Below are 57,671 nucleotides of genomic sequence, written 5' to 3' on the forward strand. Positions count from 1 at the left end.
TACCCCCTAATTACCTCTGATTCATTAAGAATTTATAATGATAGATGCATGGAGATTACACAGCGCTTACTCATAAGAAATGTTCTCTGCTTTATTTTCTTATACAAGGCAACTCAACACATTATTCGGAAATTAGGATCTACAACCTTTTTATTTCTCTTAGTGGGACAAACTCTTCTCACAGGAATTACCACTTGGATACTTTTAAAACTTTTCCATAGTTCACATGCCCTATTCGGACCTGAATGTCTAATCAGTTTCCTATTGCTAATCTGGGTATTTCTCGATCCAGAAAAACGATTAGCACTTCCTACTTTGCCGGTTACCTTATCAAGAAAATGGGCATTCGTTGTTTTAAGTATCTTCTACTTCTTCATCCTGATTCTATCAGGAGCTTTCCCTCTACTTTTTGGATCGATTTTCTCAATGTTTCTAGGAATTTTATTCTGTTTTAAAGAAAAAATTCCTAATCCTTATCGAATTCGCACCTTCTAGTCTCCTCAGAAAACAGAGCAAAAATTGCTGCTCTGGCTTCGCCCACTCCTGAGAGAACCCCCTCTTCAAAACGAAAAATAGGATTTTCTTCCAACATAGAAAAATCCATGGGTTGTAAAAGATCATCAGAAGTTACATTAGGAAGGATAGATTCTCCTACACGTTGCAAACGACATTTCTGATCTTCGTAGAGTTGATCCAATAATTCAAAAATCTTTTTTTTCATTTTTCGCATCACGTTTATTTTTGAAAAATTGTTTCATTAATTGTTCCGATTCTTCATAACAAACTCCAGAATTGCAGATTACCTCATGAAATGGGTGACGTTGATTAAAAACATTTATCCAACTCCCCCCAGCACCTAAACGTATGTCAGGAGCCCCCCAAACAATTCTAGAAATTCTTGACAACTGGATAGCCCCAGCACACATCAAACATGGTTCAAGAGTACAATAAAGCACAGTATCCAATAATCGCCAATTCCCCAGATATTGTGCAGCAGCACCTATACATAAAATCTCTGCATGTGCTGTAGGGTCTTGAAGACTTTCAACAGTATTATGCCCTCGTGCAATAATCTTATTTTTATGAACAATAACACATCCTACAGGAACTTCATCCCGTTCATACGCCTTCTGAGCTTCCTTTAAGGCTTGATTCATAAAATATATATCTTTTTCTAGATCCACTTGCTATACAACAATAATTTTCAATATAATTTAAATTAGATTTAAAACATCACTGATGTCTAAAAAACATCCTGATACTACTTTTTAAACATGTTTATGATCAAAATAAAAACACAGAATCTCTTCCCTCCTAATTTAAAAAAAATCGGTTGACTATACCAATAAGGTGTACATTAACAATCTCCTCAAGTATAATTAGCTTTTGCGGCAATTATTTTAAGGAGACATCCCATGTCTTTGGATAAGGGAATTAAAGAAGAGATTACAAAAAAATTTCAACTTCACGAAAAAGATACCGGTTCAGCAGATGTACAAATTGCTATACTAACTGAACACATTGCAGAACTCAAAGAGCATTTGAAAAGATCTCCTAAAGACCAAAATTCTCGACTAGCGCTACTTAAACTTGTGGGGCAAAGGAGAAAGCTCTTAGAATATCTTAATTCTACAGATACAGAAAGATATAAAAATCTAATTACTAGATTAAATCTAAGAAAGTAGTTTTGTTTATTCTCCTGATAAATGACCTAAGTAAAGGGAACCTTCATGACATTTGAAACAATTTCTATTAATCTTGAGGAAGGTAAAACATTAGTATTTGAAACAGGGAAAGTTGCTAGACAAGCTAATGGGGCTGTTCTTGCCCGCACACAAGAAACTTGGGTTTTTTCATCTGTTTGCGCTGCTGCTTTAGAAGAAGTCGTGGATTTTTTACCTTTTCGCGTAGACTATCAAGAACGCTTTTCTGCTGTAGGAAAGACTTTGGGAGGATTTATCAAGCGTGAAGGACGACCAACGGAAAAAGAAATTCTAGTTTCTCGACTGATAGATCGTTCTATGCGCCCCTCTTTGCCCAATAGGTTAATGCAAGATGTGCAAATTTTATCCTATGTATGGTCTTATGATGGGGTCAATCCACCAGATCCCCTAGCAATTTGTGGGGTTTCTGCAGCTTTAGCTATTTCTGACATTCCTCAAACAAGCATTGTAGCTGGCGTCCGCATTGGTCGAGTAAATAATACTTGGATTGTTAATCCAACAAAAGCCGAAATGGACATATCTACTATAGACCTTGTTCTATCTGGGACAGAAAATGCTATTTTAATGATTGAAGGTCACTGTGATTTTCTTTCCGAAGAAGAAATTCTTGAAGCTATAGAATATGGCCATAAACACATTGTGACGATCTGTCGTGCATTACAGCAATGGCAAAAACAGATAGGAAAAGAGAAAAACACTCGTCATATCATTCCCTTACCAGAAGAAGTATTGTCTTCCGTAAACACTCTCCTAACAGAAGAACAATTTGCTGAACTCTTAACAATAAAAGAAAAAAAGGCATTTGAGGCAGCATCTCAAAAGTTAGAGGAAATACTTATAGAAAAACTTCAAAAAGATGATGCTATTTATACACCCTTTAATATTAAGGCAGCATATAAAAAAGCAAAATCTAACTACATACGTTCTAGAATATTTAAACAAGGGATTCGTGCTGACGGACGCGGTTTAAAAGAAATTCGTCCTATTACTATAGAAACTGCTTTCCTACCTAGAACACACGGAAGTTGTCTATTTACTCGAGGCGAAACACAAACTGTTGCTGTGTGTACCTTAGGTAGCGAAGCCATGGCACAACGTTATGAAGATTTAAATGGTGAAGGGCAATCTAAATTTTATTTACAATACTTTTTCCCGCCTTTTTCTGTTGGAGAAGTAGGAAGAATAGGTGCTCCAGGAAGAAGAGAAATTGGTCATGGTAAGCTAGCTGAAAAAGCTCTGAGTCATGCTCTTCCTGATTCTATGGAATTCCCCTACACAATTCGTATAGAATCCAATATAACTGAATCCAACGGCTCTTCCTCAATGGCTTCAGTGTGTGGTGGGTGTTTAGCTTTAATGGATGCTGGAGTCCCTATTAAAACACCTATAGCTGGTATAGCTATGGGATTAATCCTAGATCAAGATCGTGCAGTCATTCTCTCTGATATTTCAGGAATAGAAGATCATCTTGGAGATATGGACTTTAAGGTAGCAGGAAACTCCGAAGGAATTACTGCATTTCAAATGGATATTAAAGTAGAGGGAGTTACCTTTGCTATTTTGGCATCAGCTTTAGCTCAAGCTAAAGAAGGGCGTCAAAACATTCTGAACACCATGAAAGAAGCTCTAGCAGCTCCTAAAACAGATTTATCTCAGTACGCCCCCCGAATTGAAACTATGCAAATCAAACTGAGTAAAATTGCTACTGTTATTGGACCAGGGGGAAAACAAATTCGCCAAATTATTGACGAAACTGGAGTACAAATTGACATCAATGATTCGGGAGTTGTCAGCATTTCGGCACCATCCCCATCAGCTATAGAAAAAGCAAAATCAATTATTGAAGGCCTAGTCGGTGAAGTAGAAGTAGGGAAAGTCTATGAAGGCCGTGTGACTTCCGTAGTTCCTTTCGGCGCTTTTGTTGAAATCCTCCCAGGAAAAGAAGGACTATGCCATATTTCTGAGTTTTCTAAGCAACGTATAGAAAATATAAGTGATTTTGTTAAACAAGGAGATATGCTGACTGTAAAACTCCTAAGCATCAATGACAAGGGTCAATACAAACTTAGTCATAAAGCAACTCTCAGCGATTAATTTCAAACCAAATACATCTATAAATAAAGCCATCTCTATCATAGAGATGGCTTTATTATTTAAGCACTTGGCCCAAAATTTGTACTATTCCTATAAACAATAGAAAAAGAAAGATAGGGTTCAGCTTGTAGGGTTATTATTTAGCTTTAAAGTACCATCTTTCATTACTTCTTGAGGAGGCGGAGGAGGTAAATCATCCGATGTTTTTTTGAACATCATACCCTCTTCTTTTAAACGAGCTCGTTTCTTTTCAGGATCCCAAGTATGATCCATAATTTCTTTAACATCTTTAGCATCTAAAGTTTCGAACTCAATAAGCATTTGAGTCATAAGCTCTACTTCATCTCGATGTTCTTTAATTATAGTTAAAGCACGCTGATAAGCAGCATCTAATAAAGCTCTTAATTCTCCGTCTATTGATTTTGCTGTTTCTTCTGAATAATTTTTCTCATGATAAGTCCCATAACCAGTAGACATATCAGAACGTTCATCATAAGCCACAGTACCCAGATGATCACTCATTCCCCACTCACAAATCATACTACGCACAAGCTTCGTTGCTTGAGAAATATCTTGCTGTGCACCGCTAGAAACATCTCCTAAAAAGATTTCTTCAGCAGCACGTCCTCCCATAAGAACAGCTAGTTGATCAAAGAGTTCCTTTTTCCAATAACTCAATTTATTTTTCTCTGGAAGAAAATGAGTAGCTCCTAAGGAAAGTCCTCTAGGAATGATTGTTACTTTATCTACAGGATCCGAATGCTGGACACATAGACTGACAACAGCATGCCCTGATTCGTGATAAGCTGTTGTTCGTCTTTCGTCAGTATTCATCTCTAAACTGCGACGTTCCTTACCATAAAGAACCTTATCACGAGCTTCAGCAACATCTACGGCAGTTACAGCAGTGCGGTCTTTACGTGCAGCAAGAAGAGCTGCTTCATTTAACAAATTCTCTAAATCTGCACCCGAAGCTCCCGGAGTACTGCGAGCTACAGCCATAAGATCTACCGTCGGATCCAGCTTAATTCTCTTCGCATGAACAGATAAAATCTCAAACCTTCCCCTAATATCCGGAAGATTCATGACAACACGACGATCAAAACGTCCGGGGCGAAGTAATGCTTTATCCAAGACGTCAGGACGGTTAGTTGCAGCCATGAGGATCACTCCCTCATTCGTTCCAAATCCATCCATCTCAACAAGTAATTGGTTCAAAGTCTGTTCACGCTCATCATGCCCACCACCAATACCTGCTCCTCGATGCCGACCTACAGCATCAATTTCATCGATAAATATAATACAAGGAGCATTCCTCTTGGCCTGTTCAAACATATCGCGAATACGACTAGCTCCAACACCGACAAACATTTCTACAAAATCAGAACCTGCTATGGAGAAGAAAGGACGATCAGCTTCTCCAGAAACGGCTTTAGCAATTAAAGTTTTTCCTGTACCTGGAGGGCCTATTAATAGTACACCCTTAGGAATTCTTCCCCCTAAACTAGTGAACTTTGTTGGATTTTTAAGAAAGTCTACAATTTCTATTAACTCTTCTTTGGCTTCTTCAATACCAGCAACATCGGCAAAAGTAACTTTATTTTGTCCCTTCATTAATAAGCGTGCTGGTGATTTTCCAAATGACATCGCCGAGCCATTCATGCCGCGCACCTGGCGAGAAAAAACAAAATAAACAAAAGCAAGAACTAATAAAATAGGTAAGAAAGTAAATACATAACCTACATAATGAGGAGAGGGTTCTTCGCTTTTAAAAGTTTTCTCTAACACTAAATTTCTAGGCTGATCAGGAGCCTTAAATGTTAAAGAGCGATTATTAACAAATCCCTCCCATTCTTGCTTAGCTCCAGCAAACCAATGGGCAAAAACATCAGGATCCTGCTTCTCTAAGGCACGAGACGATACTTCCTGATTATTAAAGTACCATACAACCTGATTCAACTCTCCACGAAGCTTATCTAACTGTGCCTGATTGACATGACTATCTTCTATAAGCTTTTCATATTTATTCCGTTCTTCACGGTACATCCGAACCGAACGCAACTGTTCAAACCGCTCTCCTTTATCCGATAAAGCCAATGAAGAAGAAATTCTAAGTAAAGAACTTATTACCCTTTGATATAGGGCACGCAATTGCTCAGCATCCATGGTCTGAGTTAAAGAAGACTCTACTTGCTGATATAGATCCTTTAGTTCACGCTTTAAAGCATCTGAGCCAATGCCTAATGCAGGTGACAAGTATTTTCCTATAAGTTCATATAAATCTGAACCAAAGGTGCGTAAGTTTTCATAAGATGAAGGTAACGTAGAAAAACGTTTTTCTAAAGAACGCAAATTGATAATTTGAAAATTATTCTCCCCATGCACTATAAACGCGGGTGATGAAAACTGCCCTGATTCTATACTGGGAGAAATCAAATACCCCGTTTCAGGAATTGGTGATCCCGAAATAGCAGAAAACCAAGTAATAGAGTTCTCTACTTCTTTTTCAAGATACGTTAAGTTCTTAGTTACTTCATGAAGATCAAAATCTAGTTGATGTCTCTGATTTATAAGTTCTAAATAATGATAACGTATTTGACTATCTTCCGGTGCTGATTCATAAAAGCGCCCACTAAATGAAACTAAGTTATCATTTAAAGCAACCTTACGACTATCTTCAGGATGAATTAACTTTAAATTTACTAAATGCTCTAACTGATGGCTAAAATTTACCCGAGCTTTCTTGGCAACCAAAAAGTTTTGAATAGCAACCACACCAAAAATCACACCAAATAAAAGGAAAAAAAGACCGTAGGAAAATTTTTCTTCGACTCAGGCTTCATTTTTTTATCTTTAGACATAAACTACACAACTAAGCTAATCAATCTGACAAGTAATTATTAAATATATCAAATTTTTATTATTTTGTTTATAAAACCCAGTTATAAATATAAAATATGAAAACTCTGCACATACTGATGTTATCGACACTCACTCACTAAAAGATGCGCAGTCGGTTATTATATACTTTCTACTCTATCATTACTACCCCTGCTTTTACGATTACTCTTTTCTTTTGTAATCGCAATTGCACCGGAAATCCACGAACCAAATGTTCATAAACCGTTTGTAAGGCATGTCTTGAAACAATAATATTCGCTTTCGAAAAGAATTCTTTAAATACCCATTTAGCAAGAAAAACTTGTTCTAACAATTCCTTAGGTACTTCAAGAAACCAACTTGCGTTTTTTTTGCTTATATTTGCAAGAAAAGGTTGTGCTTGATTACGAATATATTGGAAAAGTTCCTCAGAATCCTGGGATAATGCAAGTAATGGCTGCGTGATGTTCTTCCCAAAAACATCTTCTAACCACGGGAATATCTTCTTACGCATACGTGCACGAAGATAACGCTCGTCTGTATTTGTGCTATCCCGAATATAGGAGATGTTTGCATCATCTAAAGTTTTGGATAATACAGACTTAGGAATATGTAGTAGTGGTCGTAAAAGAGGAATACCTCGATAAAATGCCTGTGGAGCCATTCCCTTTAAATTGCTGAGATGCGCGCCCTCAAATAATCGCTTCATCACTGTTTCCGCCTGATCTGTAGCATGATGAGCTAAAAATATCCCTGACAATTTTTTTCTACGCATAGCCTGTAGAAAACAGCATAACGATACTGACGTGCAGAATTTTCCATGTTTCTGGGGCTGCCCTCTACTAGAGGGGCACGATCCATAATAAAAGGAACATTCTCCTGGAAGCATTTCTCCTCCAGTTCTTTGGCTTCAATAAAAGAGGTATCCCTCCAGCCATAGTCAATATGCACAGCAACAAATGTTACTCCCCAAGATTTAAGGAGATAAAGCAGAAATAGCGAATCACTTCCTCCTGATAAAGCTAATAAGTAATTTTTTTTCATATCTAAAGAAGAAAAAAAAACTTCTAATTGCTTATCATTTCTGAGTAGACGATGTAACATAATTCAATAGTCCGTTACAAATTTTTCTTTGAACAACAAATTCAGGTTACCGGCATACCTAGGATATCGCCAATGCTCTTCCTACTTCTGTAACTTTGGAAAACTCTTAATTAGGTATATCATGCCCATTTTATGGAAAGTGTTAATTTTCCGTTATTTAAAAACAGTGGTCTTTTGTACATTAAGCTTAATCTGTATTTCTATTATTAGCTCTCTTCAAGAAATTGTTAGTTACATAGCAAAAGATGTTTCTTATTCTACAGTCTTAAGGTTAACTGCCTACCAAATCCCCTACTTATTGCCTTTTATTCTTCCCGTCTCCTGCTTTATTTCTTCCTTTTCCTTGTTTCGTCGACTATCTGATAACAATCAAATCACTTTTCTCAAAGCTTCAGGTGCCTCTCAGGGAATCATCTCTTTCCCCATCTTGATGATTTCCTGCGCTATTTGCTGTATCAATTTCTATACGTGTTCTGAACTTGCCTCCATCTGTCGATTTCAATCATGCAAAGAAATTGCACATATGGCAATGACTTCTCCAACTCTTTTGTTACAAACTCTACAGAAGAAAGAAAATAATCGTATTTTCATTGCCGTAGATCATTGTGCAAAAAGTAAATTTGATAATGTCATTATCGCTTTAAAGAGAGATGAAGAAATTGCTAACATAGGAATCATTAAAACAATTATTCCCAATGTAGCTAATGACAGTGTAGAAGCTAAAGAAATCGTCATGATTTCTAAACTTCCTGCGAACTTAGTAACCCAAAACTCTACAGATACTAATGAATATTATATTGAAACTCTTGACGAAATGCTTATTCCCAAGATTACCTCTACATTATTCGCTGGGAAATCTTATATGAAAACACGGACGGATTACTTGCCATGGAAACAACTAGTAAAACAATCCTTTAATCGTGCTCATTTACCAGAGACTCTAAGAAGAATTGGCATAGGACTATTATGTATTACCCTAACATATTCTGGTATGGTTTTAGGTACTTATAAACCTCGATTTCGGAAATCTATAACCTTATACTGTATATTTCCTATATTAGATCTGGTCTTATTAATTGTAGGGAAAAACACAAATGCTCTCCTTGCTGCATTTATGCTATTTATTATGCCTCAACTAGTTTCATGGATTGTTTTCGCTGTTCGTGCATATCGAGAAAACCGAGGTTACGCATAAACTTATGTATATCTGGAAACGCTATTTATTAACAAAATTCTGGTTTTCTTTAGGATCACTCATTGTATTATCGTTTATTTTTTATGCCTCTATTCACCATGCCTTACACACTATAAAAGGCAATGCCTCCACTCTTACCTCAGGAGCTTCATTAAAACTTTCTATTTTGTACTATCTCGCTCAAATTTCTCTAAAAGCGGAATTTTTAATTCCGCAACTTGTTGCTGTTGCAACAACAATGACCTTATTTTCCATGCAAAACAAACGAGAAGTACTTTTACTGCAAGCATCTGGATTATCATTAAAATCTCTAACGGCACCTTTAATCCGCTCCAGCTTGTTTATCACTTTGATTCTCTATGGAAATTTTCAGTGGCTTCATCCTATATGTGAAAAAATATCAACAACCAAAGAACATATAGATCGAGGAACTCTAGATAAGGCTCAGGATAAAATTCCTGCTCTTTACCTTAAAGATCAAACAATCCTCTTATACTCTTCTATTGACCATAAAACTCTTACACTTAATAAGGTCTTTTGGATTAAAAATCCTCAGACCATCTACACCATGGAAAAGCTTGCTTTTACAACTCCCTCTTTACCTATTGGTCTAGACGTAATTCGCTTTTCAGGGACAGAATCTGGGGGTATGGAACTTAGTGAATTTTCAGATATGAAAGAATTCCCGGAAATTGAATTCGGATTTTACGATAATCCTTTTTCTAAGATCTTCACGGCTGGGAGAAAAAATCGTCTTTCGGAATCTTTTCGGGCTATTCCTTGGAACGCTACCGGACTCGGTTTATCTACAAATATTCCTCAGCGTATTTTATCTTTATTATCTATATTTTATTATATGTTGATCTCCCCTTTAGCATGCATTTCAGCGATGATTCTTTCTGCGTATCTTTGTTTAAGGTTTAGTCGTATACCTAAAGTAACTCTTGCATACATTGTTCCATTAGGTGCCATCAATACTTTCTTTGTATTTTTGAAAGCAGGTATTGTTCTTTCTAATAGTAGTGTGTTACCTACGTTACCAATTATGTTATTTCCTCTGATCATTCTTACTATGTTCACTAGTCTTGCTTATGCGAAACTTCAGTGATTTCACTTAAGTAATCCGAAAAATCCCATTTTTCTAGATCATAATCAAAGAATTTTTTAATTCTGCCTAAGTTTTGTCTATTCTTTCTCAGGCAATTCACAAATTTACTCAATAGTTCAATGTGGTGTACAAAAACTAGTCGATCTCTAGCTACTAAAGTTGGGGTAAGAATTTTAACTAGAAGTAATTTTAATTTATGTTCATCCCAGAAATTCTCATTAGAGAAGAAAGAAAATCCTGCAATAAATACAGAAGCATAATCCAATCCATCCTTAGACATAACTATAAGATTATTAGGACTAAAAAATTCTATAAGTTTAAAAACTATAAGATAGGATACCACGTGAAGTAATAGAAGCTTATCTTTTCTGAATAGGATTTTTTTCTTAGAAAATAAAGTGTCTCTTAATACATCTAAACTATCATCAAGAAACTGACGTATATTCTCCTGAACTGTTTTAGAAATGGAGAATAGAGATAAAGAATCTGAACTATTGAATTCTTCTTTCAATGTGGAGAAGAAATCAACAAAGGTTTCTTGTTCCCCATGAGTATCTTCTAAACTTTTTAATAGTTCTTCTGGTTCAGGAAATGAAAATATATAGGCTCTAGAAATCCTCTCTACACTTTCTTCTATAACACGACTTCGTGCACGGTCTTTTCTAGACATGCGATTCTGGATATTTAATACTAACGTAGTCTCTTGAAGAGACTCTTTAGCAGCAAGAAAGCTTAAAAACTCTTCATTACAAGTTGCATAGAGTATAGATCCCTGTGTTATTGGACTAGGAGAACGAATAACACGTATAGATTTATCTCCTAATTTTAATGTTCCTTCCCATCCAGGCAGCATACCTAAAATAATAGGATCAAAAACTGTAGAACGTGGTTCCAATAACCTATCGATAGCTTTAAATAAAGGGCCGTTAGGATACTTAGATAAAAAACGATACAGATCGTCATACATTTCTTTAATATACTGACCTGATAATAACGATTTTTTATTTTCTTCTTGAGGTTGTACTTGTATATGGAAATAAAGATAACGAGCAGCCTCTGTAAACATCAGCCTACTTTCAAACAGCCCGCTACTTAATGCGGAAACTAATTGATGTGACTGTTTTTCTATCAATTCTTCTTGAGTTGTATTGCTTAAAGCCTTCCATGCTTGTCTGAGAAAATATAAAAAATCATGAAAATAGCTGATATTATCCTTAGAAGGGTTATTTATTATTATATTCTCTTTATATCTGGAGAAAAATAAAGCCATAACTGCATTATGAGTTTTTTCTATTACTTCTATTTCTAAATTACTCAATGCAGTTTTATAAAAAATTCTAATGGGCATGTCATTGGTAAATACCAATGAAGAAACTATATGATGTATTTCCTCACTATGCCAGAGGGCTGTTTTTGTTAACGGATCGCCCTCATGCGCTGTTTCATGTAACTTCCCTTGCTTACAAATAATTTGGGTTAGTGTGTCTGTATAAAAACGTTTATTTTCCTCATCAGATATGTAAAATAATTCATAAGAACGATCTCTCTTTACCTCTACTAGATTATTTAGAAACCTTTCTTCATTTGTATCTACTTCTGACTCTGCAATCTCTCCATGATTATCTTCATCAACAAGTTTATGACTAAGATTAACCTGAATCTTATTGTATACCTTATTCAATTCAGAATAATCGTGAACCAAACTCTGATAAAGATTACGTTCTCTACTTTCTAGAAATGAAAATACATTCTGAACATTGGAAATAAGAAAATTAGATTCCTGTAAGGCTTTATTAGCCTCACTTTTAGGTAGAGTACCTGCTCTCTTGAGATAACTCTCTATATTTTTAAGGGCTTGTTTCATTTCATAAACATGACTGTTTTCTCTTGAAATATCATTGTTCTGAGGACTAGAAACATAGGTAGGTAAGGAACCGTAAGAAATCTTTTTTAACTTTTCTAAATGCTGTAATGCTGTTTCAAAATTATAATTAGATTTTCTCATGATTACCCGAAAAGAAGCAAAAAACTAAATTAATTATTATTCGATCGTTTTTATAATTTATTATAAAAACAAATTTACTATCAATTAATTTTTAAAACAAAAAATGATTATAAGTTTAAATTAAACAATTTAGAAAAGATAAAAATAATAAATATTTAGAAAGGAGAAAAACTCCTCAAAGGAAAATCTAAAATACTGATTTACAAAGGAACGGAAGAAGAGGGATTCGAACCCCCGGACCCTTTCAGGTCTCCTGTTTTCAAGACAGGTGCATTAAACCGCTCTGCCATTCTTCCCTAAGAAAATTGTTGTAAAAATCTGAGATCGTTTTCACAAAAAAGACGAATATCAGAAATGCCATGTTTTAACATAGCTAATCTTTCAATTCCCATTCCAACAGCGTAGCCAGAATATTTTTCTGGATCTATTCCACTATTGCGTAGGACTTGAGGATGTATCATACCAGCTCCGGCTACTTCTAACCAACCACTATGTTTACATAGGGAGCATCCCCTTCCGTGACACTCACAAGAAATATCTACTTCTATGCCTGGCTCAACGAAAGGAAAATAACTATGTCGTAAACGCAATTCGACTTTCCTTTCAAAAAAAATAGGATAAAACTCTGTAAGCATTGCTGTCAGGTCAGAAAGAGTTACGTGATTATCAAGATAAAATGCTTCTACCTGGTGAAAAATGACATGAGATCGTGCTGAAATATCTTCATTACGAAAACACAAACCGGGAGCCACAATTTTTATGGGTGGAGCTTTCTTCTTGAGTTCACGAACTTGCACATTAGAGGTATGAGTACGTAATAGCGTTGTAGGATCTAGATAAAATGTGTCATGCATTTGCCTAGCGGGGTGATCTTCATCAAAATTGAGTAGGGAAAAATTATTTTTCTCACTTTCAATATGCGGTGCTTCTCGAACAGAAAACCCTAGGTGTACGTAGATATCAACAATATCATCCAAAACTTTTTTAACAATGTGTCTACCTCCTGAGCAAAAAGGCTCTCCTGGTAGAGTTACATCTATTTTATCTTTTAGGAATTCTTTATGTTCTTCAGCAAGAAGAATGCGATGACTTTTATCTTGAATTAACTCTTCAATATAAGCTTTACAATCATTGATAGAGGCTCCTAATTGAGCTTTCCCCTCAATAGGACACTCTCTTAATTTTTCAGCGAATCCTCGAAAAATCCCTTTTTTTCCTAGGTAACGTACCTTTAGGTCAAAAAGATCTTTCGAAGAATGTACTTGATCTAATTCAGTACAAAACTGCTGCTTAGTAGCTGCAAGCTCCTCTTGAATCGTCATGAGATTTCTTTCCTATACAGCCATTTCCAAAGCCTTTTTCGCTTGATTAGCTACTTCTGCAAATCCTTGAGGATTATGAATAGCCATTTCTGAGAGCATTTTTCTGTTTAAACTAACTCTAGCATATTTTAAGCCACAAATTAAACGGCTATAGGATAAACCATGAATTCTTGCGGCCACATTGAGACGCATGATCCAAAGACTACGAAAATCACCTTTCCGATCCTTTCTATGCATATAATTAAAAGCCATGGCTCTCATTACAGAAGACCTACTCTGGCGAAAATGACCTTTTCTATCTCCCCAAAAACCTTTAGCCTGTTTTAATATACGCTTACGACGACGTCTGGAGGCTACCGAACCTGTTGCTCTTACCATAATAAATAATCCTTTACATTAAACAAGCATCATTCGCTTATACGTACCTAACTGCCCTTTATCTACTAGAGGCTGTTTAGATAGGTTGCGTTTTTCTTGCGAAGATTTTTTTGAAAGTTTGTGCCTTTTCCCTGGGCGACATCTCTTTAACTGACCTGAACCGGTTAGCTTAAAACGCGCCGCAACGGATCTATTGCTTTTCATCTTGGGCATGCAATTTTTCCTGCTTTTTTTTAGTTTTTACAGCTCCTGGAGCTACGATACAAATTAGAGAACGACCATTTAATTTAGGCTCTGACTCTACAAATCCCACATCTTCCAGTCCTTGGCTCATCTTCTGTACAACTTTGTGCCCATGTTCGGGATAAGCAAGTTCACGGCCTCGAAACATACAAGTAATCTTGACTTTGTTCCCTTTTTCAATAAAAGCTCGTGCTTGTCTTAACTTAGTAGAAAAGTCGTTATCATCAATATTAGGTTTTAATTTGACTTCTTTGATTCTTACTTGGTGTTGAGCCTTCTTACTGTCTTTTTCTTTTTTGGTTAAATCATAGCGATACTTGCCATAATCCATAATCTTACATACGGGGGGCTCACTATTAGAAGCGACCTCTACAAGGTCCAAATCTGCCTCCCGGGCTAAATCCAAAGCCTCTTTAATACCTAATATGCCTAACTGCTCGCCACTCGAACCTATGAGACGAACCTTAGGTGCTCGTATTTGTCTGTTAATTTTTAAATTTAACGCCACACTCTATCCCGATTACTCGTTAACATGACCTTACAATGATCAGAGGCCGGTATTCATGCTTAGCAAACCTATGGGAGTAACCCCAAATATCGCCTAGACAAGCAAGCATAAGATCTTATGGAATCCTCAAAAGAAAAGCAATTGAAATCCTATTATTTATCTAAGATTTGTTACTGATCTTTGTCCCCGGAATTGATGTTTATCCACAAGTAAATTTTTTATATCCAAGTTAGCATCATTGGTGTTCAACATATCCTAATCATAATTTTTTATTGCGATTAAAACTTTCTTAAATATAGAATTGGTCTCTTTGATGTCTCGCATCTCTAGGCTATGTTAAATTTTAACATTTAGCAAGTTGAGAGGTACTTTAATATAATCAGGAAACCATTTACTTGTTTGGTGTTGTCATGTCTACGTTGACCTCTGATTTTCCAGGGGCTTACGTCAAGCTACCTCGCTCTCTTCCTAGGAGGAAAATGCGTGAAGTTGTGTTGCAGATATTATATGCTTTGAGTATGGATCCTTCGTCAGAGGCGAGTTTAGTCCCTCTTGTAATGTCTGAAACTGCTGTGGCGCAAAGACACGTTCTCCTCGCTTTAAACACTTCTAAAGAAATTCTTGCTAAATCCTTAGAATTAGACGTGTTAATCTCTCAAACTATTAAAACAATTTCATTTAGTAAGCTAACTTTAATGGAAAAAAATGTATTACGTCTAACTCTGTTCGAATATTTTTATAATGATAAACCAATAAGTACTGCTATTTTAATTGCTGAGGCTACAAGACTCATCAAAAAATTTAGCTACGTAGAAGCTTGCGCTCTTATTTATGCGGTGTTAAACGACATTTTCCGTTTATCCTTACCTACCATAGAAAATTCAGAAACTAGACTAATATGTGGTTAGCCTAGGATATCAGTATATCTTAAATACTTCATGGGAATCTTCGACGTGAAAGAATCTACTACTATACAATTCCCCTTCTCTGTTCGTCGCGGTGTTTGGTTAAGCAAGTATTCTACATTCCGTATTGGAGGACCTGCTAATTACTTTAAAGAAATTCAATCTGTTAGTGAGGCTCAAGAAGTTATTCGTTTTCTTTATAGCCATAATTATCCTGTCGTCATTATAGGGAAGGGGTCAAACTGTTTATTTGATGATGAAGGTTTTGATGGTTTCATCTTATTTAATAATATCCAGGGAAAAGAGTTTCTTTCTGAAACTACTGTTAAAGCATATTCGGGTATGTCTTTTTCCTATCTAGGGAAAACGCTTTCTTCCTGTAGATACTCTGGTCTAGAATTTGCCTTAGGTATCCCTGGATCTGTTGGTGGTGCAGTATTTATGAATGCTGGGATTGGAGAACAAGATGTTGCCTCAGTTATTGAAAGTGTTGAGGCTATCGATTCTCAAGGTAATATTATTTCCTATACAGCTGAGCAATTAGATTTTGGTTATCGTACTTCACGATTTCATCATTCCAAAGAATTTATTTTATCTGCGACCTTTAGGATCTTTCGGAATTCTTCAGCCTTACAAACATCAAAACAATTATTACAACACCGTCTACTATCTCAACCATACCAATTGCCTTCCGCAGGCTGTATTTTCCGGAATCCAAAAGGAAATTCTGCAGGGAAATTAATTGATGAAGCAGGTTTTAAAGGCTTTTCTTTCGGGGATGCACAAATATCACCGAAACACGCTAATTTTATTGTGAATACAGGAAGAGCAACTGCTCATGAAGTAAAACAACTTATTCAGATAGTAAAAGATAAACTGCAATCCCAAGGCATCAATTTAGAAGAAGAAATTCGTATTATTCCCTATCGCCTTCCTTGAAGGGAACGGAATACTAATAATCTAGGGGCTTTCTTTCTATTTATAACATAAAAAGTTTCTACCTCCCACTGTTGTGGATCGAGTTCCCTCCCTAATTTTTCTAATGCTAACATTTCCTTTTCTCCTTCTTCATGACCTGGATAACATACTACGGTAATTACCCCCTGATTTGTGACCAAAGTCAAGGCTTTCTGAATACTTGCTATCGTAGTTTTTTCTAAAGTAGTGATACATTTATCACCCCGAGGAAGGTAACCTAAATTATAATGAAATAACTTCGCTCCTACTTCGTTAATGTGCTCATGTGATTGTTTTTTAAATGTTATGATTTTATGTTCTTCTTCTGATAACGATGTTAAACACAAGTGTTTAGCTCTATCTAAGGCTTCCTGTTGCACATCATAAGCAACAATTTTTCCTTTTCCTTTCAGTAAACGTGCTAGAACTACGCAATCTTTACCGTTACCGCAAGTGGCATCGACAACGCAATCTCCAGCAATAAGAACTTCTTGAAAAATTACATGAGAGAGGTGAACAACATTTCCCTGATATTTGCCTATTTCTCTAAACATATACAATGCCTATTGCAAAGATACTCTGTTCTCAATAACATGTTAGTCTTATGAATTGGGGTATTAGCTCAGTTGGTTAGAGCGTCACGTTGACATCGTGAAGGTCAGCTGTTCAAGTCAGCTATATCCCACATCTTTTATAAATTCTGTATAAAAGATTTCCCTACCCTTAGATCTCCAGAGCTTCTCAAACCAAGATTCTCCATAATTATCTATCGATTGATAATACGGTTCATGCAGTCTGGGGACTAAATGACTCTGCATGATGTTTATAGCTTCAATGAGATATATTTTATCATCCGTAACGAGAGTTAGTCCGCCCTTATCCTGTAATACTCTAGCAATATCTTGAACAAATTCCTTTTGAAATAAACGATGTTTTTGATGTCGTGTTTTTGGCCAAGGGTCAGGAAAATTTATGACAACCCGTTGTAAACTAGAATCGCTTACATAGTAGCGAAAAAATGTTTGGGCGGCACCATGAACGATTCTTAAATTATTTACTTGCGAATTTTTCATTTTTGACCAAATTTTTCTAACTCGATCAAATCGCTTTTCAACGGCAATCCAGTTAATATGTGGAGTAGATAGAGCCTGAGAAACTACCCAGTCACCATTTCCTGAACAAAGTTCACAAATAACTGGTTGAGAACTACTGAAAAAACTATCCCACGGCATGAGAAAACGTTCATGATCAAAATAATACTCAGGAACATATAAGATAAAATCTTGAATCCTGGGGCTCCGTTCTTTCCAAAGAAAAGGAAGTTTTAAATCTTGAGGCTTCATTAAAATGGGATGAATGGTGATTTTAAAAGAAATAAGATTTCTACTTCAGAGGATTATAAAACCTCATTCAGTTTTTTATAAGATATTTTTCTTCTAAGATAATTAATGTATATGAGAAACGTTATCCATATCAAAAAAAACGACTTTTAGAATCTTCTAAAAGTCGCAGAAAATCATTCAATAAAAACTTTAGTTTTCTATCCTACCAAAGTAAACTTCCGGAAGTTTGGTATTCTGTGACACGAGTTTCAAAAAAGTTTTTCTCTTTATTGAGATCTATAGTTTCACTCATCCAAGGAAAAGGATTCTTTGCATTATAAATAGGCCTTAGACCTATTCTTTCTAAACGACGATCTGCAATATGGCGAACATAATCAATAAACATTGAAGATTTTAATCCTAAAATACCTCTAGGCAAACAATCTCTAGCATAATCAATTTCCAAATCTACAGCTCTCTCAATCAAATCTACAATTTCATTTTGCAATTCTTGTGTCCAAACTTCGGGATTTTCTTCTTTGATACCATTAATAAGATCAATACCAAAATTCAAATGAATAGTTTCATCTCTTAAAATGTACTGATACTGTTCTCCTATTCCTGTCATTTTGTTCTGACGATGGAAAGAAAGGATCATCACAAAACCGCTATAGAAAAAGATCCCTTCCATAATGATATAATAACCTACTAAGTTCTTAATAAATTTACGTAATCCTTCTAAAGAGTCTGTAGAAAAGTTAGGGTCAACTATATCTTGAGTTAAATACATTTGAAAGTCATCTTTAGCTTTGATGCTGGCGCGTTCATTATATGCATTGAATACCTCGGATGCTTCAAGACCTAAAGATTCACAAATATAAAGAAAGGTATGCGTATGGACTGCTTCTTCAAAAGCTTGTCTTAACAAATATTGACGTGCTTCAGGATTAGTAATATGTTTAAAAATAGCTAAAACAATATTATTGCCTACTAAGCTTTCTGCAGTGCTGAAAAACCCTAAATTTAAAAGGATTACCCGACGTTCGTCTTCAGAAAGATCTGCTGATTTCCACAAAGCAATATCCCGAGCCATAGGAACCTCGGTAGGCAACCAATTATTTGCACATCCATTGAGATAATGTTCCCAAGCCCACTTATACTTAATGGGTACTAACTGATTTACATCAACTTGATTACAATTTACTAGACGCTTACTGTCTAGCTGAACACGTTTTAACTTCCCTTCAAAAACATCTGCTTCCATAACTCTCCCTCTCTTTTTTGATTACTGACAAGATTCACAACCCTCTTCGAGAGAACAGGTTGGCACTTCTTTAAACCTTTCTACAATGATATCTGTGGAAGCTGATTTATTTTTCATCCATCTTGGTTGAATCCCTCGTTTATTAATATCAGTAAACGACTTCTCTACAGAAGTTGCTGCTGAAGATCTTAAATAATAAGTTGTTTTTAGCCCCTTCTTCCAAGCTGTAAGATACATTGCTGATAATTTTTTACCATTAGGCTCAGATAAATATAGGTTAAGAGATTGCCCCATATCTAGCCATTTCTGCCTTCTAGAAGCACATTCGATAATCCATTCGGGATCGATTTCAAATGCTGTAAGAAAAATTTTTTTTAAGTCATCAGGAATGCGTTCTATTTCTAACAAAGAACCATCAAAATATTTTAAATCGTCTAACATATCTTCATCCCAAAGCCCCAATTCCTTCAGCTTTTGAATTAAATATACATTAGGTACTGTGAATTCCCCTGATAGATTTGACTTTACGAACAAATGCTTATACGTAGGCTCTACTGATTGAGTCACCCCAATAATATTAGAAATGGTTGCTGTAGGAGCAATTGCCATGGTATGGCAGTTTCTCATTCCATAAGCCTTAATAGATTCGCGTACAGGAGTCCAATCCTTATACGAAGAAGTATCCATATCAAGATATTCTTCCCCACGATATTCTTTTAGTAATTCTATAGTGTCTAAAGGCAAGAAGCCTCGGTCCCACTTTGATCCCTTATAAGAGCTGTACGTACCTCGTTCTTTCGCTAATAAACTTGAAGAAAGAATGGCGTAGTAGGCGATCAACTCTGAACTACGATCTGCAAATTCTACAGCTTCCTGAGAAGCGTAGCTAATATTTAATTTATATAAGGCATCTTGGAAGCCCATGACTCCCAGTCCAATGGCCCTATGTTGTAAATTAGCATTTGCAGCCTCTACAGTAGGATAGAAATTAAGATCAATAATATTATCTAAAATACGAATAGCTGTAGAAATAGTGTCACTAAGTTTTTCTTCATCAATAGTTCCGTCAACAATATGTTCTACTAAATTGATAGACCCTAGGTTACATACAGCTGTTTCTGTCTCTGAACTATTCAACAAAATTTCGGTACATAAATTTGAACAACGAACGACACCCACATGATCTTGAGCTGAACGAATATTTGAGGGATCTTTAAATGTCATCCATGGATGACCTGTTTCGTAAAGCATACTGAGCATTTTTCTCCATAAATCTTCTGCGGGGACTTTTTTGTATAATTTGATTTCTCCAGAATCAATCTTTCTCTCATATTCTTCATAAAGCTGTTCGAATTCCCAGCCAAAAGATTCGTGTAACCCAGGAACATCATCGGGGCTAAATAAAGTCCAAGTACCTTTCTGCTGTAAACGTTTAAAAAATAGATCAGGGATCCAGCTGGCTGTATTAATATCATGAGTACGCCGACGTTCATCTCCTGTGTTTTTTCTTAATTCTAGGAAATCTTCATAATCTAAATGCCAGATTTCTAGATAAACACACATTGCTCCCTTGCGTTTACCCCCCTGATTGACAGCGATTGCTGTATCATTAGCAACCTTAATAAACGGGATAACTCCCTGACTTTTTCCATTAGTTCCTTTAATTAGAGCTCCTGTAGCACGAACTCCTGTCCAATCATTTCCAATGCCTCCGGCCCATTTAGAAAGCATGGCATTATCAGCGATAACTTTATAAATATGTGCGAGGTCATCTTTTATAGTGGATAAATAACAAGAGCTTAGTTGGGAATGACGCATTCCCGAATTAAACAGTGTAGGTGTTGCCGGTGTATAACGGAACGTAGAAAGAAGATTATAAAAAGTAATCGCCCATGCGGTTTTATTTTCACCTTCGTTTAAAGCTAATCCCATAGAAACACGCATCCAGAAAATTTGTGCTGTTTCTAATCTACGCCCCTCATGTTGATTAAAGTAACGATCATAGAGATTTTGTACTCCCATATAGGAAAACTGTTGGTCTCTAGAAATATCTAAAGATTCTGCTAAAGCATCGAGATCATATTCTTTCAATAGGGGATTCAACCGATATTGTTCTCCATGCAGAATATACTCCTTGAACCATTGTTTTTGTGTTTCAACAAGATCAGGATCTGTTGCATTCTTACCTAATGTTTCTTCATAAACTACGTTCATAAGCAACGCTGCAGCTACAAAAGCATAGTGAGGTTCTTTTTCGATATTTGCTCTAGCTGCCATAATACAAGCTAATGCGACTTCAGACTCCTTTATTCCTGAATAAAAATTTGTAAATGCCATTTCTGCAAGCAAATGAGGATCTGTAGTGTCTGGGAATCTTTGACATGCCCACAATAATCTTTCTGTTAATTGAGCCTTATTTATGTGATAATGTGTGCCGTCCAGTCGAATTACTTCATAAGTTTCTGTATTAACTTCTTCTTGTACTTTAGGAGTTTCTTCTTGACGATCGCGTACTCTTGCACGAGCTTCTCTATATAAAATATAATTTTTTGCAACTTTATAATGACCAGCAACCATCAATTGTTTTTCAACAATATCTTGAATGGTTTCGATATCAATACTATTTTCTGGAGAACTTACAGCTAAGATCTCTTCAACAATTTTGTTTGTTAAAGTATTGATTTCTAATAGAATCTCTTGTTGAGGCACATCAACAATTTGTTTCGTAGCACGGAAAGCTTTTTCCAAAGCTGCAGAAATTTTCATAGGGTTAAACCGAACAACGTTGCCGTCCCTGCGCACGACTGAAGTGTAGTGCCAAGATCCTTCACGCTGTTTTTTATGCTGATCCCTATAAATAATATAATCCCTAGCAATATCCTGTAAGCCATTAACATACAATTGATTCTCTACCATGTCCTGAATGCGCTCAACAGTAATGACTTGACCTTCACGAATTTTCCTTACAACCTCATTCACAACCTGATGAGTAATTGTAGAAATGGAAACTTCGAGATCTTTAGGCAGAGGAGAACCATCTTCTAAACGACGCGTATCACGAAAAGCAGCCTCTAGAGCTTGGAATATACGATTTTGATTAAAGGGAACGAACATTCCATTGCGTTTCACAATAGTATAATGCTTCTCATCTACTTCGACCATATTCCCCCACCTCAATGCCAACATATATTCTAACCAAACAACAGCGACTCATTCTCTACACATTTTAGAGTAACTTCCCTACAAATTTAAGACTCAATAAAAACACAAAGAGAGCCCCTCTTCCCTGGAGAAGTTTTTCTAAGAAACCCAATATGTAGTGAAACATTATGCGCTTGTATACTATATATAGGAATAGATGCTGTTTCGTGCAATTGAAAAGTAATCTCTTTCTCCGGAAAAAATATGGCGTTCATGCACTTTTTGTCCTGTTATTTTCTCATGATCTTTTTGCCAAAAACTTGTTGATTTTAGATGAATATATTATGCTGAAGCGGTAGTTAAAATTTCGCATTTCTTATGGTAGGATTAGAATCAGATATCCGAGGTAAGCGTCGAGCAGTGACTCCTAATGCTATTACTGCCTTTGGTTTATGTTGTGGGCTATTTATTATTTTCAAAAGTATTTTAAAGACCTCTTCTTCCATTGAACTTTTACACCGACTTCAAGGACTTTCTCTTTTATTGATCAGTGCTATGATAGCTGATTTTTCAGATGGAGCTATTGCTCGCATTATGAAAGCAGAAAGTGCATTCGGAGCACAATTTGATTCTCTTTCTGATGCTATTACTTTTGGTATAGCGCCACCATTAATTGCCATTCGAAGTCTTGATGGAGTGTATACTGAGGGCTTTTATTCTTTGCTTCTCTTGATCACGTCAATTATTTACTCCTTATGCGGAGTTTTGAGGCTCGTACGCTACAATTTATTCTCTAAAAAGCCTTCTGATACAACGCGCATCTCTTGTTTTATTGGATTACCTATTCCTGCTGCTGCGGCTTGCGTGGTTTCTTTATCCTTACTACTAGTTTCTAACTTCTCAACCGTGTTGCCTAATCAAGTGCATGTTATTTTAATTTCTTTCAGCCTACTTTTCTCTGGGAGTCTTATGATTTCCCCTTGGAAGTTCCCTGGAATTAAGAATCTACGTTTCAAAGTTTCTTCATTTTTACTTGTAGCAACCACCGGGCTAGTTGCTTGTTTACTTTTCCTAGGTCTTATCGATCACTTTATTGAAGTATTTTTTTTAGTCTCTTGGTTGTATGTTTGTGTGATCTTTCCGATTTTTGCAATTGCGTATTATAAAAAAATGAGATAACCATGATGAGTTTTATACATGTTGTGGTTTCTACTTCATCCTTATGTCTAGGAGTATTGTTATCATCGTTTTACTATCGCAAGAGAGAGGTACGATATTTAGAAGAACAACGTAAACTAGAGAACGAAAATATCTTGTTGAAAAATTCATTAGAGCTTTCTCGTCAATCAGAGCAATTAATGGAAGATTTTAGCAATAAGCTTTCTGTGACATGTCAGGCCCTGATTAAAGATATGAAAGCGGAAACTCAAGTTTATTTTTCTGAAAAATCTAAAACTATTGAGTCCTTGCTTTTACCAGTCCAAACTACATTACTTGCTTTTAAACAAAATTTAGAGACCTTTGAAACTAAACATGCTGAGGATCGTGGAGCGTTAAAAGAACAAATCACGCATTTATTATCTGTAGAAAAAAAATTAGAGAAAGAAACACAGTCTCTTACAAATATTTTAAAACATCCAGGAGCACGTGGTCGTTGGGGAGAAATTCAACTTGAAAGGATTTTAGAACTTTCTGGAATGCTTAAATATTGTGACTACGAAACACAAGCTAGCGATCCTCAAGGTCTTGTTCGTGCGGATATGATTGTTCGCCTGCCTCAAGAACGTTGTTTAATTATTGATGCTAAAGCTCCATTTTCTGAAACATATTTCTCTGATGAGAATATGGATAAATCAGAACTTGTTGGGAAAATTAAAGAACATATTAAAATTTTAAAATCAAAAAGTTATTGGGATAAATTCCGTTACTCTCCTGAATTTGTTATTCTCTTTCTTCCAGGAGAAAGTATTTTTAATGATGCCTTGCGTATAGCTCCTGAGCTCATTGATATTGCAGCGGCTTCTAATATCATTCTCTCGAGTCCTTTAACACTATTAGCATTGCTTAAAACAATTGCTCATACATGGAAACAGGAAAATCTACAGAAACAAATCCAAGAAATAGGCCAACTGGGGAAAGAGCTTCACCATCGTTTACATGTTGTTTTTAATCACTTTTATAAACTTGGAAAAAACTTAAATAATGCTGTCCAAAGTTATAATGACATGGCTTCTAGCCTACAACATAGAGTACTTCCAACACTCAGGAAATTCGAGGACTTAGAATTGACTTCTTCTTTGCACAAGATAGAAGAGCCTAGTATTTGTAATCCTACCAAGCCCTTTTTACCTAATCCCTCAGAATAAGAAAATACGTATTCTGAAGCATCTACGTTAAAGAAGAAACATGAATATTTATAATGCTGATGTTATAGCAAACTCTTGATCAAAACTTTTCATATTTTCACGAAGCATTTCTTCTCCTGCAAAAGAAATGAATGTAGCGCTATTTATAGTATCTTGTAGATATTTCTTCACTACTGTACAAATTTGTTCTTTAGTAACACTCAGAACTGACCTACGAAATGCTTGTCTTAAAGCAGGAACTCTACCGCAACGTAATCTATAATATCCCGTAGAAGCTCGGCTTCCTGGAGCAATGGGAGAATCTAAACTTTGGATGACCCCTAAAATTCCTTCATGAATATCTGCGTCTGAAAAATTCCCCTGAGAAATTTCATTAATACCGTGTAGGAATGCCTGATAACTATTAAAAATCTCAGGATCACGATAACTGTAGCAATAGAATGTTCCTCTGCCTAGATTAACAGCAGCTCCGGAGCCATAAGCCCCACCTTGTTCTCGAATTTTCGTATGCAAAACGGTATTATCCAATACTTCTGCAGCTACAGTTAACGCAGAAGCATGGGGATGATCGTAGGCTAGATCTCCAATAGGAAATGCTAATGCATTGAATGCTGCTCGTGCAGGTATATATAACCCTTGAGAAATCACCGAGTTATTTATAATAGGGTTCTCCCAGGAAGCAATAGGGACTATTTCTTGATCTAAAATTCCGTAAAAATTCTTCTGTTTTAAATGCTGATAATTACTTTGACTACCGCTAATGACTAACTGACGCCTTCCAAAGAAGCATTTTTTATATAGATCTTGTAAAATAGCAATAATTTCGTCACTAGACTCATCAAAATTTTTCGTAATCTCACGAATCTTCTTAACATAAGGTATTCCTGAAGCTAAATAAGACAAAGATGCTGTCAAGGATTTATCCATGCAAGCCATACTAATAGCATAACCCATAGGGCTGTTACGCACGCTATTTGTTAAAGCTTCATTATGCTGCATGAGCAATTCTTTGATTCTTGCAACATCTGTAAAATCCACATGAGTTACCATGTCCATCAAAACCTGAAATAGATAACCAGCTTTTGATTCCAAAGATTTTCCACGAATACTCACTGAAGGAGATAATACAGTATTATTATTGGCATGAGGCGAAAACTCATAAGAAACGTCTACTCCTCCTGTGTGCTCAAGAAGAAACTCTAAATTCTCTTTATATGATCTTTCTCCTGACCCTAATTGAGGCATGAGAAAAACAAGTAAACGCAACCAAGGAAGTTCTTCAACAGATAAAGGAGGGACATTCATAACGAGTTCAGCAAAGATTAAATCATTGGTGAAACATTCGTGATGAAGTACTTCGCCATAAGTAACATTCTCTTTAACTAGGTTATATTCTCTTCCTGAATGAGGTACTTTATCTAAAGAAAAATTAGGGAGTACTCTATCAAGATCTTCATTTTGATGTTGATATTCTTCCAACATTTTAGAAGTATGACGAATATGTTCTTTTTCCTCTGAAGATAACTTATTCTCCACATCTTTAAGAAGAGCTTCTTCTTCTTGGTTTTCTATGGATAACAAATCTGAATCTGGGAGAAGAATAACTCGAGCAAAATGAGGATTATCTAAAAAAATGCTTCCGAATTAACTTCTCTAGATAATCAGGACGCTGTAGTTTCTCCCGAAGCTCCATAAATAAACTATGTATCCTCAAGCCATCCTCAGCATTTCCTCCATGTAGCTTCAATAAGCCAGAACGGAAAAATAATGATAATCCATAGGGTAAGGAATAGCCTGAAATTTCCTTACGATTTAACTCTAGTTGATGGACAGCAGCGTCAACAAGATGTTGAGGAATTCCCTCTCTTATGATCTCTTCTAAACAAGCAAAAATCCAAGACTCTAACTTTTGAGCTCCTCCATGGGAACACCCTTTACATATAATTGTAACGGGAATTTCACGAATCTCTCCATCGATTCCCATATCAGCTTGCTTACAAAAGCCAGATTTCAGCAGCCGTGATTTTAAAGGAGCAGCATCTGTACCCATGAGAACAATATCTAATACATACAATGCTAATAATTCCTGCTGATCTAATATAGAACATGTCAACCAAGATAATCCAAAAAGTACTTTGTCTTGATTCTGACTATCTGAAGGATACTTCAAAATGTTTCTTACTGGCTCTTTAAATCTCTTCTGTAGCGGGACAGAAAAAGTTTGCTTTTCTAACTTCCCTACATGTCTGAGTAATTTTTCTTCTAAGAAATCCAGATGTCTTGCGGGTTTTATATTTCCATAAAAATAGAATAAACAGCGCCCTAGAGTATATTGGCTCTGATGGAATGCCACAATATTGCTATGAGAAAGGTTAAGAATATCTTTAGGATCTCCTCCCGAATTCACTCCATAAGTAACAGAAGGAAACAAAGCTGCATTTAGGGCTTCTGATAATCGTGCTTCACCCGACATCATTGCTCCTTTCATCTCATTAAATACAACTCCCGTATGAGTTAAAGAGTTTTCAGGAGAAAATTCATATCTCCATCCTTCTTGTAAAAAGCTATTTTCTGTAAGTAAAGGATAGAAAACGGCATCAATGTATACGCTAAGTAAATTATAAAAATCCTCAGGAATTTGTGATGCTGCTGGGTAGCAAGTAAAGTCAGCTCCTGTGAATGCATTCATAAATGTATTTAAGCTACGTCGCGTCATGGAAAAAAAAGGATCACGTACAGGATAATTTTTCGATCCACATAGAACCATATGTTCTAAAACATGAGCGACACCATTTGATGTTTGAGGACATGTCCTCAAACAAATATTAAATACATTTTCTTCATCATTATTGATGATCATCATGATAGAAGCACCTGAAGGCTTATGTTCAATCTCTAGTAATTTACTTTCGATTTCAGGGAGTTCCTGGCTTAACTTAATGACAAAATTTCTATAGGTGTCTCCAACCTTCATTGATCCGAATCCCTTAATTATCATTAGGTGTGCTTGTTATTTTTAAATCTAGAAGATTAATAGTAAGATCGTATCCTTACTTTCCAGAAAAACAAAGTTAATTTAACTTAGGCATTATTTTCAATAACTCCTAGAGAAAGTTATGAACAATGATCTGCAATATTTTGAAAGTCATTATGAACAAATTCTCCAAGAATTTGCTCATTTTCTTTCTTTTCGTTCTGTTTCTTCAGATAACCGCTATCTTACTGATTGTATAAACTGTGCACATTTTTTAACCGGAAAGCTTCAAAACATATTCACAACTGAGTTATGGGAATATCCAGGACATCCTCCCGTTATTTATGCCTATCATAGGCATATAGATCCGTCTAAGCCTACGTTACTTATTTACAATCACTACGATGTTCAGCCCGCTGATCTTTCTGATGGATGGTTAGGGGATCCTTTTATTATGAGGAAATGTGGAAATAAGATCTTTGCTCGCGGAGCTTCTGATAATAAGGGACAATGCTTCTATGCTCTGCAAGCTTTGCAGTATTATTATCAATCACGGCAATGTTTCCCTGTAAACATTCTCTGGATTATTGAAGGAGAAGAAGAACATGGGAGCCCAGCTCTACAGACATTTATTCATGAAAAAGAAAGCGCTTTTCATGCGGATCATTGTCTTATTTTAGATGGAGGTTTTCCATCTGCTCAATTTCCCTGCATAAATATTGGGGCTCGCGGTCTAGTAACGATGAAAGTGACATTAAAGGAAGGCGACCAAGACATGCATTCGGGAATCTTTGGAGGCAAGGCCTACAATGTGAATCGTGCATTAGCACAACTTTTGTCTTCCTTATATCATTCTGATCACTCTATAGCCGTAGAAAATTTCTATCAAGATGTTACCTTACCTGAAGAAGGTTCAGCCATCCCAATACAAATTCTTGAGGGTCAAAATGTTCATCACGCTAATTTTTCTCCCGTCCTCTATGCACCTGCTACAAATTCCGAAGAAGCGGTACGTCTCTATCCTACTTTAGATATTAATGGTATGTCAGGAGGGTATACGGGACCCGGATTTAAAACAGTTATTCCACATCAAGCTACAGCCTATCTTTCTTGTCGCCTTGTCCCTTATCAACGCCCAAAGAAAGTAGCAGAACAGATCATACAACATTTAAAAAACCGCGTACCTTCTTCTTTAGAATTTTCTTATGAAATTTTTGAAGGATCACCAGGCTGGAGGCAACCAAAAGATCTCCCTATAATCTCCATATTAAATGATGTCTATTCATCTATATACCATCGGCCTTGTTTTACAACATATATGGAAGCAACCATTCCGATTGCTCCACTTTTAGAAAAGGCTTCTGGAGCCAAGCCTGTGATTGGAGGGGTATCTTATTATAGTGATGCTATTCATGCTGCGGAAGAAAATTTCTCTAAAGACCAATTACGAAATGGATTCCTCTCTATTTGTCAGCTTCTCGATAAATTAGGTAAACACAGTGAAACATGTTTCACTAGTTAATATTATCCCTAACGTTATTCATCAGGTTTTAAGACAATAAAACGAATTACCTCTCCTTGAGAAATCATGAGAAGAATATTTTCATTATGGTTGTCTTTTAATACGGAATTGAGTTCTTCTACTGAGAAAACTTTTTGTCGATTTACAGCAAGAATAATTTGCCCTGGAGCTATCCCTGCTGAGCTTGCTGGTGATCCAGCTTCGACTGCTACAATAAGAACACCTTTGGTATCTGAGGAGATACCTAATTTTTTTGCTGTTTCTGCGTTTAGATTCTGTACACGAATGCCTACTCGCTGTAAAGCAGATACTCCATCTTCCTGCGGAGCTTGAGAAATCACTACAGGAATTTCAATAATTTTCCCTTCACGAACAATCTTCAGCAAAATACGGGTGTCTGGGTCTGTAAGAGAAATAGCATTACGAAAAGCACTCAGAGATTCTACTTCTTTACCATTATAAGCAATGATAACATCCTCTTGTTTTAATCCTGCTTTATGAGCAGGGGATCCCTTAACAACATCCGTGATTAGTGCTCCATACACTTTTTCTAATTTATAACATGCTGCTAATTCGGCATCTATAGGCTGAAGGGTAACGCCTAAAAAACCTCGAATTACTTGACCATCGCTAATTAGTTGATCAATGATTCTTTTGGCCATTACACTAGGAATCGCGAAACCGATACCTATGTATCCTCCGCTACCACTCACAATAGCAGTATTGACTCCAATTACCTGTCCATCAATGTTCAACAGGGGGCCACCAGAATTCCCTGGATTAATAGCAGCATCAGTCTGAATAAAGTCTTCAAAATCCGCAATATGTAACTGATTTCTACCTTTAGCACTAATGACTCCTACAGTGACTGTCGCTTGCAATCCAAAAGGGTTTCCAATAGCGATGGCCCAGTCACCTACTTTCAAATCATCAGAATTTCCAAAATTCAAATAAGGAAGATTTTTTGCATTAATTTTAATGACAGCTAAATCTGTTTTAGGATCAAGCCCCACAACTTTAGCAGGGTACTTCTGACCATTATGGAGAGTAACATGAATCTTTCCTGTATCTTCAACAACATGGTTATTCGTTACTACGTAGCCGTCCGAAGAAACAATAAATCCAGTACCTCGTACAGCCTCCTTAGATATGGGACGTTCTTTTTGAGAAGGCAAGCCAAAAAATCGATTGAAAAATTCATCATTGAAATAATCAAAGGGATTATCATAGGGCCCCTTACGTCCTGGAGTAGGCTGAACAGAACGACTACTTTTTGGGAAGCTTTCAATATATACGACTCCTGGGGTTGCTTGTTCAGCAACTCTAGAAAATCCACCAGAGATTTCTTTTAGCAATACTTCTTGGGGAACTTCGGATATCCGATTATCCTTCTTCCCTGCCGCAAATCCCAGGGGAGAGGGAGGCATACCTAAAAAACTTATTACAGCTAATAATATATATAGTGGCTTCTTTGTCATACTTTTCTTCCCTACCTATGATAGTCCCTAGATTACCTCTACAACCATGGAAACTTACTTGATCTGAATACTTTTGCAAACAGAGATTTTCAAATTCAGGTATAATATCTTATAAACTTTTTTGGAAAAATTATGAAAAGCAAATTATATTGCAGCTAGACATTACTACAAAGATTTTTTTCTCTTAAAAACTAATAACAGCAGATATTTTTTCTTATAATTATCCTAATATAAATGATAGTAATTCATATTATAGAAGTATTTTAATCTGTAGTTTTTAATAATCATCATTATGAACGTAGTACAGATTCTACTATCTCTCCTATACAAGCAGGAGAGTCGACTACTGACACACCAGCATTTCTCAATGCCTGTTTTTTACTTCTCGCGTCACCATGATTTCCAGAAATGATAGCTCCTGCATGCCCCATACGCTTTCCTTTAGGAGCTGTTTCCCCAGCAATGAAGGCTACTACAGGTTTGGTGCAATATTTTTGAATCCATTCAGCAGCTTCTTCTTCAGCACTTCCGCCGATTTCTCCAATCATTAAAATAAGATCTGTGTGTGGATCTTTTTGAAATTCCTCAAGAACATCAATAAACGATGTTCCGTTCAGTGGATCGCCCCCAATTCCCACACATAAACTCTGCCCAATACTTCTCTTAGTTAGCTGCCATACAGCCTCATAAGTTAAAGTCCCTGATCTGGAAACAACTCCCACATTTCCTGGAAGATGAATATATCCGGGCATAATACCAATTTTACATGCTCCAGGTTTGATGATTCCAGGGCAATTGGGGCCTATTAAGCGAGATGAACTTTTACACATGACGTCACTTACTTCAAGCATGTCTTTAGTAGGAATGCCCTCAGTAATACATACAATAAGAGGAATCTTAGCGTCTTCAGCTTCAAGAATAGCTTCTGCAGCATAAGCGGGGGGAACAAAGATCATAGTTGCTTGGCAATCAGTATCTTGCTTGGCCTCTAAAACAGAATCATAAACAGGAAGATTTAAATGGACTGTGCCTCCCTTCCCTGGAGTAACTCCGCCAACAAAATAGGATCCATAAGCTAAACATTGTTCTGTATGGAAAGAACCTGCTTTCCCTGTAATCCCCTGAGTAATTATAGGTACATTTTTACTTAATGAACAGAACATAAGACTCCCTAAACCTGTTTACTCAACGTTACAGCTAATTCTGCGCCTTCATTTAATGAATTAGTGAAGAGACAAGGAATTCCCGAGCGTTGCACAATTTCTCTTCCCTGTTCTACATTTGTTCCTTCTAAGCGTATTACTGTGGGGACGGTATTTTCTCTTGTTTGCATAACGGCTACAAGTCCTGATGCTACTGCGGAGCAATTCATAATTCCTCCAAAAATATTAATAAAAAGTACTTTGACATTCTCATCCGATAGCACCAAAGAAATTGCTTTCTGAATTTGTTCTTCCGAAGCGCTACCCCCTACATCTAGGAAATTAGCAGCAGTTCCCCCATAAAACTTCAGAATATCTAATGTACTCATAGCCAATCCTGCACCGTTCACTAAACAACCGATATTTCCATCTAGAGAGATGTAAGAAAGGCCTATCTGTTTAGCAAGAACATCTCGAATATTTTCTTGAGAAGGATCATATAGGACTTCTAATTTAGGATGACGATATAGAGCATTGTCATCGATAGTCATCTTAGCATCTAAAATAAGAAGATTTCCCTCTGTAGTTAGAACTAAGGGATTAATTTCTAATAAAGAAGCATCATTATCATAAAAACACTGTATTAGCTTATGAATTATCTGTATCCCTTGTTTTCCTACTTCTCCTTCCCACTGCATGAATTTAAGAATTCTTCGAATTTGATAATTATGTATACGTGCATAAGGAGAGAGAGAAATGGTTAATAGTTGATCAGGAGATTTGCTTGCTACCTCTTCGATGTCCATTCCTCCTGCCTTAGATAACATGACGGATGGACAATGGTGTTTCCTATCTATAATGATGGCTAGATAATACTCGGTAGAAATTGAAACTAAAGGTGTGATTAAAACTTTCTCTACTGGTAAAGCCTCTCCAGAAGTTTGGTTACTAACAAAATGCATATTTAACAGTTGTTGAACAGCATCTTTGATTTCTGGAATAGATTTAGCAATGCGCACGCCTCCATTCTTCCCTCTTCCTCCTGCATGCACTTGTACCTTAATTACTCCAGAATGGATGTCTAGTTCCTGAATCGCTTGCTCACACTCTAGAAGAGAAGTCACTACTTTGTATGGAGGAGTAGGGATCTTATAGGATACTAGTAGATCCTTAGCTTGGTATTCATGGAGGTGCATAGATTATCCTTTAAATTTTCCTCCTTATCTTGTATCATCTTTTTTGCTGCAACTAACTTTGCTCTAATCAATGTTTAAGTTCTTTAGTAGCAAGATTCAATCTTTATTTAAAAAAGCTCCTTCTGTTGATCTTTTAGAATCTGCGGAAAGTTTATTTTATGAAGCAGATTTTGGTTCTGATCTAACAGAAGAACTATGTTCACGTTTGCTCAAGTGTCAGAAACCCAGTGAAGTTATACTCAAAGAGCTAGTTACTTCTCTGCTACGAGACACTTTGGAAGGTCTTCCTATTCTACACAGCCCTATCCAATCTCCTAGTGTATCTCTCGTTCTTGGAACTAATGGATCGGGGAAAACTACTACAATAGCTAAACTTGCCCACTACTACCAAAACCGTTCAGAGAAAGTCATGATTGTTGCCACAGACACTTTTCGTGCTGCGGGTATGACTCAAATGCGTTATTGGGCAGAGAAACTTCATTGTGGTTTTGTTTCGGGGAAACCTAAAGGAGATGCTGCAGCTATTGCCTATGACGGTATCACTGCAGCTATTTCTCGAGGATATGATCGTGTTCTTATAGATACTTCTGGTCGGTTACACACCCACACGAATCTCCTCCAAGAGCTATCGAAACTCGTGTCTGTATGTAACAAAGCACTTCCAGGTGCTCCCCATGAAAAGTTCATGACAATAGATGCAACTTTAGGAGGGAATACCGTAGATCAAGTGCGTATTTTTCATGAGACGATTCCCTTATCGGGAATCATCCTGACTAAAGTCGATGGTTCTGCTAAAGGAGGAACATTATTCCGTATTGCCAAACAGCTAAAAATCCCCACCAAATTCGTTGGTTACGGTGAATCTGTAGAGGATCTTGAAGAATTTCACATTGAGAGATTCTTAGAAAAACTATTCCCTACTTCTTAAAATTTAGGGTTTCAATTTCTTCTTCCTGAAGAAGAAAAAATCTGTAAAAGGTACCAAAATACCATAATTACGTTGCAATACATTTTCAACGCTAATATCAAAGATAGTTTATAACTTAAATCTCCGTTATTTCCTACAGTTTGAGAAACCTTACGAATAGTTTGTGCATCTACTACTGTTAACCCAACAAACATAAGTAATCCTATGTAACAGATTAACAAATAGAATAATGGCATATATACGAATAAGGAAACTATAGCAAATACTAGGGAGACTAAAACAAATCCAACCAATCCTAAAGATAGAATTTTACTTATTTGGGTTAAATCTGTTTTTGTACATGCTCCATAAGCAGCTGCTATACCGAAAATCAATCCTGCGGAGCCGAAAGCCGCCCATACTACATTTCCACCATATTGAAGTGCATATACTGGAACAAGAGTCCCGAAAAATAATCCTTCGAGTGCAGAATATGTTAAAAATAATCCCATAACTGCGGGGACAGAAAGTTTATGAATCTTAGAATTAATGTAAAATGATACCCCCAGGGTAGCAATACACCAAATCCACCACAAGGAAAACAAGACGCGATATAATCCAGAAAAATACAATCCTAGTGATACAAAAGTCGTTATTGCAAGTCCCGCAGTCATCCAGCCATATACTCGAGATGTAAATGTACCTGACAAACGAGATTCTTGTGCATAATCACGATCGTATAGTCCCATGGGACCTCCTTTACTCACACAAATTAAAAACTTACCATTGTTTATTTAAACCCATAGTAAATGCTACCAAAATTAATTACTATTACCAAAAACATTAATAACAAAACAATCTTCCCACCAGGAACTAAATGTTTTGCTTTATAACTATGTTTTCCATAACGACCTTTCCACACCATGAGTAAGGGGGCAACTCCAATAATCAAAGATGCTCCTATCCCTCCTGCATAATGTAAACATTTTAATACTATCTCAGGATAACACATTGCCCAAGCTAAGGGGAGCATGATCGTTAAAAATAACATTGAAAAACTATGTGTCTTTTTATTCCAATGAAATGCATCAGATAGGAAATCCATCAATCCTAGGGAAACACCTAGTAAGGAAGAAATTAAAGCAAAAAATCCAAAAAACTCACCAGCAACATAAAATAAAGAACATTGTAAAGCATTTTTCATAGATTCTACAGCAGTATATCCGTGTGCATGAGCATCAATTAGAAAATTCATGGGGACTACTCCCAAAACTAAACCTTCCCAAATAATATATAAGATTAAAGGAAATAGGCTCCCAATAATAATAGATTTTTTAACATCAGCTACCTTCTTATCCAAATAATAATATAAAGAAGGAACAACGTTGTGAAAACCAAAAGAAAGAAAAAGTACAGGTAGATTGTCTATTGATTCTATCCACGAAGTACGTAAAAGAAATTCTGGTTTTAATTTGAAAACGCCTAAAATGCAAAATGCTATAAATGCAACACCAAGACCGAAAACAAAAAAACGGTTACAATAATCTATAACTTTTGTCCCCAAAAGCAATGCTGGACAAATGATGAGTGCAAATCCCAAAGGTGCTAGGTGACGTATCCAAGTTAAAGAACATCCCTGGCATCCAAAAATTCGAAATAAAATGTTCCCACCCTCACAAAAGTAAGCGATTAATAGAGAATAAAATAGGAATAAATAGACAACCCAAAGACAAATTTTACCTATACCTCCAAGAGTATACTGAGCCATAGATAACATATTAATTTGTTGTTTCTCCTTGAACCAGGTCATAACTTCCAATAAACATAGTCCTGATAGCATAGAAAACAACCAAGAAAGGCTATAGAGCAAAACTGTAGGAAAGAATCCGGCATATGCTGTTAATACAGGAACTGCTAACACTCCAGCGCCTATAGCTGTACCTGCAACGATTAGAGAACCTCCTAAAATCTTACTAGACATGAGAAACCTTTCTTCATAAATTTGCTTTAAAAACTAAGATGTATTGAACAAACTTCTACTTTATTCAACAGTTACTGACTTTGCAAGATTTCTAGGGCAGTCTATTTCGTTTCCTTTTTGCAAAGCCATAGTATATGCCATAATCTGTCCTGCAATAGTATAAAGAATAGGAGCTACAAGAGGATGACTATTGGGAATATATATCTGAGAATCGGAAACAGCAGCTATATCCTGTTGTGATTCCGATGCTAAGGCAGTAACACGAGCTCGCCTAGCTTTCACTTCCATGATACATCCTACCATTTTGTCGTAAACAATAGGATCACCACAGAAAGTAATCACTGGAGAGTCTGTACTAATTAAAGCAATAGGTCCGTGCTTCATTTCACCTGCAGGATAACAATTAGCTTCCACATAAGCTATTTCTTTTAATTTTAAAGCTGCTTCCATGCAAACGGGATACATAAAACGACGGCCTAAAAATATAAAACGATCTTCATGAGTATGTTGGAGTGCCCAAGAATGAAGATGTTCGTTTGCTAATAGACGACGACATAACTCAGGAATCTCTAGAATGCTTTTCCCATAAGCAAGATGGTCGTCTAACTTTAAAGCACCCTTAACCATAGCAAGCTTCAATCCAAATAAAATAAATAAAAGAAGCTGAGCAGTAAAGGCTTTAGTAGATGCCACACTTACTTCGATACCTGCTTCTAAAAACAAACAGTAATCTACTCCTGTTGCAAGTGCTGACTCTTCTACATTACATATTCCTAATATGCAAGTAACCTGCCTCCGACGAAACTCTTTTAAAGCGGCTAGAGTATCTGCAGTCTCCCCAGATTGACTGATTAAAATAGCTAGGGTATTTTCTCCGATATATGCCTGGCGATAACGAAATTCTGAAGCTACTTCTATATACACAGGAATTGAAACTAGAGATTCAATAATATACTTAGCTAACAAACCAGCATGATAAGAAGAACCACACGCAACAATAGAAATTGCATTAAAATTTTCTAAAGAAAAACCTTCTAAAAAGTTAGATCGTATATGTCCTTGATCGCTAAAATATTTATCAATTAAATGCTCTAGAACATCAGGTTGTTCATAGATTTCCTTAAGCATATAGTAACTATATCCCTGCTTATCTAAGGAAGAATCCGTATAAGCTACTTGACGTATTTCCTTCTGTATACTCTTTAACGCAAAGTTGTAAGTTTCTACAGTACCCAAACCTATAACAGCCAATTCTCCAGAAGCTAAAGACTGTACGTTTTTCGTATGTTTTAAGAATGCTCGTGTATCCGAGGCTATGAAACTTTCTTTCTCTCCCAAGCCAATGAGTAAAGGGCTATCTTGTGCGGCACAAAGTAAAACATCAGGATGATCTTTATGAATCAAGCCGCAAGCAAAGCTACCTTTAAGTTGGGAAAGAGTCCATGAAAAACTATGGAGAAGATCTTGTGTGAGTTGATAACGTGAAGAAAACAACTGTACAATAACTTCAGAATCTGTATCCGAAGTAAAGAGAATTCCCTGAGTAAGAAGCTGCGATTTTAATTCCTTAAAATTTTCAATAATTCCATTATGAACAATAGCGCAACTATTACTGTAATCTACATGGGGATGTGCATTATCTACTGTAGGCACTCCATGCGTAGCCCAGCGGGTATGTCCTATAGCTAAATTAGAAAGAACGTTATCACATTTTAAAAAGCATTTTAATTCGTCTACACGTCCTGTAGTTTTTTTTACAAACAACTGACCTGCATGAATAGTTGCTAGACCTGTAGAATCGTAACCACGATATTCTAACTTCTCGAGACCTTCAATGATCAAAGGAATTGCTGACTTAGAACCTAGATACCCAAATATTCCACACATACATAACCTTAATCTAAAGCGCCTGCCCCAAGTTCAGAATCCACGATATCCGCTATTGTCTTTGCTAGGCAATCTACTTGATGTTTCTTTAACCCCTCCACCATAACTCTGCAAATATTTTCTGTTCCAGAATATCTTAATAAAACACGTCCTGAATCCCCCAAAGTAGCTTGGACATCTCTTAAAGCTTCTTGCACCATAGGTAGAGTATCTAGAGGCACTTTTTTCTTCACAGAAACATTAATCAATGCCTGGGGGATCTTAACAATAGGTGATGTTAAATCAGACAAAGTAGATTCGCTTTCAATCATAATGCGCAGTACCTGCAAAGCAGAAACGATGCCATCTCCAGTTGTATTATAATCTAAAAAGATCATATGTCCACTTTGCTCACCGCCTAAATTGGCTTCATTTTCCAACATTGTTTGCAGAACATGACGATCCCCCACGGAGGAAATCAAAATACCAACACCCATACTTTCAAGATATTTTAATACACCAAAGTTAGTCATTACAGTTGCCACTACATGATTACGATTCAATAGATCCTTATTTTTCAGATCGTTAGCACAAATTCCCAAAATCATGTCTCCATCAACAATCTGACCTTTTTCATTCACCATAATCACGCGATCACCATCGCCATCCAAAGCAATCCCTATATCTGCTTTGTGTTCGATTACTGCTTTTTGAATCACTGAAGGGAAAAGAGCTCCACAATTATCGTTAATGTTAATTCCTGTAGGCTCGCATCCATAACAAATTACCTCAGCATCCAGCTCTTCAAATACTGAGGGAGCCACTTTATAAGCTGCACCATGAGCACAATCTAAAACTATCTTTAAACCCTTTAATGTTCTCCCCTTAGGGAAGGTAGCTTTAGCAAATTCAATATAACGTCCCATGGCATCCACAACACGCTTATTTTTCCCTAAAGCATAATCTTCAGGGAAATTTCCAAAATTATTATTGGCAACCATTTCTTCAATACGACGTTCTATGGCGTCACAAATTTTAAAACCTTCCGAAGAGAAAATCTTAATCCCATTATCCCAATAAGGATTATGCGATGCAGAAATCATAATTCCTGCATCAGCACGATATGCACGAGTAATAAATGCTACTCCTGGAGTAGGAATTGGGCCTAAAACTAAAGTCTCAATTCCCATCGATGTTAATCCAGCAACTAGGGCAGTCTCAAACATATATCCAGACAAACGAGTATCTTTGCCCAACACTACACGATGTTTTCCTGGTTTATTTTCCTGTAAAACACCTGCTACTGCTTTCCCAAGTAAAACAGAAATTTCTACAGTCATGGGCTCATAATTTGCTCTCCCACGAATACCATCAGTACCAAACAGTTGTTTTATTTCCTGTGCCATTATTTCCCTAAAGATGTTTTTTTCTTGCCCAAAGATTCTTTTCCAAACAAAATAAGAAGACCAGCAAGTTTGATGCTATAAAGAAAAAATTATTCTTAATTTTCTCTATGTTTAAAAGTTTTAACATAAAACTCAAATTGTGATCAGAGAAATCATTATGACTGAGACAATACATAGATGTGGTAAAAACACTTCCTGAAACTTAATGTTATAATACCCTTACTACTGAATCCTTTAGCCACTTAACCAGGATATACATAAAAATGAGAATGAAAATTCTTTTAAGAAATTGTAAGATAAAATCTTGATATAAGATATAAAAGAGGTCTTTATCTGGGTATTTTATACTTGCAAACTTTGAGATTTTTGCTATGGTGAAATTCCCCTAGAAAAAAGAGTACTTAAATACATTTTCTTCCAAGACTTTTAAATTAAAATCTATAACACATGGCCTGTGATAATAAAACTCTTTTCCATAGAGGCTTAGAATTGTTTAGAAAAATTTCTAAATCCGCACCTACTCCAATCATTTATTCTGCAGCGAGTTACAATATAAAGCCCCAAGACTTTTCCCATAATGCACTTTCTGTCATCAAAACATTAAGGAAAGCTGGGCATCAGGCATATATTGTCGGTGGATGTATTCGTGATTTGTTATTGAATACGACACCAAAAGATTTTGATATTTCTACATCAGCAAAACCTGAAGAAATTAAAACATTATTTAAAAATTGTATCCTAGTAGGGAAACGATTTCGCTTAGCGCATGTCCGTTTTGCAAATCAAATTATCGAAGTATCTACGTTTCGTTCAGGAAGCCCCGATGAAGATTGCTTAATTACGAAGGATAACCTCTGGGGAACAGCAGAAGAAGATGTATTAAGAAGGGATTTTACAATTAATGGTCTTTTTTATGATCCCGCCGAAGAAACTATCATTGATTATACCGGAGGTGTAAACGATTTACAAAATCGTTATTTACAAACTATTGGGGATCCTTTTGTCCGTTTTAAACAAGACCCAGTAAGAATGCTTCGTTTACTTAAAATCTTGTCCCGAACAGCATTTACAATCGATCCTAAAACATTGGAGGCCCTACAACAATGTCGTTATGAATTAATTAAAAGTTCTCAAGCGCGTGTTTTTGAAGAGTTAATTAAAATGCTAGGATCTGGTGTGTCATCTGAATTCTTTAAATTAACAGCTAAGTACCAAATTCTAGAAATCCTCTTTCCCTATATGGCTAAAGTTTTTCGCTTAAATTCTAAATTAAAGGAACAAACTTTTTCTTATTTAGATAAGTTAGACCAAAATATTCTAAAGAAAAAACATCATTACGAACGCCATCAACTCATGGCTATCTTCCTATTTCCTCTTGTGAATTTTAACGTTAGATACAAACATAAACAACATCCGGGGCTTTCTCTCAACGCTATCTTCGATTACATTAGAAATTTTCTAGGAAAATTCTTTGCGGATTCGTTCACGAGCTGCTCAAAAAAGAATTTTATTCTAACAGCTTTGATTTTACAGATGCAATATCGGCTAACACCTTTAGCTGTAAAAAAAAACATGTTTTTAACCGTAAGTTTCTAAATCATGTACGTTTTTCTGAAGCTCTTTCTCTATTAGAAATTCGTAGCTTAGTGTATCCTAAGCTCGATAAGATCTATGTCGCTTGGATTCGACATTATCGATCTTCACAATCTAAAAAGGAATCATCATAAAGATAAGCGCAACGTGTTCTCTCCGTCTCTTGTTCATGTATTGTATCCTGTAGGATTACTAGCTAATTTATTCTTTGGCTGCGCATTTACTATACAATGGTTTTCTAGCTTCAAACAAAAACAAGCCTGTGTTCCTAAAATTTTCTGGATACTGTCCTCTATGGGCGCATTGCTGATGATTACCCATGGTTTCATACAAAGTCAGTATCCTATTTCACTCCTACATAGTGCAAATCTTGTTATCTATTTTAGAAATCTGAATATCACCTCTTCTTATAAATTATCGTTCGTATCTACTTTAGGGATCCTTGTTCTTTCCCTAATGCTTACAACCCTACCCTTTGCCATAGAGTCGTACTACTATCCCCATATGAAATGGATGGCATCACCAAATATACTTCATCTTCCCTTCCCTCCGCCAAATCAATATTGGCATATTCTTGGCTGTTTGGGATTATTAATTTTTTCGTCTCGATTTTTCGTGCAATGGTGCTATTTAGAAACAAAAAAAAGCTCCTCGTTACCTGCATTATTTTGGCTTGTAGGTTTTTTAGGAGGCTTTTTGGCGTTCACTTATTTTATACGCACTGGGGATCCCGTAAACATAATCAGTTATGGATGTGGTTTACTTCCTTCATTAGCTAATTTACGCATCATTTACAAAAAATATCGTCTTCCTGATCACCGCAATTACAGTTACAGTTGCTTTTTATCTGCAGGAGAAGCTAGCGGTGATACCTTAGGAAGTCATATTCTCCACCATATGAAAGCCATCGATCCTCATAGGAGATACTTCGGTGTTGGCGGCCCTTTAATGCGTAAAGAAGGGTTAGAAGTTCTCATAACTATGGAAAAATTCCAAGTATCAGGATTTTTAGAGATTTTCATTTCTATATTTGGATTATTTGCTAAATACCGAAAATTACATAAAGCTATTTTGAAAGAAAATCCTGAAACTGTTCTTTTTATTGATTTCCCTGATTTTCATTTATTTCTAATCAAAAAATTAAGAAAATCAGGATATCAGGGTAAAATTATCCACTATGTTTGTCCTAGCATTTGGGCTTGGAGACAAAATAGAAAAAAAATTTTAGAAAAAAATCTTGATATTCTCCTGTTAATCTTACCCTTCGAACAAGACATCTTTCAGAACTCCCCACTAAAAACTGTCTATTTAGGGCACCCTTTAGTAGAAACTGCTAAAAAATTCCAACATAGCGATATATGGAAAGAGAAGTTGGCTATTTCTAATCAACCTATTGTTGCTGCTTTCCCTGGAAGTCGACCAGGAGATATCACAAGAAATTTAACCGTGCAAATACGTGCTTTTCTAGCATCATCACTAGCAAGTACTCATCAACTTCTCGTCTCCTCGTCCCACGCTAAATATGATCATATTCTTTCTGACCTACTTACAAAAGAAGGATGTGAAAATAGTCGAATAATTCCATTCACACTACGCTATCAATTAATGCACTCTTGTGATTTCGCATTAGCCAAATGTGGAACTATTGTCCTTGAAACAGCTCTTCATCAAACTCCTACAATTGTTACATGTTTGTTAGGATCTTTTGACAATTTTTTTAGCAAAATACATATTCAAAATTCTTCTTCCTGCATATTCTCTTCCTAATATCATTACGAATTCCATAATCTTCCCGGAATTTATAGGGGGAAAGTATGACTTCTCACACGAAGAAGTAGCTGCAGCTATAGATGTCCTAGCAAATCCAAAAGTCCAAGAAAACCAAAAACAGGCGTGCAAATCCTTGTTTGATATTATGACAAAAAATGTCGTAACCCCTCAAGAATGCTTAAAAGCTATATACGGGCAATCGTATTCAAATAAAAATAAGTCTAATAATTAGAGTCAGTTTTAAAAAGGACTTTCCTGAGATCTCAGCTCTTCTTTCTCGTCCTTTTCTTCTATAGTATAGATATTAGATTTAGAAAAAGGAGATGTAATTTCTTGGTTTCGAACAAGTTCATTTTCATACTCACGAATCTTTTTTATGGCTTCTACTTCATATTGATATGATGCTTGTTCCAATGCTTCCAGTTCTTGTTGCATTCTGTGATAAATCTGCTTATTACTTACTTCCTCTTGCGCATGAAGTAATTCTTCTCGCAGATATTTTTCCCTTTGTAAAAGATCTTGTAGATTTACGCGTTCATTTTTCAAAAGAAGTTCGTTTTCTTTATTAGTCTCTTCCAAACTTTTTAATTCCTCTTGAGTTTTTGATAACTGTGATTGCAATAGAAAAACTCTTGATATCAGCATCAACTTCTTATTCCCATACATGGCAATAATGAACAAAATCACACTTGAAATCATAGCAACTGCGGATAAAGCCGCTAAACATCCGAAGGCATGAAAAGAAAAAACTACCAAAGCCCCCAATGTAAAGCCCATAAGTAGAGTTCCTGTTGTTATAGTGATAATAGTTAGAATGTAGGGAAAACAAGGCTTCGCAGGCGAACATTGCGTTTTAATAGAAGAAGAAACACCTGAGTCAACATTTAAATTAGGGACCGCCATAAAATGCCCGCTTATATAAAAATATAGAAAATTATTTGAATTAAAAATTTAAAAGTATAATAAAGAGTCATTAAATTCCTCAAGATTCTTCGCTCTAATTCTGTGCAATCTTATTTTTCAAGTTTTGAATTATCTCTTCATAAGATAACTTCTTTTCTTCCAGTAAAAACTGCCTTCTCTGTATTTCTTCTAAAAGAGTTCTATTATTCTCACCCCAGCTAATCTCTTGCTGAGCTAACTGCAATTGGTCTTTTAAAAACAAAATACGATTGCATTTCCTATGAATTATTGCTTTAGCATCTAATAATTTTTCCTCTAAAGCTTGCACTTTAGCAGCTTCTGACTCCAATTTTTGTAATTTCTGAGCCTGCTCCTCTACTTCTATAGATAGACTTCCTCTCATTAGAGATTGATATACCATATTACAAATGAGAACAACACTTAGAGTCATAATCATGACCATAAACACACTAAGTAGTACGGATACTTGCCATGAGAAAAAAAATAACGCTCCTACTTCACAACAAAAAAGTAATAAACCAAGAATTATAGTCGAAATATTAGTTATAGATAGAAGTGAGCGTGAAGAAATACGACAACTATTTGTTAGTTGGGAACAAATACTTTGAGGAACTAATGCAGTAACCATTACGAACCATCATGTTTCATAAAAAATGGAAGAATCGAAATTAGCCGAGGATTTTAAACGCAAGAACTTTAATAATCATATCCTTAGATAAACCAAAAGATTACACGTCCTCAATCTCTCTGATTCGCCTTTCCAAACAGAATAACAAATTCATTGTAAAAACTCAAACCTAACACAGTCATTAACATACTCATAATGAGTAGGTAACAACGTCCAATGGGTTCAATAAATAAAGGATTCTATTTATAGAACTTTCTTAGACCATAAACAAACTATGTTACGAACTAAAATTCAATCAAGCAAAATCACACTCTTAATTTTATGAATCAGAATCTCAATGCTGTGGAGGCTGTTTATCAGGAGATTCCTGGCTGGGAAGAATTGTTGAAAGTAACTGTTGTCTTCTCGATTCAGGTAAACTCATTGCCATTGCTTGAACCAAAGCTCTTAAAGCTCTTGAAGATGCAACGTCTCTCGAAGATTCTAATAACTTAGATTGCAATTCTTCAATTTGTTTGTCTTTAGATTCTATCTGTTCCAGTTGTTTTGTAGTTGTCTCCGATAGGGAGGTTATTTGTGATTCCAACTGATTTATGCGCTGTTGCAATTCTTGGTTTCTTTCCCTTTCTTCTTGTAATTCTTTGCTCTGCTCATCAATTTTCTTATATAACTCATTCTGAGAAAGAGTCAAAATATGCTCTCTAGAATAATGAGAGAAAGCAGCTAAGTTCTCTCTAACAGTCTTAAATGCTGCTAATTCCTTATGCTTTTTCTTCTCTAATTTTTCTTCGAAGGCACGGAACATTCGCTCATACAACTCTAAAGTATTTTTCAACTTAGAGTTGTCTTGACTTATAGAATCAAGTTCTTTTTGAAAATTAACTATCTTATGCATGTGCAGATCCTTCTCAGATCGTGATTTCTCTCTTAAAGACTCAAAAGTATTTTTCAACTCAGAGTTGTCTTGACTTATAGAATCAAGTTCTTTTTGAAGATGAACTATCTTCTGTACTTGCAGATCTATCTCAGATCGTGATTTCTCTCTTAAAGACTCAAGCTCTTGAAGTAATTTCTCATTTCGTGAACGCTCATTTTCTTTTTCTTGTTTCTCTAATGATAACTCTGTTGATAGACTCGTATAGCGTATTTGTACAATCTCGAGATTTTGAATCTTTTCTGTTAGTTCCTTGATCTTATTCTGTCTTGACTCTAACTCTCGATTTAATCGTAATATTTCTTCTTCAGAAGCTTGTCCTTTTGCTCTTTCAGTTTGAAGAATCTGCTCTAGATCTTCTACCTTATCTTTCTCTTCTTTAAGTTTATCACTAATTTGGCTTAGTTGTGATTGAAGCTTACCACGAACTTTATCTCGTTCTAACTTTGTTACTGTAGCAGTTAGTTTAGCAGTAATACTTGCTTTCTCTCTTAATATATCGGCTAATTTCTTCTCTTGATCTTGCTCTAGTTTAGCTTTTGCTTGTCTAAGATCTTCTAACTGCTGATTAAGAATTTTTATCGTTTCATCTTGAGTAGAATTTGTAATTTTAAGGTCCTGAATCTTCTGTTCTAACTCTACTATTTTAACTTTTAACCCGTCTATTTTTAATTGATCTTCAGAAACTTTATTTTCCAGTAAGTTACACAACTGCCTACTATTCTTAAGGAGTTCTTCAACACACCTAGATAAATTTTGAGCTGCATGCATGAGTGAATCAACCTGAGGTTGTTCATCATCTAATTGTATACTAACACTACTCCAACCATCTACAGCTTCCAAATAAGTTCGCAAACACAAATCAAACTTTCTAAAGTCTAAAGAGTCTTCTTTAACACGTGAAAATATTAAATATTTAGATTGGAGCGTCTCAGAATCAGTAGAACTCTGGATTTTCTCCCTCGTAGCTAGTAAATTTCCTTTTGCTTCAGCAACTTTAATCGCCTCTTGCTTCTTTCGATCTAAAATCCCTTGATAACTTTGTTGTTTAACAGTGAAATTCCGTATCTGCTCATCAAAATTTGCCTCCGCTGCTGCGGCTGCTGCCTGACTTTCAGCTACAGCCTTTCGTAAAATAAGGACGTCCTGATCTCCTGGTAGGTGAAGTCTACTTGCTTGAGCCTTAGAAACTAAAGATCTGCAAATTAAACAATGGATTCCCGAAACTAAAAGAAGAAGCCCTATACCAATAGTGACTCCTAAAACTAGAGGAGAGAAAATACTGAAATCAATGCCAAAAACAACAGAGGCAACAACCCCCCCCCCCCCCCCAATGAGGTGACGAGTATCCCTACGACTAAAAGTAAAACATTGATAACTTTACACGCCGTAGATTTATTAATATCATATTGCGATTGATTGCTTTCTACATTTCTAAAAGAACAACAATTTACAAGCATTTATCACTACCACTACCTAAAACTAAAAGGCCAAGATTAGATAATAAGACATTCTTTTAACGCAAGTCATAGATAAAGGGATAAGGCTATTGACAATAAAAATTAAGCAATGAAAAGCAAATGGATACCCTATCTTTTTATTTCAGAAATGATATTAACCATTTCCAATACGGCAACAATGAACTCTATCAGAGGGAAGGATAATTTCTAACAATAGTCGTGTTTACACAACAATCCGAGAAAGAAAGCATAAACTCTCTAGACATTAGGATCTTCTTAAGAATTATAATAAAATCATTTCTTGTAATTTTCGAGTCAGGTCTTGAATATAGAACTCGTATGCATCTCGAGAATCCAACTCTGCTAAATAATTATTTTTGCAAAAAGTATTTTCCTGTTTCAATGCGTCTATACTTTTATCTAGATGCCTAACTTTATCTTCTAGTTGTGTTACCTGATCTTGATATCCAAGAATTTGCTTATCTAAACATTGTATATGGTTACTCAGTTTAACTGCTTCGTCCTGAGCCCTAACATAATTTCTTAAAGCATTACTTTGGCTAATTAAAAAATGAATTCCCAAGACTATCAAGACAAAAGATATGAGCGCATTTAGAATCAAATAACCTAAAGAAACTTGAGTGGTAACAAATAAACTTATAATATTGATTACCAAAGACAATATTCCTGCCACAATCACTGAAATCGTATACGCTACAAAGCAATGATGCTTGCTATTCGTTATGCATGGGGAAATCATGTGTTCTAAACACGCGGGGAAAATGTTCATAAAAAGCCTAAGCCACTCTTATTTTTTATCTAAACTATCACTAATATATCGCTGCAAACCAGCTATTTCTTCTCTTAAATTTTTCTCTCTCTCACTAAGTTGGGCCATCTCTTCTTCTTGTGACTGCACAATTCCGACTTTAAGTTCTAGATCATTCATAACTATTTGCAATTGAGATTGTAAACTATTATTTCTTCCTTTTTCTATGTCTAAGGATTGCTTTAAAATAACTGTCTCAGAAAACAACTCGTTATAACTTTCTCTCATTTTGCTAATAATCATCTTGGAAGCGATTTCTTGATTGACGTAATTCCTCTGACACTTCATAAGTTCGGAATTCAATCTATTCACGGTGGATTCCATCCCCATCTTCTCATTAACAAGAACTTGATTAGAAGCAAGAGCTTTCCCTAATTCCTTATTTTTTTCATCTAACACTTTATTTAGCTCCTTGAGTGCTTCTTCTTTTTCAAGAATTATCCGCTGAAAATATAAAGCATTAGTAGCTTCGTAGCCATGCAACTGAAGTAATTTAAAGAGAGCTCGACTATAGACACAGCCAAGGATTAAGAGTAAAACAATACCAAAAAGTACCGACCCCATAAGCAAATGAAACGCTATAGGTAACTGGGAACAAAAAACCCCCAAAAGAGAAGCGCCAATTGCCAATATCGAAATGCCGATGATAAGCCCCGCTAGAGAAGTGATCAATACAATCTTAACTTTATCCGAACTTTGAAGCTGTGTCGTCGATTGTGTGCTGACAATATTCTCTGGGGAAGTAGGAGAAACCATAACCATGCCTCTGCTCAACTAAAATAATGTTTCAAAAACACAATAAGGCAATCTATCTATCTTAAATTATTAAAAACTTATTTTACAAAGATCCTACAAATGGAAATTATTCTCAATATAAGAACGATTATAAAAAATTCTTTATAATCAAAATAAACATGTCTTTTTTATATGGAGGCTTCCTTAAGAGACCAGTTTTCTTCCTCTAGCTGTTGTACATAAGTTTGCAGCTTTAATAGCGTGGACTCTGTTTTATCTAATCTTCTCTGTAAAACGGTAATTTGTTTCTGAGAACGTAGAAACTCGATCTCTCTTTGACGAGATTCACGACTTACTTCAGCAAATTCCTCCTCTTTTGTGGTAAACATAAGAGAACTATCAATAAGTTCCATCTCGTTATTATCTAAAGCAGCCTGTGTAATGCTTAACTGAAACTGATATTCTTTTAATTGTAGATCATATTGACTCAGTTCATTTAAAAGAGAATCTCTATTTTTCTTAATGTCGTCTATCTCTTGATGTCCCTTAAAAATTTTATAAAAAATAATAAACGACAAAATCAAAGTAATAGCAATAACTACAGAAGAAAGAGAGATCAAAATGAAATTCATTGGACTCATCAATGCAATAAGCACTAAGGAAGTAATTTCCAGACCAAGTAACACGCACGATGATAGCATAGCAATGACCGTAGATGACATGGAGTGGCACCGAGAAAACGCGTCTACTGAAGAATCCGTGTTTTGAACTAAATTTGTGTTCTCTTTACAAACAGCAGTAATTTCCATAGAACATGCTCTTTTAAAATCATAAGTTCATAAACTAGATACCAAAACAAACAGACAAACTTACCGGATGGCGAAAATAATTTAATCCTTAATTCGCTTTCCTAAGGCATATGCATAGAAAAAACCTTGTACTTTGAGCATGAGATAAGAAGCTAATAAAGACCTTAAAAAATTAAAAAAACAAGAAGAACCATAATAAACTATCCTTTTTAATTTAGGACTTGTTCCAATATTATTTTCTGTTTGTTTCTTTAGTGAATAAAGTCTTAATTGCTCTCCTTCTTGGCTATCTACTTGTTCTGAGATTTGATCCTCACTACTAGTCAATGATTGCAGTGCAGCTATCTGTAATCCTTTCTCCACCCATTCACGTTCTATTTTTTCCTGTAGCTAGAATTAAGTCATCTCGTCGTTGTTAAACTTCTAGATGTTCTTCTAACAATATTGCTTTCTCACTTTCCAGATAGTCTACTGTCTGTTTCAAAATCTCCACCTTATTTTGAAGCGAGGTTACTCGATCTGACAATTGATCTCGTTTTCTCTTAATGAAGATTTCTCAGATGTAGCTATGGAAGATATTTAAAGGCACGGGTAAATCTTTCGGGGACAACACTGAAGCCATAAGCTGCTTACATTAAAATAATTAAGTTGAAAATTAAGCTGCTGCAAGATTTAAAATGCAAGTAATTTATTCATAAAGTCAAGCCACTCCTCCATCAAGAGAAAAATCAGCAATAAGCTATAAGGTGACCTTCCTAGATTCTCTCTGACTCGCTCTTAATACATTGGATATACAAATGAGAATGTCTATGATTTAATTACAAAATCAATAACACGAACCAGTACTGTAGAAAAATAAGCACATTGGCTTGTGATGTGCAACACGCCATATACGACGGGTTAGAGGGGTACTTTTAAAGTATTTTCTATCTCTGTAAAAATCATTTTGTTTTCTAATTGAATTTAAGAAAATTAACAATCACTTTACAAAAGTGAAATTTTAAAATTCTTTAAAGTTGCTTTAAAAATTTATTTCTTTTTCATTTTTTAATAAAAAAATTAATTAAAAACTTTTTATTTTAGAAATAATTGATTTTAATCAAAATGCCATGTAAAATTCTTTTAAATTATAAATTTTTAAAGCTTTTATGACATTAGCTTCCGATCCTAGTATACCACAGTGTTATCCAAGTATTACACAACATCCCTTGATAACATTTTACCAGGCAACTTCCTATACCTCTATTTACAACAAGTGCAGAGATCTCCTGAGTTCTTGTTGCTGTCTAAATCGCGCGCGTCCCTCTAACCCGCTCCATGTATTTGTATCCATTTTAGCAGCTATTTCTTCTGTTATCATTGCTATTCTTTTACTTCCTGTTAAACTTGTCTTACTTTCGGGATTCTTATGTTGTAAAATGCGTCGCACTACAATTCCTGATTTAGAAACACCTTCTTCAAAAAGGCCTCGTCCCCCATTCCAAGATAGGCAAGACTCTATTTCTTCTCATGTTATAGAAGAAGAGCCCGCAGATGTTATAGAAGAGCCTGTAGAGCCCTCTCTTAGAGAATATCTCTCTATGTACTTTTCTCATCTTCCTATAAATCGTATTGATGTTATAGCTATAGCTCGCACTACCCTAGAAGGAATGGACTTTCCTGAAGACACAGAATCTATACTCAATCTACCAGCCCATCTCTTCTTCGAAAGTCCTCCGAATATGGAGCAAGCCCTTACTCTTCCCCTATTATCCGTTGAAGAAGAAGAATCAGAAACAGAAGATGTCTCAAGGGAAGAAGTCGAAGAAGTCCCACCTTCTCCACTACCCGAAAGTATAATGCAAGATGCTCGAATTAAATTCTTGCAACGCCATCTTCCCGAATTACCCTTACAGAAGTACCCAGAGTATTTTCCTTTCGTTCTGGAGTTATTGAAAAACGAAAGTCCTCATGATCTTCCCTCAAATGCATTTATCTCTCCGACGCCTCCTGTACCCGCAGAAACTTCTCCAACTTCCCCTACACTAGAAGAATCAGGAGCAACAAGTATCCTGGAATCTATTGAAAATGAGCATCCTTCAATATGGCAGCAAGCATTTACGGATCGCCTCCTTCTCGAAGCGCCGTCAGATTGGGAATTCATAGACAAATTAAACCAATACATTTCCTTACTGATAAGAGATTCCAGAGCAGCTGACCTAAAAGATGCTATTCAGAGAATAGCTAATCCTGAAGAAGAATCACCTCTGCAAGATCCATCTGTGCAACAAACGGCACGGGCTTACTTCTCGTGCCTACTCACATTGTTCACACAAACATCTCTCCCTATATCTTTAAAGATTGAGATGTTGAATAGCATTTACCAACAATCTGCCCACTGGAGTTCAGCACCTGAACTCCTACTACCTATAGTATACGACGAATTACTTGCTATATCCTTCCTTCAAAGAGAACACGCTATTGCTTCTCTAGAAGAAGAACAGACAGGCTCCGGTAGCGCAATCATACGCCGATTACTGCCTCCTGTTTCTCCAGACATGACTGCAAGAGAACTTTCCGGATACATTGCATTATTACAACAAAAGTTTTCCCAGCCAATAACAACTCGACCTGACAGTCTTCCTCTAGTACCTTCGACAAATGCCCTATTACAAGCTTTATCACAATCACAACCAGAATGGTCACAATTTAAATACAGTTTCATACAATTAGTTGAAGATATCTGTGGAAGGAATAATCCGACTACACGGAGCATGGTATTTATCATTAACCACCTAGCTGCTGAAAGAGAACATCTCATAAACTATACCGATGAAGCTGCAGCATCAGCTCGAGCAACTATGCACTTGCTATACCAACTTCTGTCAAGAACAAATCTATCACAGAATGAGAAAAAACTTATTCTGAAAAATATTACCTCCTATAGTGATCGCTGTGCCCCTACCTGGATTACAGAATCAAATAACCAGCTAGAGCTCTATTTAAATTCTAGCACACATGGAAGAGATCTACTTCTCACTTGGGTACAGGCATTCAAACATCTTGCGATTCGCGACATGTATCGAAATGCGCCACAATGGCATATAGAATCAGCCTTTAAGTTAATATATCAAGAGCCTCTTGGTGTAGATCCCGGATTTGTTGATTCATACACACGGCAGTTAACAGAAAACCGTGAAGAGCTTGCGCAGCAATATGATCGATTTGTAGCATACTATGCTACATGTGCAAGACACATGGTAGAGTTTGTTTTAGAACAAGCGAAACAAGCATCTCAAGAACAGCTGAATACTTTGATGGAAATAATATTATCTGACCTAGAAGCAGTAGCGCCTCAGGAACATGTGTCAGAGCTCATGCAAATATTCTTCCCTGAAGAAGAAGATTATAAGCCATGTAAAATCGCAATTATTTACCTACTGGTACGTGAGGGAATCTTGGAATTATTAGAAGAACAGTAAATAGTCCATAAAGGAGTTTACTCACTGTTCTTCCGACATCTATTTCCCTAACCATGGAGTAGATTTTTCCGTCTCATTGCACTTAGGGAACAATGCGTTTTACAATTATATGCTAATAGCAATTCTTAGAAAATCAGACGAGCTCCTCCATTTATACCGTAAGCTACTACGTGTTCCCTCCATTCATAAGACATCCCTAAAAATGTACTAAAGTAGGAATTCCACTCTGTATCATTATTAAACTGAGCCTTCATAGATTTCCTAGATAAATTAGAACCGACTCCTTCCCAACTATAAGAAGCAACGGGCAAATTAACTAGAACATGTGGTTGCTGACGATAAACATCAAAAGCATAGGAAACACGTAAACTATTTACTTCTGAACGCTGTCCTCTTGAATAATTGTGTTCTAGAGAAACTCCTACAGGGACAGAGACATTCTGTAAATTTCCTTCTGCAAATGTTCGTGCTTCACTACCTATTTCAGAAAATGTAGGTAATTCTATATAAGAATATTCAGCTCCCGCAAAAGGAACAAAAGCGGATACTAAAGATGAAATGAGCCTACGAGAATTAATGATATAACGATAATTCACGTTAGCATCTGCTAATATACCGCGGCTATTCCATGATCCTTGAGATTTACCTAAATCAGATGAATATGTCGTTGTCAAATGATTATGTACATCACTATAAATAAACATCCCCTTAAATAACCAGGAGCCAGAGAAAATACTCATATAAGCAGATCCCAAATAACCGTTTTGCTCACTTCGAGATGCATAAGATTGACTATCTGTGTAACCGAAGAACTGAGCAAAACTTCCCCCAATTAAGAAATCTTCTATTAATTGGGTATCCAGCCCTAGAGCATAACCTCCCGAACGATGGTTAAAGCCATCTATTTGAGCGATTGTTGCACAATTTAAGAATGTTCCCATAGCAGATCCCCACATGTTCGTTGAGTAATCCATTTCCATTCTCTGTAAAGTGATGTTATGTGACATTTGCTGTTGTTTCAAAGCACGTAAGATTTCGTACTGCCCCCACAATGTGTTCAAAACTATAGCTCCTGATTTTTCTGGATTCAATTTATAGCCTGTGGGTTTCCAGTTAATCATGAGCTTCCCATGAACTACTTGAGGATCAGACCAATACCCTGTGTGTCCATATGTAGATTCTGTTATTTCAGGAACAGAAACATTTACTTTTAAAGACTCTAAAACATGATTTGCATCTACAGACTCTGTTAAATCTGTCTTAAAAGTAATCAAGGCAATATCTGTTTCCTTATTAAGCAACGCATGATTCTCATAACCTATACCTGCTGTATCTATGAGCGTTAAATCTAAAGCTCCAGAACCAATTACAGTTCCTTTAGGAATGACAATTTGTGGAGGAAGAGGAGTTGTACCAGGCTCTGAAACAAAAGAAGCAAGGTCTATGTCAAAAGAACTGACATCCATTAATAACTTTTCCTCATTCAGTTGGTCATTCTCATTAGTAGTATCCATAGAATAGGGAAACTTTGCTGATGGAGAATTGAGTCCTTCAGAATTTGAATTTTCTGATTCCTTCAAAGGTTCAAAAATACCTAGTACAGTTCCTGAAGCCAACAAAATCTTACTTCCTTCTCCCTGCTTGAGTCCGCATAACCATAACTGAGCTTGATCTGACAAAGCTAACGTACCTGACTCTAACACGGCCACTTGAGGAATTTTCGACGTAGCAGAAGAAAAGCGTATGATTCCTGTATGTTCTACTGAATCTTCAGCTGATTTACTATTTAATCTCAATGTGGGGTCTTTTAAAATATCCGAATGCTCTGAATTTGTTCTTCTTAAAGTGAGATCTTCAAATATGATCGCATCAGAAAAACATACACTATGATTTTTAGAAGCAGACACGTCTATTAAAGAAGATTCCTTACCTGCAAAATACAAGCCGTCAGACAAATCTGATGAATTCCTATTTCCTTGAAAAAGAATGTCTCCTTCTGAAGCTTCTAAAACTACTATTCCTTTTTCACAAATACGAACAGCTCCACCTGTAGGGGCGTAGTTATTATAGAAGGCGACTAGACCTGAATTCTTCTGAATAACTAAATCTTGAGTACAAATAGCCCCTCCGCCGAACTCATTGGTAGAATTATGGTTTAACACACTATTCCCAGAGAAAATAACGTCACCAGAATTTTCTTTGATTACTACTTTAGAGTCATTTCCAGAAAGTGTTACGACATTCTTCTCGTCTTCTTGATGGGATTCCATACATCCTGTTAGAATTGCTCCACCAAAATTTCCTGCATTATTCCCTAAAAAAGAAACAGAACAACTGTTTTTACTGATATCCACTCTTTGTTTAGCAAATATCGCTCCTCCACCACTGTAATTCTCGGAATCAGAAGAGCCTAGCATCCCATTATTTTTGAACTCTATGATTCCTTCGTTTGCAGATAAAGAAACACATCCTTCAGCACTAGCAAGAGCACCTCCTGCAATCTTTGTTCTATTAGCAATAAAGGAAATATCCTGTTTATTATTATCCACATTCAATGCATTTAAAGAGCAGACTGCGCCACCTAAAGATAAGGAAGAATTGTGCATAAAACACATGCCTTGATTACTAGAGAGGTCTACAATTTTAGATAAAATTGCTCCACCGCTTGCAGATCCTCCAAGCACATAATTACTAGAAAACACTAGGTTAGCATTATTAGAAATATGTACTTCATCAGTTCCTAATAAAGCACCTCCACCTATAATATCTGATTTTTGTCGATAACCTTCCTGAATATTCATACAATTTTCAGAAAAATCGACTTCTCCTGAATTATTTTGGATAACAATTTTCTTTGCAAAAATAGCCCCTCCACCCTGGATTCCTAAATCCATAAGCTGTGCTGCCTCATTGTTTGATACAGTAGAGGGTGTGTCTGCTTCAGTAGATGAAGTTGCTGTATCGGCTGATTCTGTATTGGCTGAAGATTCTGAGGCTTCAATTGCTGGTGTTGATTGAGTGGGAGTAGATCTTGTATTTCCATAATTACAAGAAAATCTTAATGAACCGGAATTACCTGAAATAACAACATCATTATGAGCGAAAATAGCTCCTCCACCAAGATGAGTACTTGAAGACACAGGTTGAATCATAGAGTTCTTAGAGAAAGCAACAGATCCTCTATTTCCGGCAACAACAATACTATCTCCATAAAGAGCTCCTCCACCCATATAATTAGGCACAGTAGCTGCATCTAGTTTATTTGTATTAGAGATGAAACTCACATCTCCAGAATTATTAAGGATTTTAATTTCTCCATACTGCTGTGATGTTTCTGAAGACTCCTGCGATGTTACTGAAGCATAACAATGAACTGCTCCTCCACCATATTGTGCTTCATTCTTTTCGAAAATTAGCGATCCAAAATTGTTCTGAATTTCTACCATATTCTGAGAGCTAATTGCTCCACCAGAGAGATTCGCTGAATTTGACTTAAATAGGAAATCACCTACATTCTCTACAATCTTGATATTTTTAGATACAAAGGCACCTCCATAGGATTGAGAAGAATTTTTGCAACAATGCAATCGACTATTATTGCATAGATTGATTTCTTCTCCGGAAGCTAAAACTCCTCCACCTAGTAATGTAGAGGTACCTGTTGATGTAGAAATTAATGCTGCGTTCTCCGTGAACTCTAAAAAACCTACATTCCCATAAATATCAATGACTTGTTCTGATGATATTACCCCTCCAGAAAGAGCCTGGTTCTTTAGACAAAAAATATCCTTATGGTTCGCTGAACATGTGAAATGACTACATGCTAAAGCACCACCGTTTGCTTTATCCGCATGGTTTCCTTCTATTAGAACAACTCCGTCATTATTGGATAAAATAATAGAACCATTCGGGAAACTAGATTTAAGATAGGTTCCTTGAGAACAACTTGCATGGATTGCTCCTCCACCCCGTGATAAATCTGTTTCTTGATGGGAACTGAGTAAATCCAATTGCGATTTACAATATGTTAAAGACACATCAGAACAGTTATTCACGACAATACTTTGTGCTCCAACACCTCCTCCATTTGTTTGTGTTTCACATTCATTAAAAACAAGTTTTTCCCTGAGATTTTCAAAAATGACATCCTTATCAGAATAAATTGCAGCTCCATCTTCTCGAGACTTTAGTGAGGAGAAAGAAAGACCCGTTCTTCCTCCAGTTCCTAAAAACGCAAGACCTATAAATCCTAAATTACCTTGTTCGTCTGCATCACCATTAGAGGAAGATTTGTAACAAAACGCTAACCCATGGTTAGCATCCTTTAATGCGTAATTACTGAGAACTTTTGTTTCCTCAGAATCTTGTTTAAGGGGAACAACAATAGATGAGGATGAATTATCTGAGGATGCATCGATATTCGTCCATAAGAATAGTTCGCCTACATGGAAGAAATGGCTTTTATTTGTAAAAAATTGCCCCTGGGCTACTTCAGCAAAAGATAGGACATAAGGAACATATGAAGACAAATTATTCAATACGGACTTGTCTCCACATACACGATTCTCTTGCTTGAATTCTATGGGTTTATCTCTCTTCAAAATGCCAGTAGAAATAAATTCTGACTGAATCTGTCTCCAAGAAAATGATTCAGATAATGTTTGTTGAGAATCTAATTCATAACCATATAACCCGCGTATAGAGGCCAGTATAGTAACTACGATAGAACGAGAAAATGCTGATTGAAATCTTGATACCTTGTTTGCGACCATCATAAACCTAATTCAGAGGTGTTGCAGTATTCACTTTTCAACAGATTTATCACTATCAGTAGGATACCGTCAACAAAGAAAAGATTACCTTAGGCAAGCTCTAGGATTAAGATAGACTTGATAAAATGCGTTGACAAACACGTGCTTGAGCTAAATCTATGGATCCAGAAATTCCATTAAATAAAGATTGTCCAGAAGCCTTCCCATGACATTTGATTACTAATTTAGATAACCCACAAACCATGGAACCGGGGTAAATGGTGTAGTCTAGCTGTTGTTTTACATCAGTTTCCAGTTTATCGCCTAAAATTTGGCGTAAGAAATCGAAAACCCCTTCTGCAGTTTTTAAAAAAATATTCCCAGTGAAGCCATCGGCTACAACAATATCAATGCGTCCACTGAAAACATCACCGCTTTCAACATTCCCAAGGAAAGATTCGCCAAATGTTTCTCTAAGGACACGAAACGTTTGTCTATGAGCTTCGGTACCTTTCCTTTCTTCAGAACCAATATTCAATAAACCTATGGTAGGGAATTCTACTTTCCCTAGACATTGTCTATAAGCTAAACCCATACGGGCAAACCCAACCATTTCCTCAGGATTAACAGAAACATTGGCTCCGACATCTAATATAACTGCACACCCACGCATGGTAGGAACACGAACAAGTAAAGCGGGACGACGTACATTGGGGAATATGGGAATTTTCCTACGAGACAAGGTGATTAAAGCCGCGGTATTTCCTGTGGAAATAAAACCATCAATTT

Annotated in this window: 39 protein-coding genes, 2 tRNA genes and 5 pseudogenes (2 of these 46 running past the window's edge); 15 read left to right on the forward strand and 31 right to left on the reverse strand. The window is 36.1% G+C overall.

Annotated elements, in window-relative coordinates:
* Positions 1–495, forward strand: partial view of a hypothetical protein gene (locus tag RT28_RS02565; protein ID WP_038500707.1) — the 3' portion only. Its footprint begins 210 nt before the window's first position; only the last 495 of its 705 coding nucleotides appear in the window; the start codon falls outside the window, past its left edge; it ends in the stop codon at positions 493–495.
* Here RT28_RS02565 and RT28_RS02570 read toward each other — a convergent pair.
* Entirely contained in the window at positions 467–721 is a 255-nt protein-coding gene (locus RT28_RS02570; RefSeq protein ID WP_038500710.1) for a hypothetical protein, read from the reverse strand. The genes RT28_RS02565 and RT28_RS02570 overlap by 29 nt on opposite strands.
* Positions 702–1,184, reverse strand: coding sequence for a tRNA adenosine(34) deaminase TadA (gene tadA / locus RT28_RS02575; protein WP_020356438.1), 483 nt, complete (start codon positions 1,182–1,184; stop codon positions 702–704). Before tadA ends, RT28_RS02570 begins: the two co-directional genes overlap by 20 nt.
* Before the next feature lie 231 nt (positions 1,185–1,415).
* Between tadA and rpsO the strand changes: the two genes are divergently transcribed.
* Positions 1,416–1,685, forward strand: a complete 270-nt coding sequence (gene rpsO / locus RT28_RS02580; protein WP_020356439.1) for a 30S ribosomal protein S15 — start codon at positions 1,416–1,418, stop codon at positions 1,683–1,685.
* A 45-nt stretch (positions 1,686–1,730) separates the two neighbouring features.
* Positions 1,731–3,818: a polyribonucleotide nucleotidyltransferase gene (gene pnp / locus RT28_RS02585; RefSeq protein ID WP_020356441.1), complete on the forward strand. Its 2,088-nt coding sequence runs from the start codon at positions 1,731–1,733 to the stop codon at positions 3,816–3,818.
* Positions 3,819–3,938: 120 nt separating this feature from the next.
* Here the strand turns inward: pnp and ftsH are convergent.
* Positions 3,939–6,679, reverse strand: a pseudogene (ftsH, locus tag RT28_RS02590) (ATP-dependent zinc metalloprotease FtsH).
* Between the two features lie 170 nt (positions 6,680–6,849).
* Positions 6,850–7,802 (reverse strand): annotated as a pseudogene (gene tilS, locus RT28_RS02595) (tRNA lysidine(34) synthetase TilS).
* A gap of 121 nt (positions 7,803–7,923) precedes the next feature.
* Between tilS and RT28_RS02600 the strand changes: the two are divergent.
* Both RT28_RS02600 and RT28_RS02605 read left to right on the forward strand, forming a co-directional pair.
* Positions 7,924–8,997 (forward strand): LptF/LptG family permease, encoded by a 1,074-nt coding sequence (locus RT28_RS02600; protein ID WP_020356447.1) that lies wholly within the window; start codon positions 7,924–7,926, stop codon positions 8,995–8,997.
* A 4-nt stretch (positions 8,998–9,001) separates the two neighbouring features.
* Entirely contained in the window at positions 9,002–10,105 is a 1,104-nt protein-coding gene (locus RT28_RS02605) for an LptF/LptG family permease (protein WP_038500714.1), read from the forward strand.
* Here the strand turns inward: RT28_RS02605 and RT28_RS02610 are convergent.
* From RT28_RS02610 to infC, 6 genes are all read right to left on the reverse strand, one after another.
* Positions 10,077–12,110, reverse strand: coding sequence for a hypothetical protein (locus RT28_RS02610; protein WP_038500717.1), 2,034 nt, complete (start codon positions 12,108–12,110; stop codon positions 10,077–10,079). The two genes, RT28_RS02605 and RT28_RS02610, sit on opposite strands and share 29 nt — an antisense overlap.
* A 211-nt stretch (positions 12,111–12,321) precedes the next feature.
* Positions 12,322–12,406, reverse strand: a tRNA-Ser gene (locus tag RT28_RS02615).
* Positions 12,407–13,432 (reverse strand): phenylalanine--tRNA ligase subunit alpha, encoded by a 1,026-nt coding sequence (gene pheS, locus RT28_RS02620; protein ID WP_038500720.1) that lies wholly within the window; start codon positions 13,430–13,432, stop codon positions 12,407–12,409.
* 12 nt (positions 13,433–13,444) lie between these two features.
* The gene (gene rplT / locus RT28_RS02625) at positions 13,445–13,810 is read right to left on the reverse strand and encodes a 50S ribosomal protein L20 (protein ID WP_020356451.1); all 366 of its coding nucleotides are present in this window, start codon (positions 13,808–13,810) and stop codon (positions 13,445–13,447) included.
* Between the two features lie 18 nt (positions 13,811–13,828).
* Positions 13,829–14,023: a 50S ribosomal protein L35 gene (gene rpmI, locus RT28_RS02630; protein WP_020356452.1), complete on the reverse strand. Its 195-nt coding sequence runs from the start codon at positions 14,021–14,023 to the stop codon at positions 13,829–13,831.
* Positions 14,001–14,561 (reverse strand): translation initiation factor IF-3, encoded by a 561-nt coding sequence (infC, locus tag RT28_RS02635; RefSeq protein WP_020356453.1) that lies wholly within the window; start codon positions 14,559–14,561, stop codon positions 14,001–14,003. The genes rpmI and infC overlap by 23 nt, the downstream gene beginning before the upstream one ends.
* 410 nt (positions 14,562–14,971) lie before the next feature.
* Between infC and nusB the strand changes: the two genes are divergently transcribed.
* Both nusB and murB read left to right on the forward strand, forming a co-directional pair.
* Positions 14,972–15,469: a transcription antitermination factor NusB gene (gene nusB, locus RT28_RS02640; RefSeq protein ID WP_020356454.1), complete on the forward strand. Its 498-nt coding sequence runs from the start codon at positions 14,972–14,974 to the stop codon at positions 15,467–15,469.
* 45 nt (positions 15,470–15,514) lie between these two features.
* A complete protein-coding gene (gene murB / locus RT28_RS02645; protein WP_020356455.1) occupies positions 15,515–16,405 on the forward strand; it encodes a UDP-N-acetylmuramate dehydrogenase in 891 nt (296 codons plus the stop codon).
* Here murB and mnmM read toward each other — a convergent pair.
* Positions 16,390–16,977 (reverse strand): tRNA 5-(aminomethyl)-2-thiouridylate-methyltransferase MnmM, encoded by a 588-nt coding sequence (gene mnmM / locus RT28_RS02650; RefSeq protein ID WP_020356456.1) that lies wholly within the window; start codon positions 16,975–16,977, stop codon positions 16,390–16,392. The two genes, murB and mnmM, sit on opposite strands and share 16 nt — an antisense overlap.
* A 57-nt stretch (positions 16,978–17,034) precedes the next feature.
* On the opposite strand from mnmM, the gene RT28_RS02655 reads away from it, so the two are divergent.
* Positions 17,035–17,108, forward strand: a tRNA-Val gene (locus tag RT28_RS02655).
* Here RT28_RS02655 and RT28_RS04835 read toward each other — a convergent pair.
* From RT28_RS04835 to RT28_RS02665, 3 genes are all read right to left on the reverse strand, one after another.
* A complete protein-coding gene (locus RT28_RS04835) occupies positions 17,095–17,766 on the reverse strand; it encodes a tRNA (guanine(46)-N(7))-methyltransferase TrmB (protein WP_081750422.1) in 672 nt (223 codons plus the stop codon). The two genes, RT28_RS02655 and RT28_RS04835, sit on opposite strands and share 14 nt — an antisense overlap.
* 202 nt (positions 17,767–17,968) lie before the next feature.
* On the reverse strand, positions 17,969–19,009 hold the full coding sequence (locus tag RT28_RS02660; protein WP_038500725.1) for a ribonucleotide-diphosphate reductase subunit beta: 1,041 nt from the start codon (positions 19,007–19,009) through the stop codon (positions 17,969–17,971).
* Between the two features lie 21 nt (positions 19,010–19,030).
* Complete coding sequence (locus tag RT28_RS02665; protein WP_038500728.1) at positions 19,031–22,171, reverse strand: ribonucleoside-diphosphate reductase subunit alpha; 3,141 nt, start codon at positions 22,169–22,171, stop codon at positions 19,031–19,033.
* Positions 22,172–22,528: 357 nt separating this feature from the next.
* On the opposite strand from RT28_RS02665, the gene RT28_RS02670 reads away from it, so the two are divergent.
* Both RT28_RS02670 and RT28_RS02675 read left to right on the forward strand, forming a co-directional pair.
* Positions 22,529–23,329 (forward strand): CDP-alcohol phosphatidyltransferase family protein, encoded by an 801-nt coding sequence (locus tag RT28_RS02670; RefSeq protein ID WP_020359306.1) that lies wholly within the window; start codon positions 22,529–22,531, stop codon positions 23,327–23,329.
* 5 nt (positions 23,330–23,334) lie between these two features.
* Positions 23,335–24,516, forward strand: coding sequence for a DNA recombination protein RmuC (locus RT28_RS02675; RefSeq protein WP_038501304.1), 1,182 nt, complete (start codon positions 23,335–23,337; stop codon positions 24,514–24,516).
* Positions 24,517–24,564: 48 nt separating this feature from the next.
* Here the strand turns inward: RT28_RS02675 and RT28_RS02680 are convergent.
* Positions 24,565–27,490 (reverse strand): annotated as a pseudogene (locus tag RT28_RS02680) (insulinase family protein).
* Between the two features lie 142 nt (positions 27,491–27,632).
* On the opposite strand from RT28_RS02680, the gene RT28_RS02685 reads away from it, so the two are divergent.
* The gene (locus RT28_RS02685) at positions 27,633–29,012 is read left to right on the forward strand and encodes a M20/M25/M40 family metallo-hydrolase (RefSeq protein WP_038500731.1); all 1,380 of its coding nucleotides are present in this window, start codon (positions 27,633–27,635) and stop codon (positions 29,010–29,012) included.
* A 14-nt stretch (positions 29,013–29,026) separates the two neighbouring features.
* Here the strand turns inward: RT28_RS02685 and htrA are convergent, their stop codons facing one another.
* The 3 genes from htrA to sucC all read right to left on the reverse strand — a co-directional run bounded on the left by htrA (position 29,027) and on the right by sucC (position 32,828).
* A complete protein-coding gene (gene htrA, locus RT28_RS02690; RefSeq protein ID WP_020356467.1) occupies positions 29,027–30,490 on the reverse strand; it encodes a serine protease HtrA in 1,464 nt (487 codons plus the stop codon).
* 290 nt (positions 30,491–30,780) lie between these two features.
* A complete protein-coding gene (sucD, locus tag RT28_RS02695) occupies positions 30,781–31,653 on the reverse strand; it encodes a succinate--CoA ligase subunit alpha (RefSeq protein ID WP_038500734.1) in 873 nt (290 codons plus the stop codon).
* Between the two features lie 8 nt (positions 31,654–31,661).
* Positions 31,662–32,828: an ADP-forming succinate--CoA ligase subunit beta gene (gene sucC, locus RT28_RS02700; RefSeq protein ID WP_020356469.1), complete on the reverse strand. Its 1,167-nt coding sequence runs from the start codon at positions 32,826–32,828 to the stop codon at positions 31,662–31,664.
* Positions 32,829–32,898: 70 nt separating this feature from the next.
* On the opposite strand from sucC, the gene ftsY reads away from it, so the two are divergent.
* The gene (gene ftsY / locus RT28_RS02705; RefSeq protein ID WP_020356470.1) at positions 32,899–33,756 is read left to right on the forward strand and encodes a signal recognition particle-docking protein FtsY; all 858 of its coding nucleotides are present in this window, start codon (positions 32,899–32,901) and stop codon (positions 33,754–33,756) included.
* Between the two features lie 11 nt (positions 33,757–33,767).
* Here the strand turns inward: ftsY and RT28_RS02710 are convergent, their stop codons facing one another.
* From RT28_RS02710 to glmM, 4 genes are read right to left on the reverse strand one after another with little or no spacing between them, the layout of a single operon-like run.
* Positions 33,768–34,484, reverse strand: coding sequence for a Bax inhibitor-1/YccA family protein (locus tag RT28_RS02710; protein ID WP_020356471.1), 717 nt, complete (start codon positions 34,482–34,484; stop codon positions 33,768–33,770).
* A gap of 41 nt (positions 34,485–34,525) precedes the next feature.
* Complete coding sequence (locus RT28_RS02715) at positions 34,526–35,716, reverse strand: aromatic amino acid transport family protein (protein WP_038500738.1); 1,191 nt, start codon at positions 35,714–35,716, stop codon at positions 34,526–34,528.
* A gap of 60 nt (positions 35,717–35,776) precedes the next feature.
* The gene (glmS, locus tag RT28_RS02720) at positions 35,777–37,603 is read right to left on the reverse strand and encodes a glutamine--fructose-6-phosphate transaminase (isomerizing) (RefSeq protein ID WP_020356473.1); all 1,827 of its coding nucleotides are present in this window, start codon (positions 37,601–37,603) and stop codon (positions 35,777–35,779) included.
* 8 nt (positions 37,604–37,611) lie between these two features.
* On the reverse strand, positions 37,612–38,988 hold the full coding sequence (glmM, locus tag RT28_RS02725; RefSeq protein ID WP_038500741.1) for a phosphoglucosamine mutase: 1,377 nt from the start codon (positions 38,986–38,988) through the stop codon (positions 37,612–37,614).
* Between the two features lie 447 nt (positions 38,989–39,435).
* On the opposite strand from glmM, the pseudogene pcnB reads away from it, so the two are divergent.
* Positions 39,436–40,715: pseudogene (gene pcnB, locus RT28_RS02730) on the forward strand (polynucleotide adenylyltransferase PcnB).
* 13 nt (positions 40,716–40,728) lie between these two features.
* Positions 40,729–42,583 (forward strand): annotated as a pseudogene (gene lpxB, locus RT28_RS02735) (lipid-A-disaccharide synthase).
* Positions 42,584–42,591: 8 nt separating this feature from the next.
* Here lpxB and RT28_RS02740 read toward each other — a convergent pair.
* From RT28_RS02740 to RT28_RS02770, 7 genes are all read right to left on the reverse strand, one after another.
* A complete protein-coding gene (locus RT28_RS02740; RefSeq protein ID WP_038500745.1) occupies positions 42,592–43,254 on the reverse strand; it encodes a hypothetical protein in 663 nt (220 codons plus the stop codon).
* A 94-nt stretch (positions 43,255–43,348) separates the two neighbouring features.
* Positions 43,349–43,903, reverse strand: a complete 555-nt coding sequence (locus tag RT28_RS02745; protein WP_038500748.1) for a hypothetical protein — start codon at positions 43,901–43,903, stop codon at positions 43,349–43,351.
* Positions 43,904–44,237: 334 nt separating this feature from the next.
* The gene (locus RT28_RS02750) at positions 44,238–45,692 is read right to left on the reverse strand and encodes a coiled-coil domain-containing protein (RefSeq protein ID WP_166484584.1); all 1,455 of its coding nucleotides are present in this window, start codon (positions 45,690–45,692) and stop codon (positions 44,238–44,240) included.
* 888 nt (positions 45,693–46,580) lie between these two features.
* Positions 46,581–47,087 carry a hypothetical protein gene (locus tag RT28_RS02755; protein ID WP_038500754.1) on the reverse strand — a complete coding sequence of 169 codons (507 nt, stop codon included), beginning with the start codon at positions 47,085–47,087 and terminating at the stop codon, positions 46,581–46,583.
* Between the two features lie 18 nt (positions 47,088–47,105).
* Positions 47,106–47,882 (reverse strand): coiled-coil domain-containing protein, encoded by a 777-nt coding sequence (locus RT28_RS02760; RefSeq protein WP_240991500.1) that lies wholly within the window; start codon positions 47,880–47,882, stop codon positions 47,106–47,108.
* 167 nt (positions 47,883–48,049) lie between these two features.
* On the reverse strand, positions 48,050–48,670 hold the full coding sequence (locus RT28_RS02765) for a coiled-coil domain-containing protein (RefSeq protein ID WP_038500760.1): 621 nt from the start codon (positions 48,668–48,670) through the stop codon (positions 48,050–48,052).
* Positions 48,671–48,751: 81 nt separating this feature from the next.
* The gene (locus RT28_RS02770; RefSeq protein WP_038500763.1) at positions 48,752–49,033 is read right to left on the reverse strand and encodes a hypothetical protein; all 282 of its coding nucleotides are present in this window, start codon (positions 49,031–49,033) and stop codon (positions 48,752–48,754) included.
* Between the two features lie 785 nt (positions 49,034–49,818).
* Here RT28_RS02770 and RT28_RS02775 point away from each other — a divergent pair.
* On the forward strand, positions 49,819–52,131 hold the full coding sequence (locus tag RT28_RS02775; RefSeq protein ID WP_240991501.1) for a DUF1548 domain-containing protein: 2,313 nt from the start codon (positions 49,819–49,821) through the stop codon (positions 52,129–52,131).
* Between the two features lie 125 nt (positions 52,132–52,256).
* On the opposite strand, the gene RT28_RS02780 is transcribed toward RT28_RS02775, so the two are convergent.
* Together RT28_RS02780 and plsX are read right to left on the reverse strand one after the other, a co-directional pair.
* On the reverse strand, positions 52,257–56,903 hold the full coding sequence (locus RT28_RS02780) for an autotransporter domain-containing protein (protein WP_038500766.1): 4,647 nt from the start codon (positions 56,901–56,903) through the stop codon (positions 52,257–52,259).
* Between the two features lie 106 nt (positions 56,904–57,009).
* Positions 57,010–57,671 carry the 3' portion of a phosphate acyltransferase PlsX gene (gene plsX / locus RT28_RS02785; protein WP_038500769.1) on the reverse strand. Its footprint extends 289 nt past the window's final position, so 662 of the gene's 951 nt are visible here — the last part of the coding sequence; its start codon lies beyond the right edge, outside the window; it ends in the stop codon at positions 57,010–57,012.

It is taken from the genome of Chlamydia avium 10DC88 (genome assembly GCF_000583875.1).
GTDB lineage: Bacteria > Chlamydiota > Chlamydiia > Chlamydiales > Chlamydiaceae > Chlamydia > Chlamydia avium.

Coding starts and splice junctions, on each gene's coding strand:
- RT28_RS02570 (WP_038500710.1), bottom strand. CDS start 721: ATGAAAAAAAAGATTTTTGAATTATTGGATCAACTCTACGAAGATCAG.
- rpsO (WP_020356439.1), top strand. CDS start 1,416: ATGTCTTTGGATAAGGGAATTAAAGAAGAGATTACAAAAAAATTTCAA.
- pnp (WP_020356441.1), top strand. CDS start 1,731: ATGACATTTGAAACAATTTCTATTAATCTTGAGGAAGGTAAAACATTA.
- RT28_RS02600 (WP_020356447.1), top strand. CDS start 7,924: ATGCCCATTTTATGGAAAGTGTTAATTTTCCGTTATTTAAAAACAGTG.
- RT28_RS02605 (WP_038500714.1), top strand. CDS start 9,002: ATGTATATCTGGAAACGCTATTTATTAACAAAATTCTGGTTTTCTTTA.
- RT28_RS02610 (WP_038500717.1), bottom strand. CDS start 12,110: ATGAGAAAATCTAATTATAATTTTGAAACAGCATTACAGCATTTAGAA.
- pheS (WP_038500720.1), bottom strand. CDS start 13,432: ATGACGATTCAAGAGGAGCTTGCAGCTACTAAGCAGCAGTTTTGTACT.
- rplT (WP_020356451.1), bottom strand. CDS start 13,810: ATGGTAAGAGCAACAGGTTCGGTAGCCTCCAGACGTCGTCGTAAGCGT.
- rpmI (WP_020356452.1), bottom strand. CDS start 14,023: ATGCCCAAGATGAAAAGCAATAGATCCGTTGCGGCGCGTTTTAAGCTA.
- nusB (WP_020356454.1), top strand. CDS start 14,972: ATGTCTACGTTGACCTCTGATTTTCCAGGGGCTTACGTCAAGCTACCT.
- mnmM (WP_020356456.1), bottom strand. CDS start 16,977: ATGTTTAGAGAAATAGGCAAATATCAGGGAAATGTTGTTCACCTCTCT.
- RT28_RS04835 (WP_081750422.1), bottom strand. CDS start 17,766: ATGAAGCCTCAAGATTTAAAACTTCCTTTTCTTTGGAAAGAACGGAGC.
- RT28_RS02660 (WP_038500725.1), bottom strand. CDS start 19,009: ATGGAAGCAGATGTTTTTGAAGGGAAGTTAAAACGTGTTCAGCTAGAC.
- RT28_RS02665 (WP_038500728.1), bottom strand. CDS start 22,171: ATGGTCGAAGTAGATGAGAAGCATTATACTATTGTGAAACGCAATGGA.
- RT28_RS02670 (WP_020359306.1), top strand. CDS start 22,529: ATGGTAGGATTAGAATCAGATATCCGAGGTAAGCGTCGAGCAGTGACT.
- RT28_RS02675 (WP_038501304.1), top strand. CDS start 23,335: ATGAGTTTTATACATGTTGTGGTTTCTACTTCATCCTTATGTCTAGGA.
- RT28_RS02685 (WP_038500731.1), top strand. CDS start 27,633: ATGAACAATGATCTGCAATATTTTGAAAGTCATTATGAACAAATTCTC.
- htrA (WP_020356467.1), bottom strand. CDS start 30,490: ATGACAAAGAAGCCACTATATATATTATTAGCTGTAATAAGTTTTTTA.
- sucD (WP_038500734.1), bottom strand. CDS start 31,653: ATGTTCTGTTCATTAAGTAAAAATGTACCTATAATTACTCAGGGGATT.
- sucC (WP_020356469.1), bottom strand. CDS start 32,828: ATGCACCTCCATGAATACCAAGCTAAGGATCTACTAGTATCCTATAAG.
- ftsY (WP_020356470.1), top strand. CDS start 32,899: ATGTTTAAGTTCTTTAGTAGCAAGATTCAATCTTTATTTAAAAAAGCT.
- RT28_RS02710 (WP_020356471.1), bottom strand. CDS start 34,484: ATGGGACTATACGATCGTGATTATGCACAAGAATCTCGTTTGTCAGGT.
- RT28_RS02715 (WP_038500738.1), bottom strand. CDS start 35,716: ATGTCTAGTAAGATTTTAGGAGGTTCTCTAATCGTTGCAGGTACAGCT.
- glmS (WP_020356473.1), bottom strand. CDS start 37,603: ATGTGTGGAATATTTGGGTATCTAGGTTCTAAGTCAGCAATTCCTTTG.
- glmM (WP_038500741.1), bottom strand. CDS start 38,988: ATGGCACAGGAAATAAAACAACTGTTTGGTACTGATGGTATTCGTGGG.
- RT28_RS02740 (WP_038500745.1), bottom strand. CDS start 43,254: ATGGCGGTCCCTAATTTAAATGTTGACTCAGGTGTTTCTTCTTCTATT.
- RT28_RS02745 (WP_038500748.1), bottom strand. CDS start 43,903: ATGGTTACTGCATTAGTTCCTCAAAGTATTTGTTCCCAACTAACAAAT.
- RT28_RS02755 (WP_038500754.1), bottom strand. CDS start 47,087: ATGAACATTTTCCCCGCGTGTTTAGAACACATGATTTCCCCATGCATA.
- RT28_RS02760 (WP_240991500.1), bottom strand. CDS start 47,882: ATGGTTTCTCCTACTTCCCCAGAGAATATTGTCAGCACACAATCGACG.
- RT28_RS02765 (WP_038500760.1), bottom strand. CDS start 48,670: ATGGAAATTACTGCTGTTTGTAAAGAGAACACAAATTTAGTTCAAAAC.
- RT28_RS02775 (WP_240991501.1), top strand. CDS start 49,819: ATGACATTAGCTTCCGATCCTAGTATACCACAGTGTTATCCAAGTATT.
- RT28_RS02780 (WP_038500766.1), bottom strand. CDS start 56,903: ATGGTCGCAAACAAGGTATCAAGATTTCAATCAGCATTTTCTCGTTCT.